Source organism: Phocaeicola sp. ICN-14070, assembly GCF_037892625.1.
Classification (GTDB): Bacteria; Bacteroidota; Bacteroidia; order Bacteroidales; family Bacteroidaceae; genus Phocaeicola; species Phocaeicola plebeius.
Genome location: NZ_JBBKBF010000004.1, coordinates 57,672 through 115,117, shown reverse-complemented (window position 1 = coordinate 115,117; position 57,446 = coordinate 57,672). Strand labels below are relative to the sequence as shown.

Sequence of the window (57,446 nt, the reverse complement as noted above, 5' to 3'; positions counted from 1 at the left end):
GGGTTGGGAGCTTTTATTGCAGCCATGTTTCTGAGTAAACTGATATTGAGTGGCACACACTATACGCGTGAAACGCTTCCGGCGGATTATCCGGGCGGATGGGAAGCCTATATCCAGTTTGAGACGGATGCTATGAAAACTCCTTATCTGGCATTGGCGGTATTGCTGCTGGTCATTGCGGGAATCTTTATTTTCTTCAGGTTGCCTAAGATTGGAGATGAAGGGCAGCGGGGCACTTCTAAGGAGAAACTGATTGATTTCAGTGTATGGAAGCGGTCGCATCTGCGGTGGGGCGTCATTGCACAGTTTTTTTATAATGGCGGACAGACAGCTATCAACAGTCTGTTTTTAGTCTATTGCTGTTTGTATGCCGGTATTTCGGAGTCGGAAGCTACTACCTATTTCGGCTTGTATATGCTGGCCTTCCTGCTTGGACGATGGATTGGTACCGGACTGATGATTCGTTTCCGTCCGCAAGATATGTTGCTGGTTTATGCATTGGTGAATATCCTGCTTTGTGCCATAGTTGCTGTGTGTGGAGGCTGGATTGGTCTGTATGCCATGCTGGGCATCTCGTTCTTCATGTCCATCATGTATCCTACCCAGTTCTCGTTGGCATTGAAAGATTTGGGCAGTCAGACGAAAAGTGGCTCTGCTTTTCTGGTGATGTCAATAGTGGGTAATGCTTGCCTGCCCCAGTTTACGGCTTATCTGATGCACGTTAATGAACAAATGTATCATCTGGCGTATGTGGTTCCGATGGTTTGTTTTTTGTTCTGTGCTTATTACGGGTGGAGAGGATACAAAGTATTGGATTGAGATTGTACATCTGAAAATAAAAATAATAAGAAAATGAAAGCGGTTCAAATTGCAGCTCCCCAGAAAATGGCAGTCGTAGAGATTGAGAAGCCTGAACTGAAGGCTGGGGAAATATTGGTAAAGATTGAATATGTAGGTTTCTGTGGTTCTGACCTGAATACTTATCTGGGGCGGAACCCGATGGTGAAAATGCCGGTTATTCCGGGGCATGAGGTTGGGGCGGTGATAGAAACCGTAGGACCGGGCGTACCGGAGAGTTTTAAGAAGGGCATGAATGTGACGTTGAATCCTTATACGAATTGCGGGAAATGTGCTTCGTGCCGGAATGGACGGGTCAATGCCTGTGAACACAATGAGACGTTGGGCGTACAGCGTAATGGGGTAATGTGTGAATATGCGGTACTTCCTTGGTCGAAAGTTATTCCGGCTGAAGGCATTTCTTCCCGTGACTGCGCCTTGATTGAACCAATGAGTGTGGGTTTTCATGCGGTATCACGTGCGCAGGTGATTGACAATGAAGTGGTGATGGTGATAGGTTGCGGTATGGTCGGTATGGGAGCCATTGTGCGTGCGGCTTTGCGCGGGGCTACCGTAATTGCCGTAGATTTGGATGATGAAAAGCTGGCACTGGCACGTAAGGTAGGAGCTGCGTATGTCATCAATTCGCGTACGGAGAATGTGCACGAGCGTATGCTGGAATATTCCAATGGAATAGGAGCCGATGTGGTTATCGAGGCGGTAGGTAGTCCGGCTACTTACGTGATGGCGGTCGATGAGGTCAGCTTTACAGGGCGTGTGGTTTGCATTGGTTATGCTAAGAGTGGGGTAGAGTTTCAGACAAAATACTTTGTGCAGAAGGAATTGGATATACGTGGTTCCCGAAATGCATTGCCAGCTGATTTCCACGCCGTAATACACTACATGAAAACAGGAAATTGTCCGGTGGAGCAGTTGATATCGAGCGTTGTATCTCCTGAAAATGCATCGGAAGCAATGGAAGGTTGGGCGGCGAATCCGGGCAAAGTATTCCGTATTTTAGTGAAATTCTAAGAAAGTTTACGCTGGAAATGATTGCGTAATTTCAGGCGTTTGTTTATGCTCCGCTGATGTGATAAAAAAACGTCAGGGCGTTTGTGTCAAAACATAAAAGAGTTTTGTTTTAAACGCCAAAGAGTTTTGGTTGAAACGTACTTGTGTTTCTTTTGAGACATAAGTACGTTTTTTTATGTCAGATTGTTCCGTTTGTGTATTGAAAAGTTGTACTTTTGGCATATCTTACAAGTTTATTTTAATCAACCATAAATTAATGCGTAGATGAACACAAAAAGCATCTTTTTAGTTCTGTGTTGTTTGACCGCCTTTCCATCCTATGCACAGCACGTGCCAACCTTGGAGGAAGTGGTGAACGGAGGTCTGATTGTCACGAAGGGCGAAAGCCGGGTAAACTGGCTTTCAGAGGGGAACAGTTATTCAAAGAAAGAGAAAAATCCGGCTGGGGGATACGATATCGTTTCGTATACGGCCGGTAAAAACAAGCGTGAGGTACTTATTTCGGCTTCCATGTTCGTAAAGCCGGGTACTTCCGACACGTTGTCTGTCCGTAGTTTTAGTTTTGACACCTCACATAAGCAGGTTCTGGTGTATACCAATACACGGCGTGTCTGGAGGTATGATACGCGCGGAGACTATTGGGTATTGAACATGGAAACGGGCAAGTTGAGGCAATTAGGAGCTCAGTTGCCTGAAAGTAGTCTGATGTTTGCCAAGTTCTCGCCCGATGGTACGCGTGTGGCTTATGTCAGTGGGAATAATATCTATGTAGAGTATGTTTCCGACGGGAAGGTTGTACAGTTAACACATGATGGAAGCAGTACAATTGTGAACGGTACATTCGATTGGGTATATGAAGAAGAATTTTCCTGCCGTGACGGATTTCGCTGGAGTCCCGATGGCAAGTACATAGCCTACTGGCAGAGCGATACGGAAGGTACCGGATGGTTTGACATCATCAACAATGTCGATTCACTTTATCCGAAAATCCTTCGTTTTCCTTATCCGAAAGCCGGAACCACGAATTCGGCAGTTAAGGTGGGGTACGTAGCTGCTTCCGGTGGAGAAACCACATGGATTGATCTGCCTGGTGACCCTCGTCAGAATTATATCATGCGAATGGATTTTATACCGGAAAGCAATGATTTGTTTATCCAGCAGATGAACCGTCCACAGAATACGAACACAGTGTGGATTGCTACCATCGGAGGCGGTGCTCCGAAGAATATCCTGACAGAAACAGATGCCGCATGGGTGGAAACGAACGACCAGGTGACCTGGCTGAAGAATAATACTTACTTTACATGGCAGAGTGAACGAAGCGGCTGGCGTCATCTTTACCGCGTAAGTCGTGATGGAAAGGACATTCAGCCCATTACCAAAGGGGAGTTCGACTTTATCGAACAGGTGGGCATGGACGTGAAGAAAGGTCTCGTCTATTTCATTGCTTCACCCGATAATTATACTCAACGGTATCTTTATTCTGCCGAGTTATTGGGAAAAGGTGAGGTGAAACGTCTCAGTCCGATGGATGAGCAGGGACAGCATCGGTATGATTTGTCTCCCGACGGGAAATATGCGGTACATACGTTTAGTAATTCCGTGACTCCTCCCCGGATAGAGATGGTGGCTTTGCCTTCTCATAAAACGGTGTCAGTCATTGAAGATAACCAGAAAGCTGCGTCGCAGTACCGGCAACTTCAGTTGAGTCCGAAGGAGTTTGTCAAGACTCGTTCTGGCGAGCTGCAACTGGATGCATGGATGATCAAGCCCGTTAATTTTGAGCCGTCGAAGAAATATCCGGTAATCATCGATGTATATGGTGAACCTGCAGGTTCTACGGTGCAGGATGTATGGCAGGGAGGCGATCTGTGGCATCAGTACCTGGCTAATCAGGGATATATTGTAGTCAGCATCGAGAACCGTGGGGCTGCGGCTCCCCGCGGACGGGAATGGAGAAAGTGTATCTATGGAGAAGTTGGAACGTTTGCTTCGCAAGATCAGGCACAGGGAATTCTTGATTTGGCCCGTCAGTATTCCTTTATTGATACTTCCCGTATTGGTATTACGGGCTGGAGTGGGGGAGGCAGCCAGACGTTGAACTGCATGTTCCGCTATCCGGATGTGTTTTGCACGGGTATAGCTATTGCTTTCGTGTCCGACCAGCGGCTATATGATACGATTTATCAGGAACGTTACATGAATACACCTCAGGCTAATCCGGAGGGTTATCGTAAGGGTTCTCCTATTACTTATGTAGAGGGACTGAAGGGTAACCTGCTGCTTATTCATGGTACGGGTGACGACAATGTGCATTACCAGAGCTGTGAGATGCTGGTGAATGAACTGGTGAAGCACGGTAAGGTCTTTTATCAGTTATCCTATCCCATGCGTTCACATTCCATCAGTGAGAGGGAAGGTACCACATATCACCTTCGCAAGTCTATGACAGATTATTTCTTGAAAAATCTTCCGGCGGGAGGACGATAAACGATAAGAAAGGCTGACCTCAATTCTGAGGTTGGCCTTTCTTCTTGGACGATAATCTGAATTATTAGTGAATTTTTCAGGTTTTTACCTTGATTCTTGTTGGTTTAAGTCAATCTCAATTCTATGAGGTGAAAAAAGTGTTATTTGATAGCCTTTAGATTTTTACTATTTCGAGTTTGATTGTCGGCATAATGTATTGTTTAACAAGTGAAACAATAGTGAAACAAGTGCCTTAAAAAGAATAAAAAGACAATAGTTCGTTAAAAATTCGCCACGCCTAAGCGGCTCTGGCAGTAAATAAAATGAGTTCTTTGAAAAGTTTGTCAATAACTTGCATGTCTGGGTTAATCCCGAACACGCAAATAAATCGTTCAAGCATATAAGCATTGTGTATGAAAGACTTGCAGGAGGATATGGAATAGGTTATTCCGAGCCTCTTACATGCCGCTTTGGCCAAGTTGACAGCAGCAAGCGATGCATTGAAGTGAAAATCCAATTTCCTGAAGTCGGTAGACTGGCAGCTGGTGATTCCTGCATGCTGCTTGCCATCTCTAAAGCAAAATTCCAGTTGGAACCTGGTTTTGTAATAATCCAGCACCTCATGTCCATCCATGGAATCGTCTGTAGAGAAGTAAAGCCGCCACTTGTCTGTTCTTCCGTCCATCGGATACCAGATGGCTAAGGAAACATACCTTTTGAGAGCTTTTGCATATACCCTCAATCCGTATAGCTTTCCTTTGTTCACCTCGTATTCCTTGCACCGGGTCAAATCCAGATTGGCAAAGTCAATCCTGCCGTCAAACCACTTGGGATGACCACGTTTTCCTGTTTTCTTTTCCAATGTCGGATAGTACAGGATTACGTCATTCCGAAAGCGGCTGATGACATGGAAATCGTTCTCACACATAGGTGTTATGAATGTTTCCTTGGAAAAGAATGCGTCTGCAACCACCGTTCTGGACAGGCTCTGTAGCTTGTCTTTTCTGCTGATAAGATAGCTGCTGTACCAGTCAACGAGGTTCTTGTCCATATTATCCAAGGTCTTACAATCCGGCGTCTGAATGGAACCTAAAGTCATGCATTCATGGTTGTCGATGTCTATGACACCGATGCCCATGATTTCCAATCCACGCTTGTATTCTCCTGCACAACCAGACCAGAAGTAACCTATCCGAGGTGTCTTCTTGCCTGATTTGGGGATACAGGAAGGATCCATGGCGATGGCTTTTCTTTTGCCTGTGAGATGCTTGCTGATGATAGAGCCGTTGAACGCAAACCAGTCGAAAGTTTCATGCTCAAAAAGGTTACGATAAGTCTGTTCTGAGAAACAGCCATATCTGCCCAATTGGAGGAAGTTTATACGATCTGGGATGGCCATGAATAATTTCATGGTGTCCATGAATGCTTTTTCAAAAGGTTTGTGTATATTCGCTACTGATTTGAGAGCCGACAGGCACTCGGATTGGTATTGCATAAGGAGTGTTTCTTTAGTCATAATCAGAAGAGTTCAGAGACTTCTAATTTACTAAGAAATAACGAATTATGCAACACTTTCTTCCTTTATTATCAGCAGGTTAGCTCTCTTTTTTCAGCACATTTCTTCATGCTTAACCATTCGTTTTTGACAACATTTCAATGACCTCTTTAGTGTTTCCGAACCAGCTTTTTCCGGTTCTATTGTTTAACTTTTAATGCGAATCAGCAGTTGGCTTTCTGATTCAAAAATTAAAAATTAACAAATGTAAGTAGAGCAATAGCCAACTTTCCAAAGGTATGTACCAACAGCCCTTTGGTAGCTCTTACTTTAGATGCTCTTTGAATTTCTGTTTTTTCATTCAGCCAGTTGAAAAAGGATTCGATAGGTTGTCTGACTTTTGAAACGGCTTGCGAGAAAAGGTCTCTTGCAGCTTTCTCCCTCTGTTTGAGAACTTCCGGTTCCCCTTTAATCTCTTTATGCGGAGTAAGCACTTTAACCGGATTGCTCTCATTAAAGAAAGAGAAATCGCTGCAAATTTTGTCTGCAAGCACCTTCTTTCCGGATAGGTATGGCACGCATTCGCTTTTGAATACGGTCAGGTCGTTGTCCGAAGCCGGTGTCAGAGTTATCATTTCCGGAAAAGGTAAGGTTCCCTCCCTACGCTGTCCTACCATATGCAGTTTCATGCCATACATAGTAGTACATGTTCTTAGTGGAGCAATACCCTTTTGATGTTATCTCCGTAGCTACTTTCCCCTCTCGGTTTTTCCCTTTACAGGTCACTATCGGCATAGAATTGACAATGGATATAATGGAGTTGCAATCCTTGGGCTTGAATGATTGTATCATGGTTTCCACCAGCACCTTAAATGTTTCTGAAAGCATATTTAGGCGTACGCAGAACGTTTGATAAGACGGCAATTTTGGAAACCATGATGACAGATACTCCTTAGCGAAGGTATGTATCTCCTTGATGTTGAAGTATCTCTGGCAGTACCCGCAGAACAGATAGATGGTAAGAACCTCCTCATCCGTAAACTCGGGATTGGAATTGTTACTGAATCTCTGGCAGTGGAAACGCAGAGAAGACTTATGGACATCACAGATATACATATACAAACCTATTAGTATTAAGTTTTTCTCCTTGGGAATCATAATTAGAAAAATGAGTGGTTTTATTCTTCTAATTTACTGATTTTCAGGGAGGTTACAAAATAATGAGATAATTAACTGAATTACAAACTTTTAAATCAAGAATCAGAAGATGTTTTCAACTGCTGATTCGCATTAATAACTTATCCCTATCTCCTCCAAAGTCATGATAATTCAGGTTATTGCCAGATAAATTTCATCTCGCTCGTATAAATGTAAGAATTAACTCAACCGTTTGCGTAAACGATATTTTTTGCTGAAAAATCTTATAAACGTTGCATTGCATTTTAAAATAATATTAGTACTTTTACATCCAAAAATAAAAGAACATTTAAAAAAAGAGGGAATTCATTAACTTATTGATTTAATATTTTATAATTAGGGACTTCCCTTAAAGCCAAAATAAAAATCACAGATGAATTGTCATAAAACACATTTTTAATATTAAAGCTATGAAAAAAGAGCGTCTAAAGCTAGTAAGTGCTATGTTACTTTTATCCGGCTTTTCTACCGGATATGTGCAGGCCGTACCCCATGCAGCGGCTGTAGAAATGTATTCTGTACAACAAGACAATACTTGCACGGGGGTGGTTGTAGATCAGAACGGTGAGACCGTCATCGGCGCATCTGTCGTTGTCAAAGGAACAACAAACGGAACAATAACGGGACTGGACGGAGATTTCAGTATCCCAAATGTCAAGAAAGGTGATGTCATTGTCGTTTCATATGTTGGTTATGTAGACTCTGAAATCGTATGGGAGGGAAAACCTTTAAAAATCGCGCTGAAAGAGGACAGCAAGACCCTGGATGAGGTTGTTGTTGTAGGTTATGCGACTGTCAAGAAAGCCAATCTGACCGGTGCGGTTTCTGCCGTCGATGACAAAGTGCTGGCAGACCGTCCCATCGTCAATTTGGGACAAGGTTTGCAAGGAACAATTCCTAATTTGAACATCACCACCAGCGGACAGCCGGGAAAAGGCTCAAGCTTCAATGTCCGCGGTGAAACATCCATCAATGGTGGTAGCCCGCTGGTTTTGGTCGACGGAGTACAGATGGACCCGAATCTGATCAATCCGCAAGATGTGGCAAGCGTATCAGTATTGAAGGATGCAGCTTCTGCCTCTATCTATGGAGCTCGTGCCGCTTATGGCGTTATCCTTATCACAACCAAGAGTGGTCGCAAGAATATGCCTACACAAGTGTCATTCGATGCATCTGTTTCATTCAACAGCCCGACAACCCGTCCGGAATACATGAACTCTATGGAATATGCGCACTGGATGAACGCTGCAAACAATACAACCAGCGGTCGTGATCTTTTCAGCCAGGAGGAGATGGAACACATAGAAGCTTATTTCTATGATCCGGTCAACAATCTTCCGGTCTTTGTGGCAAAAGACCCAAGTAGCTGGCAATATGGAAATTGCCAGGCCGGTAAATATGCCTATTGTGGAAACACGGACTGGATGAAGGAGATGTACAAAAAAAGTTACCCTGTCCAAAAATACAATGTAAACATCAACGGCGGTAGTGACAAGGCCACTTATTATACTTCGGTGGGCTATATAGACCAGGGATCACTGATGCGTTATGGGGATGAGGGCTTCCGTAAGTTCAATATGGTAAACAATATCAATTATGATATCAATAACTGGCTGCACGTCTCCATGAAGACAAGTTACATCCGTACCGAACTGGACGGACTTGCCCAGGATGCCGTACACGGAGAGTCATGGATCGGTAACGACACACAACCTCTCATGCCTGTAAAACATCCTGATGGTAACTGGTCAGGTCAAGGTAACTACACCAATTTTGCCGCAGTTCTGGATGAGATGGGTTCACGTAAGACCACAAAAAATGATTTCTGGAACACCCTTGCCGTGAAGCTTACCCCATTAAAAGGACTGACAATCAACATGGACTATACGTTCAACTATTATGCCGAACATAACAAGGTACACAGAAAAACATTCAACGAATATGGTATAGATGGCAAATTCTTACAGGTTTTCCAACACTCCAAACCAAGCGACGTATCAGAAAGCCAGGCCAATGACACATACAACGCTTTCAACCTGTTCGGTGACTATGAACTAACTTTGGGTAAACATTACTTCAAAGTAATGGCTGGTTACAATCAGGAAACCAAGCATACCCGTGGCTTCTCGGCAAGCCGGGATGAGCTTATCTCCAATGACCTTCCCTCAATGAACGCTGCTACCGGAGAGAAATATGTGGGGAACTCGGATGACAGTTGGGCCACAAGAAGCGGTTTCTTCCGTGTAAACTACAGTTTTGCAGACCGTTATCTGCTGGAGGTGAACGGTCGTTATGACTTGTCGTCCAAATTCCCGAAAGATGACCGTTCCGTATTTAGTCCTTCCTTCTCTCTGGGATGGAAATTATCGGAAGAGAGCTGGTTCAAACAACCCACTAACGGATTTTTTGATGAATTGAAGATAAGAGCCTCTTACGGTAGTCTGGCAAACCAGGCTTTGGATAATGGGTGGTACGCTTACCTGTCCAATTACGGAACTGGTACCTTGGGATATATCATGGGGGGAAAACAGCCCCAATACGTATTGCCAGGTGGTCTTGTAAGCAATACCGTTACCTGGGAAAAGGTTACCCAATGGGACTTGGGACTTGATTTTGTCATCCTGCAGAACCGTTTGAAAGGTACATTCGACTATTACCAGCGTAAAACGACCGATATGTTGGGACCGGGTAGAATATTGCCTAATATCCTAGGTATGAGTGAGCCCTTGGAGAATGCCGCCGATATGGTAACACGCGGTTGGGAACTGGCATTGACCTGGAATGACCAGCTGGACAACGGACTGCATTACAGTGTGGGATTCAATCTTTCTGACACCCAAGCAGAAATCACCAAATATGACAATCCGACCAAGTCATTGTCTTCTCCATATTATGAAGGACAAATAGTCGGTGATATTTGGGGATACGAATCCACCCTGTTCCAGTCATCGGATGAGATAACTTCGGCCCCTGACCAATCCAAGCTGGATGGCGGAATCAGCAAGGTTCCCGGTGATATCAGATTTATGGATATTGACGGTAACGGTGTCGTGGATAATGGAGAGAACACAGTTGATAATCCGGGTGACATGAAGATTATCGGTAACAACAAGGCGCGTTACCGTTACGGATTCAATATCTCGGCGGACTGGAAGGGCTTTGATCTAGGAATATTCTTCCAGGGTGTCGGGAAACGTGACCTGATGCTTCCCCATACTTTTAAATGGCAATACGGAAGCATGTGGCAGGTTCCTACAGCTGTAGGTAACGATTACTGGCGTGAAGACAATGCAGGGGGCTGGCTTCCGGTGGCACGTTTCAACGGTAGCCAGGCTTTAGGTCAAAACCAGACACGCTATCTGCTTGACGCATCCTACCTGCGTCTCAAATCATTGTCTTTCGGATATACCCTGCCTGTTTCCCTGACCAAACAATGGGGAATACAGAAATGCCGCGTATATTTCACCGGAGAGAACCTGCTGACTTTCAAGCATACTCCGGAAGGATTTGACCCGGAACTGGACGATCCATACAAGTATCCACAGCAGAAATCGCTGGCTTTGGGACTTAATGTTGTATTCTAATCTTAACACAAAACTTTTATGAAACTGAAATATATACTTTATATGGCGGCTGCCCTGTCTCTGACAGGCTGTAATGACTCTTTTTTGGAAAGAGGTCCGCAAAATTTGAACGACCAGAGTTTTTGGGTATCTGTCAATGACCTGAAATCCTATGCCAATGCCTTTTATGGCCTGATACCGGGAGGAGTCAGTGTTTTGGATGACACGGACAGTGACATCCAGGTCCCTAACAATATCAATTCTTTCCTATGGGGACAATATGTTGTACCTACAGAAGGTGGCGTATGGCAAAAATCAAACTGGCAGAACATTCGAAACATCAATTATTTCATGACACATTATCAGAGTGTGCAGGCTGCCGAAGCGGATGTCAATATTTATGTAGCCGAAATGCGTTTCTTCCGTGCACTGGAATATTTCAACAAGATTCAGCTTTTGGGAGACGTGCCCTGGCTGGAAGTTGACCTGAATGTGGACAGCGAGGAACTGTACGGTCCGAAGATGAAGAGAAACCAAGTGTTCCAAAAAATCATCGAAGACCTGGATTTCGCCATCCAATGGCTGCCGGAAGCGGGTAGTGAAGAAGCCAACCGTCTGAATAAGGACATAGCCAGACACGTAAAGGCACGATTCTGCCTGAATGAAGGTACCCATTATAAATACCATGATGAATTGGAGTATGCCTCAGAAGCAGAAAAGTGGTTGCAAATGGCTGCAACTGAAAGTGACAAGCTTATCACATCAGGAAGATATGAAATCTATAATACGGGCCATCCACAAGAAGACTATTTCAATATGTACCGCATAGACGACAAGAGCGACCTGAAAGAGGCTGTCCTCTACGTGGATTATAAGACGAACATACGTGAACACAACATGGCAGCTGCAGGACGTGAGGCCGGATGCGGTTTCTCCAAAAGTTTTGTAGAAAGCTTCCTTTGTTCGGACGGGCTTCCCATTTCACTAAGTAATAAATATTTAGGCGATGAAACAATGAGAAAGGAAACGGCCAACCGTGACCCCCGTCTGAAACAGCTGATCCTCACCAATGATTTTCCGACAAACGTGACAGATGACCTGAAGGACTTTACTTTTGTGGTGAATGAGGATGAGTTTATCACCCAGCACTGTTTCACAGGATACAGACCTATCAAAGGATTCAATCCCATATACTCACAGGCGTTGTATATGAAAAGCTCCTTCGATGGCATCGCTTACCGTTATGCAGAAACCCTGCTGATCAATGCGGAAGCAAAAGCGGAATTGAATACCATTACCGATGCGGATTTGGATAGAACTATCAACCAATTAAGAGACCGTGTTGGAATGCCTCACCTGACAGTAAATGTAGGCTTTACCGATCCCAAATGGCCGGACTGGGGATACAGTCTGAGTCCTATTTTGCAAGAGATCCGTCGTGAACGCTGCATTGAGTTGGCAGGAGAAGGCTTCAGATTCAATGATCTGAAACGTTGGAAAGCCGGTAAAGTGCTCAATAATGTGCTGACTTATGTGGGGAAAAGAAAACCAGACGGTAATCTGGCCATTGTATATCCCAACTACACAAATCCCGACCTTTCATATCAGGCAGGAAAAAGCCGTACTTGGGAAGACAAGATGTACCTTTATCCGATTCCGACTGGAGAACTTCAGAGAAATCCGCAATTGTTACCACAGAATCCGGGATGGTAAATGTAGTGACAACGGATTTACAAGCTGTGATTTAGATTGACAAGGAGACCGCCATGGGCAAATATATGTACCGGTGGTCTCTCTTCATTTTGTCAGCCCGGTCACGGCATTGGTGAGTAAAATCCCTCAAAACAGATAAATTCAAGTATGTCAGTATTCTATCAAATATTTTATAACAATGAGAAAGATAATCTTAACCGCAGCCTTGGTTTGCGCCTTTTTAGGTGCACAAGCTCAGGAGTACTATGAGAAACAAGTGACCTTCCCCGTCGGGGCGACTTTGGAACAGAAAGTGGATATGGCTTCCCGCCTGGTGCCCACTCCGCAACAGTTGGCATGGCAACAAATGGAGTTTACCGCTTTCCTGCATTTTGGCATCAATACGTTTACCGGCAATGAATGGGGAAGCGGAAAAGAAGACCCTGCTGTCTTCAATCCCACCGAGCTGGATTGCGAACAATGGGTGCGTTCACTGAAAGAAGGCGGTTTCAAAATGGCGATTATTACGGCCAAGCACCATGATGGTTTCTGCCTTTGGCCTACTAAGACAACCAAACATTCTGTGGCCAATTCTCCGTGGAAGAATGGCAAAGGAGACGTTGTCCGTGAGTTGCGCGATGCCTGCGACAAGTACGGCATCAAGTTTGGTGTTTACCTGTCTCCATGGGATCGTAATGCCGAATGTTATGGCGATTCTCCCGCATACAATAAATTCTTTATCGAACAGCTCACCGAGCTTCTGACCAATTACGGTGAAGTGCACGAAGTTTGGTTTGACGGTGCGAATGGAGAAGGTCCCAACGGCAAGAAGCAGATTTATGATTGGGATGCCATCTTGAAAACCATCCGCCGACTGCAGCCGAAAGCCGTGACAGCCATTATGGGTGATGATGTACGCTGGGTGGGCAACGAAGGCGGATTGGGACGGGCCACGGAATGGAGTGCAACAGCTTTGATGCCTAATTCTTATCCGGGTTCTGATGAAATCTATAAGAGGTTGGACATAAATGCCATGTCCAAGGATTTGGGAAGCCGTGAATTAATGTCTAAAGCATCGCACTTGTTTTGGTATCCGTCGGAAGTGGATGTATCTATCCGCCCGGGATGGTTCTATCATGCCGAACAGGACACACTGGTACGTTCACTGGCCAATTTGGTGAACATCTATTATCACTCCGTAGGCTGCAACTCTGTTTTATTATTGAATATTCCACCCGACAAGCGTGGCTTGATACACGAGAATGATGTAAAACGTATCAAAGAGCTGGCTGAATACATCAAGAAGACCTTTGCCGACAATAAAGTTGAGAAGGGAAAAACAGCATGGACAGCCCAAGTGGGCGATACCAAAGAATACAAAGTCAGAAAGAATGCACTGGTCAATACTTTTCTGATTCAAGAAGATATCACAAAAGGCCAGCGTGTGGAAGGTTTCACGGTGGAAGTGTTTAGCAATGGCGCATGGCATCATGCAGGCAAGGGAACCACAGTGGGATACAAACGGTTGCTTACTTTCTCGGACAGCCATGCGGAAAAGGTCAGAGTGACTGTCACCGGTACCCGTGGAGATGCCAACATCAGCAACATTGGTTTATACTATGCCGAACCATTAATCGACAATACAATTAAAGTATCCCTGAGCGACATTCCGGTAGATGATTGGAAAACAGTGGGCATGGATGCAACAGCAGCTATTGACGGCAAGCAGGAAACCGTATGGAAAACCGATACTCTGACTTCTTTGGTGGTTGACATGGGTAAGGATGTGGAAATAGCCGGCTTCAGTTATACTCCTGCACGAAAGGAAGATCTGACCGGAACCATTTATAAATATAACTTTTATGTCAGCCGGAACGGGAAGGAATGGATGAAATGCGACACCACAGGTGAATTCAGCAATATCATGCACAACCCTGTCCCTTACTTTGTACGCTTCGGCAAAATTTATCCGGCCCGTTATTTCAAACTGGAGCCTGTTGCCGAAATAAACAGTAAGGCGGCAACAGCCGTTGGCGAAGTGGGAGTACTGCTTAAATAAACACACAAATAAGCTATAAAGTATGGCAAATGTTACCCGATTTATGAGCGTGGGATTATTTAACTGCTGCTTTTTCTGTATGATATTTAATACTGTACTTTTTTCCAGACATGTATAATAATCAATAGTTCGTTAAAAATTCGCCACGCCTAAGCGGCTCTGGCAGTAAATAAAATGAGTTCTTTGAAAAGTTTGTCAATAACTTGCGGGTCTGGGCTAATCCCAAACATGCAAATAAATCGTTCAAGCATATAAGCATTGTGTATGAAAGACTTGCAGGAGGATATGGAATAGGTTATTCCGAGCCTCTTACATGCCGCTTTGGCCAAGTTGACAGCAGCAAGCGATGCATTGAAGTGAAAATCCAACTTCCTGAAGTCGGCCCCCTGGCAGTTGGTGATTCCTGCATGCTGCTTGCCATCTCTAAAGCAAAATTCCAGTTGGAACCTGGTTCTGTAATAATCCAGCACCTCATGTCCATCCATGGAATCGTCTGTAGAGAAGTAAAGCTGCCACTTGTCTGTTCTTCCGTCCATCGGATACCAGATGGCTAAGGAAACATACCTTTTGAGAGCTTTTGCATATACCCTCAATCCGTATAGCTTTCCTTTGTTCACCTCGTATTCCTTGCACCGGGTCAAATCCAGATTGGCAAAGTCAATCCTGCCGTCAAACCACTTGGGATGACCACGTTTTCCTGTTTTCTTTTCCAATGTCGGATAGTACAGGATTACGTCATTCCGAAAGCGGCTGATGACATGGAAATCGTTCTCACACATAGGTGTTATGAATGTTTCCCTGGAAAAGAATGCGTCTGCAACCACCGTTCTGGACAGGCTCTGTAGCTTGTCTTTTCTGCTGATAAGATAGCTGCTGTACCAGTCAACGAGGTTCTTGTCCATATTATCCAAGGTCTTACAATCCGGTGTCTGAATGGAACCTAAAGTCATGCATTCATGGTTGTCGATGGCGATGGCTTTTCTTTTGCCTGTGAGATGCTTGCTGATGATAGAGCCGTTGAACGCAAACCAGTCGAAAGTTTCATGCTCAAAAAGGTTACGATAAGTCTGTTCTGAGAAACAGCCATATCTGCCCAATTGGAGGAAGTTTATACGATCTGGGATGGCCATGAATAATTTCATGGTGTCCATGAATGCTTTTTCAAAAGGTTTGTGTATATTCGCTACTGATTTGAGAGCCGACAGGCACTCGGATTGGTATTGCATAAGGAGTGTTTCTTTAGTCATAATCAGAAGAGTTCAGAGACTTCTAATTTGCTAAAAACCAACGAATTATGCAATACTTTTTTACCTTTATTATCAGCAGGTTAGCTCTCTTTTTTTCAGCACATTTCTTCATGCTTAACCATTCGTTTTTGACAACATTTCAATGACCTCTTTAGTGTTTCCGAACCGACTTTTGCCGGTTTTATTGTTTAACTTTTAATTTTTCGGTAAAAATTTACCGAAGTATTGTTATATTGTAAATTGATATGAAAATATTGACGATATTATCTATTTGTTTAATGTGGATGGGCTGTCTTTCTGCCCAACAGAATCTTTCAGCTTTGGTTCCGATGCCGAACTACATTGAACCTCAAGAAGGAAAAGCTTTTGTGGTGACTGAAAAGACTCAGATTGTAATCACCGATGCTTCGTTGCAATTTGAAGCGGAAGAGCTTCAGCGTGTATTCAAGGCTCAGATGGGATTGGAACTGAACATTCAAACCGGTGGGGTGAAAGGTAAACACATTTATCTGAAAGCGGAAGGACAGAATGAGTCTTTGGAACACTACCAACTGCAAGTGCAACCTAAGAGGATTGAAATCAGTGCCGAATCGAGTAAAGGGGTGTTTTATGGTATTCAGACGTTGGCGCAACTCTTGCTGGGGGATGCTGAAAATACCGCTCATAATCGCATAGCTCCGGTGGTGTTGGAAGACGGTCCGCGTTTTGCATTCCGTGGTTTCATGCTGGATGTGGCCCGTCATTTCTTGCCGGTGAGTGATGTAAAGCGTTTTATCGACTTGATGGTCCGTTACAAATACAATGTGCTACAGCTGCATCTTACCGATGATCAGGGATGGCGTATTGAAATAAAGAAATATCCACAACTCACTAAGGTCGGTGCTTTCCGTGATGAAAAGGGGGGAGACCAGGGACCCGATAATGGTTTTTACACGCAGGAACAGCTGAAAGATATCATTGACTATGCAGCCGAACGTCATGTTGAAATTATTCCGGAACTGGATATCCCGGGGCATACAGCGGCTGTGCTGGCAGTATTCCCTGAAATGTTGTGCCAACGTCTCGATACCGTAGAGGTGAAAATAGGAAAGACGACTGATGTGATGATGTGTGCCAGCAACGAATGCGGCTATGAAATTTATCGCGATATTCTGACCGAAGTGGCCGCTTTATTCCCGTCACCCAGTATTCATTTGGGCGGTGATGAAGCTGTGATAGAAAAGAATTGGGAAAAATGTTCTTCTTGTCAGGCTTTGAAAGAGAAACTGAGATATCAGAAATCAAGTGATTTAATGAACCATTTCTTCGGTAAAATTCTGACTACTGTTCGTGAACTTAAAAAAGAACCTATTTTGTGGTGTGAACTGAACAATCTATGGATGCCGGCCGATTCTTACTTATTCAATTATCCAAAGGATGTAACGCTGGTAAGTTGGCGCGCCGGGTTAACTCCTCTGTGCCATGAACTGACTCAAAAGAGCGGAAATCCCTTGATTATGGCTCCCGGTGAATATGCTTATCTGGACTATCCGCAATACAAAGGAGATTTACCCGAATACAATAACTGGGGGATGCCTATTACTACTTTGGAAAAAACTTATGAGTTTGATCCTGCTTATGGGGGTAAATTCGGTGAAAAACATATCAAAGGTGTGTTGGGTACGCTGTGGTCAGAAGCTATTAAAGATTTCAATAGGGTAACATATATGGCCTATCCGCGTGGATTGGCATTGGCAGAAGCTGCCTGGACACAGATGGAGCACCGTACGTGGGATTCATTCAAGCAGCGTATTTGCCCGAATCTTTATCAGATGATGAAAGACGGTATCAGTTTCCGCGTACCATTTGAGATTTTTAGTTCCTATGTTTGTAATTAAAAAATAGTTTGCTAATAAAAATAGCATGAGCCGTGAGTATTGTTATATTTGAATTAGGAATCCAGTTAAAGAGACGGCTTATCGTTTGCATTTCTTTGAGCCTAACCACATGATGCGTTTTTTCAAACAAATGACAAGACAGGCTATCAGTAAATTTATCAAATCAATCAAATGATCCTATTTTTTTAGCCTAATTTTTTCATGATAGAAATAGTTTACTATAACAGGTTTTCCTTTTTGAGAACGCCCGTATGGTAAATCGTTTATACGATAAGGATAACCTTCCGCTTGAGCAAACGCAGCTACTTCCTGTTCCAAGACCTGCCAGTAATCTTTTCGTTTCTTGTTGTAGGTATCATCATACAAGGCTACAAGCTCCGGATGCTTTTCCCGTATATACCCCATGATGTCTCTCTTAAATTGTCCACGAAGATTCAGATTTTCCAGCCATATCAAATCTGCATAATCTTTTACCCGATTAACGATAGCTTTCACATCTGTAATTCCTGGAAAAATCGGTGAAATAAAACACACGGTGCGTATGCCTGCATTATAGATCTGTTTCATGGCTTTAAGTCTTCGCTCAATGCTTACGGCACGATCCATATCACATCTGAACTGTTCATCGAGTGTGTTAACTGACCAAGATACTGTCACTTTCTGAAAGCCTTTAAGTAAATCAAGATCACGCAAAACTAAATCTGACTTAGTACAAATCATGATTTCAGCATTAGTGCCTTTTAACTCTTCCAGCAGTTTACGGGTTCTGCAAAAATCTTCTTCATACGGATGGTATCCGTCTGTTACAGAACCGATAACAATCCGTTGTCCATCATATTTATGCGGATTATCAATAGGTTTCCAGTGCTTTACATCCAGAAACGTACCCCAAGGCTCTGTATGCCCTGTAAAACGTTTCATGAATGAAGCATAGCAGTACTTACAAGCATGAGGACAACCTACATAAGGATTGACAGAGAAGCCCCCTACTGGTAATGAGGATTTAGTCATGACATTCTGTACATCTATTTCTCTGATTATTTCCTTTTCCATATTTTTTCTATAAATTGTTTTGGTAGTTCTTGAATCATTCGGTATTCTCCCATTATAGGTAAAAGGTATTCTTTCATAAATACCAAAATATGATTTCTTTTCGCCTGTTCTACAATATGACGTACTCATTCAGGATTGGCATCTACTTTCCCTTTCCTTTTGCCTGTTTCCGTTCCTATAACAATCCATTCGTAACCCTCTTTTCAGGCTGTTTCCCAATCAGAGAAGTCGCTCATAATATTATTGTTTCTCCATCTTCTGGAATAATCAGGCGACTCATTTCTATTTTGTGATGCATGGCTTCGTTACGCAGAATTGCGCGTGTAGTCTGCCCATGATCGGTAGCTTCCATGTGGACTGCTATTAGTTTGATGTGGGCGGGAAGTTCATCGAGCATTGTCATAACTTCTTGCTCATCTGGAATGATAGAACCTTCTGTTTGAGAAAATTCAGGAAAAATTGCACCTCCACTGTTCACTATGATGTAATCTGGAGAAAATTGTTCAATGGCCTGACGGATACAGTCTTCCCATTTACAGTCACTCATTATATAAATAGTAGGGAAACCGTGTGCAGTAAGTACATAGCCTGATACCGGTCCCATCATTTCTCCAATCTTTCCGAAGCCATGGTGTCCTTGGATGCGATGAATGGTTAAATTTCCAATAGCTTTATCTTTTTCAATGCTTTCTACATTTGTAAAACCATCCTGTGTAATACTCTCTTTATCTTGCGGTTGTGTCAGGAACAGGATGTTCTTCGCTAAATGCTGTTTCACTGTCGGGTCGTAATGGTCAATATGGTTGTGTGTCAACAATACCATATCCAGGCCGTCCGCAATTTCATTCATCGGCATCGTGAGGTGTACTCTTGGGGTCTTATACACACCTAGAGCCGACTGTAAAGTGCCTTTTCCTGCAAGCATGGGGTCAACAAGTATCTCTTTTCCTGCATAATGAATTCGCAATGTTGCATTACGGATCAATCGAATTGTTACTTTTTCTTCCATCATAATTTATTGTATTGATTACAGCCGCAAAGTTCGGTAAAAAAAATCGGATGCATTATGCCTTAAAAACAGGAGTATATGCCATTTTGATAAATAAAAAATAGTATATTTGCCCAAAAAACGAAATCTATGGATAAAATCGTCAACCCCGAACGTCTGGTCAGCGTTCCATTTAGCAAGACACGCTGTGGTGTGGACTTTTATATCAACTCAGGCTACAGTAGCGATGTATGTGGTGTCCTGACGGAAAACCGGGTGTTTAAAACAGATTTTTTTAGCTTCTATTTTTTTCGTAAGGCCAATGGGTATCTGCTGCTGAATTTCCGCAAATTTGAATTGCATGCCAATATGGTATTGCTCCTCTCGCCGCATCAGCAGCAGGAATGGCACGTGGATGAAGCAGAATTAGATTACTCTTTTCTTATATTCCGCGAGGATTTTATGCGCACATTCATAGCGGACAAGTTTTTTGTGTACCGTTTGCTGTATTATTATCAGACCGACACGCCTCCCTATCTGTTTGCTTCGCCGGAAAGCATGGCGGAGTATATTCGTCTTTTAGGAATCATAAAGCAGGAGCTTCTGCATCCTGTTGCCGATACTTATAATCTCATTGTATCTGTGCTTTACTACTTATTGGTTATTATCAACCGGGCGTATGCCGCCACTTATCATTTACCGATTGATGTACCTAAAAACAATTACGCATTCCAGTTTAAGGACTTGCTGGAAAAGAATATCCGTACGAAACAGCGGGTGCAGGAATATGCGGATATGCTCCGTGTGAGCCGTATTACGTTAAACAGTTCCGTGATGAGTCAATTCGGCGTATCTGCCAATCATCTGCTCAAGCAGCGTCTGTTGGAAGAATTGAAGAATGAGTTACTGTTTGCTAACCGAAACGTGAACCAGCTGGCCGAAGAGTTTCATTTCTCCGACCCGAGTCATCTGATGCGTTTCTTTAAACGTGAAACTGGAAAAACTTTTACGCAATATTTGCGCGACTACCAAAATGGAATATACGAATGAAAACGGACAGACTGGAAAGCTTGCAGATTGGCCATTCCCATACCAAAGATGTTTTCAACGACTTACAAATATGCTTAGTGGGAAATCCTATTTCAGCCTAAAATGTGCATCACATTCCGCAGTGTCAAGTTCACCATAGGATAAAAATCTATAAAAATTCTCTGCAATCCCATGCAATTTCAGAAGGTCACTATTGCAGAGTTTCGGATCAAAAAGGTCACCTGAAGGTCACCCGTAAAAGAAAAAGCACCTACAGAAACTCTGTAAGTGCTTGATTATTAGTGTGGACCAGCCTGGGCTTGAACCAGGGACCTCCAGATTATGAGTCTGTTGCTCTAACCAACTGAGCTACAAGTCCGGTATTCCAAAAGAATTAGTTTGGAAATGCGTTGCAAAAGTAATGGTTTGAGTTGAAATCTGCAATATCTAGCTAGAAAAAAATGATAAAAAAAACTAATGGGACAGATGCTTGCAATATATGTTGTATTTTTGTCGACATTAATAATTAATTATCAGGCGTATGTCACACAATACACAAGATTCTCGTTTTAAGGGGTTAACTGATCAAGAAGTTCTTCAAAGTCGTCAAAAATATGGGGTGAATCTGTTGACTCCTCCCAAACGTCCGTCAATCTGGAAACTGTATCTGGAGAAGTTTCAGGACCCGGTTATTAAAGTGCTACTTGTTGCAGCAGCTTTTTCTTTGCTAATTTCAATTATTGAAAGTGAATATGCAGAGACAATCGGTATATTTTTTGCTATTTTCTTGGCTACCGGCATTGGATTCTATTTTGAATATGATGCCAATAAGAAATTTGATTTGTTGAATGCCGTAGGAGAGGAGACTCCGGTAATGGTAATTCGTAATGGTAAAGTACATGAGATTCCTAAAAAAGATATTGTCGTAGGGGATGTGGTGATATTGAATACCGGTGATGAAATTCCGGCAGACGGGGTATTACTGGAAGCAGTGTCATTACAAGTAAATGAATCAAGCCTAACTGGTGAGTTGATGGTGAATAAAACCACGGATGAGGCTCATTTTGATGAAGAAGCTACTTATCCGTCCAATTCCGTAATGCGTGGAACGACAGTAACGGATGGTCACGGAGTGATGTGCGTAGAAAGAGTAGGGGATGCTACAGAAATAGGTAAGGTAGCTCGGCAGGCTACAGAACAAAGTCAGGAACAGACTCCGTTGAATTTACAATTGACCAAATTGGCTAATCTGATAGGAAAGGTTGGTTTTACAATTGCCATATTGACTTTCGTAATCTTTACAGCGAAAGATTTGTATGCGTATTTGAGCGTGACGGCTGTGACCGACTGGCATCAGTGGCTTGAAATAGCACGTATCGTGTTGAAGTATTTTATGATGGCTGTCACCTTGATTGTGGTAGCGGTACCGGAAGGATTGCCTATGAGTGTGACCTTGAGTCTGGCATTGAACATGCGTCGTATGCTGAAAACGAACAATCTGGTTCGTAAGATGCATGCATGCGAAACAATGGGAGCCATTACGGTGATTTGTACAGATAAGACAGGTACACTGACACAGAACCTGATGCAGGTGTATGATGCGCAGTTGGATGAATCTCAGAAGAACCTGATAGCAGAAGGCATAGCGACAAACTCTACCGCTTTCCTGGAAGAAAAAGAAGGAGAAGGTAAGCCGTCCGGAGTAGGAAACCCTACGGAGGTGGCTCTTTTGCTTTGGCTGAATGAACAGGGAATGGATTACATTTCATTGAGAAATCAGGCAAAGACGGTAAATCAGCTTACTTTTTCTACGGAAAGAAAATACATGGCTACGCTGGTCGAGTCTTCTGTCTTGAACGCACGTGTACTTTATGTGAAGGGGGCTCCTGAGATAGTGATGGGAAAATGTAATCTGGAAGGAAACCGGATTAAGCAATATAATGAACAGCTTTTGGCTTACCAGAATCAGGCTATGCGTACATTGGGAGTGGCTTATAAGGTGATACCTGAAAATAGCAATACGGATTGTGCGGAACTGGTGAAAGAAGGCGGATTGACATTTATGGGAATTTTCGCTATCAGTGACCCGATTCGTCCGGATGTGCCTGATGCGGTGAAGAAATGTCAGTCGGCTGGTATCCGTGTGAAGATTGTAACGGGAGATACTCCGGGCACAGCAACTGAAATCGCACGACAAATCGGGCTGTGGACATCGGAAGATACGGAACGGAACCGCATTACCGGAGTGGAGTTTGCTGCCTTGAGCGATGAAGAAGCTTTGGAAAGAGTGGTCGATTTGAAGGTGATGAGCCGTGCACGTCCGATGGATAAGCAACGTCTGGTACAGTTGCTTCAGCAAAAAGGTGAAGTAGTAGCAGTGACTGGTGACGGAACAAATGACGCACCGGCATTGAATCATGCACAGGTGGGTTTGTCAATGGGAACAGGTACTTCTGTGGCGAAAGAGGCCAGCGATATTACGTTGTTGGATGACTCCTTCCATAGCATTGCTACTGCAGTGATGTGGGGACGTTCGTTGTATAAGAATATCCAGCGCTTTATTGTGTTCCAGCTGACCATCAATGTAGTAGCTTTGCTGAGCGTGTTGCTGGGTGCCTTTTTAGGTACGGAGCTTCCGCTGACGGTTACTCAAATGCTGTGGGTGAACCTGATTATGGATACATTTGCAGCAATGGCGTTGGCGTCTATTGCACCGAGCATGGATGTAATGAATGAAAAACCTCGCAAGCGTACTGATTTTATCATATCTCCTGCCATGCGGAACAATATATTCGGTGTGGGTGCCGGATTCTTGATTGTACTGATGGGGCTGCTGGCTTTCTTTAAGAACATGCCTGGCGGTATGGATGTGCATCATCTGACTGTCTTCTTTACGATTTTTGTCATGCTGCAGTTTTGGAACCTGTTTAATGCCAGCGTATTTGGTACGAATCATTCAATCTTTAAAGATGCCGGTCATGCGATGGGTATGTTAGGAGTGGCATTGATTATTCTGGTTGGTCAGTTCATTATTGTTACTTTTGGTGGCAAGGTCTTCCGTACAGAGCCTTTGCCTGCATTGGAATGGGCTTATATCATAGCCGGTACTTCTGTGGTACTTTGGATTGGTGAGATTTGGCGAGGAGTTAAACGGATGATGAAAAAATGAACCGGATTAAAAATATTATATTTGATTTAGGCGGTGTGCTCCTTGACTTGGATGTTAACCGTTGTATGGATCGTTTGGAGGAAGTTGGACTGCGTGAAGTGCGTCAGTGGATGACCGGAACGAATGAAAAAGGCTTCTTTAAGGAGTATGAGTGTGGCACACTGACTACGGACCAGTTTCGGGATCGTATTTGCAAAGAAGTGGGGCGTGAACTTCCGGGTGAGGAGATAGATCAGATATGGAATGCTATGTTGAAAGATATTCCAGATTATAAGTTCGAATTGTTATTGAAACTTCAAGAGAACTATAAATTGTATTTATTAAGTAATACAAATGATTTGCATTGGGAGCATTGTGCTGATAAGTTCGTTTATAAAGGAATGCAGATGCTTGGTTGCTTTACGCGAGTGTTTCTTTCATATCAGATGCATTTAGCAAAGCCTGATGCTGAAATTTTTCGGACCGTATTGAAAGAGGCAGGGATTAAAGCAGAAGAAACTCTTTTTGTAGATGATTCCAAAGATAATTGTCAGGCAGCTTCTTTATTAGGGATTAAAGTTTTTCACTATGTTCCAGGAGATAATCTGGAAATACAACTTCAAAATTTCATAAGTAAATAAATGGAAATAGTTACAGGTTCTGCAAGTATAAGTCTTCCCCCATGTGTAGCGACGATAGGCTGTTTTGATGGAGTACATAGAGGACATCAATATTTGCTTGAGCAAGTTCATAATATTGCCAAGGCAGAAGGTATCGCTTCTTGTTTGATAACTTTTGCTAATCATCCTCGGCAGGTTTTGGATACTAGTTTTCGTCCTCGGCTGCTCACGTGTCTTTCCCAGAAAATAGAATGTTTTGAACAGTCACCGATAGAGTATTGCGTGTTGTTGCCTTTCACAAAGGAGTTGTCGCTGCTATCTGCTCGTGAATTTATGAAGGTTCTGCATGAAGAATATCATGTGCAGACTCTTTTTGTAGGCCATGACCATCATTTTGGTCATAGTAAGAATGAAGGTTTTCAGGAGTATTGCCAATATGGGAAAGAATTTGGTATGCGAGTGATGCAATCTAAGGCCTTAACGGAAGATGGAGTTTCTGTCAGTTCTACCTTGATTCGTTCTTGCTTGTGTGAGGGAAAGATAGAATTGGCAAATTCTTATCTAGGTTATCATTATTATTTGACCGGAACGGTGGTTGACGGTCGTAAGGTAGGGCGTACTTTGGGCTTCCCTACAGCCAATATTCAGCCTTTGTGCGCAGATAAACTATTACCTGCATTGGGAGTGTATGCGGTATATGTCTATTTAGGAGGAAAACGGTACGAGGGAATGCTGAACATTGGAAGTTGTCCGACTGTACACGATGGAGACAAGTCAATAACTGTGGAGGTGCATATCCTGGATTTTGAAAAGGATATTTATCAGGAAACCATAAAAGTAGAGTTTATATACTATATACGTCCTGAAGTAAAATTTGAAAATGTGGAAGAGTTGACGTTGCAATTGCAAAAAGATAAGATTGTTGCAAAAAAACTTTTAGACCAAAAGGAATAAACTATTTGGCAGCATTTGAATTGTCTGTATCTTTGCAGCAAATTAGATATTTGAATTGAATGAAAACATTTGAAGAACTTGGCGTTTCGCAAGAAATACGCAAGGCAATTGAGGAAATGGGATATGAAAATCCCATGCCCGTGCAGGAAGAAGTGATCCCGTATTTGTTGGGAAACGGCAATGATGTAGTGGCTCTGGCACAAACCGGAACCGGAAAAACAGCCGCATTTGGTCTGCCGCTGATTCAGAAGATTGATGTGAAAAATTGTGTGCCGCAGGCATTGGTGCTTTGCCCGACACGTGAACTTTGTCTGCAAATTGCAGGTGATTTGACTGACTACTCTAAGTATATTACAGATTTGAAGATTTTGCCGGTCTATGGCGGGTCTTCCATCGATAGTCAAATCCGTAGTATGAAAAGAGGTGTGCACATTATTGTAGCAACTCCCGGCCGTTTGATTGACTTGATGGAACGTAAAGTAGCCCGTTTGGAAACTGTCCGCAACGTCGTGATGGACGAGGCTGACGAGATGCTGAACATGGGTTTTACGGATAGTATAAATACAATTCTTGAGAATGTCCCGAAAGATAGAAATACATTGATGTTTTCCGCAACGATGAGTCCGGAAATTGCTCGTATTGCTAAAACCTACTTGCACGATGCGAAGGAAATTACTATCGGAACGAAGAATGAAGGGAGCAAGAATGTAAATCATGTAGCATATATCGTACATGCGAAGGATAAATATTTGGCTCTGAAGCGTGTGGTTGATTTTTATCCTCAAATTTATGGCATTGTTTTTTGCCGTACACGAAAAGAAACTCAAGAGATTGCTGATAAACTTATACAAGATGGATATAGTGCAGATTCTTTACACGGAGAATTGAGTCAGGCTCAACGTGATTTGGTAATGCAGAAGTTCCGTCAACGCCATTTGCAGCTTCTTGTTGCAACGGATGTGGCAGCCCGTGGGTTGGATGTGGACAGCTTGACTCATGTGATTAATTACGGTTTGCCGGATGATATTGAAAGCTATACGCATCGGAGTGGTCGTACAGGACGTGCCGGAAAAACAGGAATTTCGATTGCCATTATTAATTTGCGCGAAAAGGGTAAAATGCGCGAGATTGAGCGTATTATCAAGAAAAAATTTGAAGTTAGCGAGTTGCCTACCGGAAAAGAAATTTGCGAACAGCAGTTGATAAAGGTTATTGATGATATTGAAAAGGTAAAGGTAAGTGAGGAGGAAATCGAGACTTTCCTTCCAGAAGTTTATCGTAAACTTGATTGGCTGAGTAAAGAGGATTTGATTAAACGTGTTGTTTCTTTGGAGTTTAACCGTTTCTTGGATTATTATAAGAATGCACCTGAGATAGAGCAACCTAAGGCTAATGATAAAAAAGCGGAAACGAAAGAATCTCGTAAAGGAGATAAAGAAAAAGTTGGCCGTAAAGCTGAGAAAGGATATACGCGTTTATTCTTGAATTTGGGAAAAACAGATGGATTTTATACGAATCAGATTATAGATTTGGTAAATCGCAACCTGAAAAAAGAACGAATCCAGATTGGTCGTATTGATTTGATGCAGAATTTCTCGTTTTTTGAAGTGATTCAAGAACAGGCTTCTCAGGTGATAAAGGCTTTGAATAAAGTTGTATTGAGCGGGGGACGTAAAGTTTGTGTAGAGATTGCGGGTGAGAATACAGGGAAAAGCGATAAGAGTGGAAAGAAAAAGAAAGTAGCGACTGAAAAGAAAGCTGATAAGCCTTCAAAAGTAGAGAAGGCGAAGAAACCAAGCCGGGAAGAAAGAGGGTATACCAGTCCTCGCGGTCCGAAAAAAAAGGATGACTGGAAACAGTTTTTCCAGCAGGATAATCAACCGCTTCGTGGAGAGGAACCCGATTTCTCAGAAGAAGGTTGGGCTAAACGCAGCAAACGTAAAAAATAAGTAAAAGCGGAAGGGGCTCCTTCCGCTTTTACTTATTTGAAAAACTATTTTTATAATAGTTTTCTCATGAAGAGATGGGCAGACAAAAAGTTTTTTGAAGTGGATTATGAGCGTGTAAGCTAGAAAAAGAATGTGATTTATTAGTTTACTCCAACTTTTTTCCTACATTTGCCGTATAAATTCATTAAACAGTTTAATCATTATGGAAAACGAAAACAAAAATCAGCTTCAGATAGAATTAAAAGAAGAAGTGGCACAGGGAACTTATGCGAATCTTGCAATTATTACTCATTCAAGTTCTGAATTTATCCTTGACTTTGTACGTGTGATGCCGGGTTTGCCGAAAGCAGGCGTTCAATCTCGTATTGTAATGACTCCGGAACATGCAAAGCGTCTGATGTTTGCATTGCAGGACAATGTCACTAAGTATGAACAGAATTTTGGTCAGATTCGGATGCCGGAACAGCAAGCACAAGGTGGAAAAACTTTCGTTCCACCGTTGAGCGATTTCAAAGGAGAAGCTTAAAAAAATATAAATAGCGGATTCAAAAGGCTCATTTCCCGTTTTTTTCGGGAAATGAGCCTTTTTCTTTTTAAAAACAGTTTGTCTATTAAAAAGTTATTTGTAATTTTGCAGCCCGAAATGTAGTATTTCGACAAGGATTGTAGAAACAATAAGAAACAAATATATAACAATTAAAAATCAAACAAAATGCCTACTATTCAACAGTTAGTAAGAAAAGGAAGAACGGTTTTGGTTGATAAGAGTAAATCACCGGCATTGGATTCATGTCCTCAGAGACGTGGCGTTTGCGTACGTGTTTACACTACAACTCCGAAAAAACCGAACTCAGCAATGCGTAAAGTTGCTCGTGTGCGTCTGACAAACTCTAAGGAAGTGAACTCTTACATTCCGGGAGAAGGACATAACTTGCAGGAACACTCAATCGTTTTGGTTCGTGGTGGTCGTGTGAAAGACCTTCCGGGTGTACGTTATCACATCGTTCGTGGTACACTGGATACAGCAGGTGTAGCAGGTCGTACACAGAGACGTTCTAAGTATGGTGCTAAGCGTCCGAAACCAGGACAGGCAGCTCCGGCAGGAAAAGGTAAGAAATAATCCTTGCTGAGTACAATCCTTATTAAGAAAAAACTTTTATAAATTCGTTTTGGTTTGTTGGAAAAGCTTTAAGGTTGAGTAAATGCTTCGGAGGAAGCGTTGAAGTAGACAGAGGTGCAGCCCCAAACTAAACATTATTATCAAACAAAATGAGAAAAGCAAAACCAAAAAAACGTGTGATCCTTCCGGATCCAGTATTTAATGATCAGAAGGTTTCTAAGTTCGTAAACCATCTGATGTATGATGGGAAGAAGAACACTACTTACGAAATCTTCTACAACGCACTGAAAACAGTTGAAACTAAGCTTCCGGGTGAAGAAACTTCAGCATTGGAAGTTTGGAAAAAAGCTCTTGATAACGTAACTCCTCAGTTGGAAGTAAAATCTCGCCGTATCGGTGGTGCTACTTTCCAGGTTCCTACCGAAATTCGTCCGGATCGTAAGGAGTCAATCTCTATGAAGAATCTGATTGCTTTTGCCCGTAAACGTGGTGGAAAGTCAATGGCTGATAAATTGGCTGCAGAAATCCTTGATGCATACAACGAACAGGGTGGTGCTTTCAAACGTAAGGAAGATATGCACCGTATGGCTGAAGCTAACCGTGCTTTCGCTCACTTCAGATTTTAATCTAGTTAATAACTTTAAGACGAATTAAAATGGCTAAACATGATTTGCATTTGACCCGTAACATCGGAATCATGGCGCACATCGATGCTGGTAAGACAACTACTTCTGAACGTATCTTGTTTTACACAGGTTTGACTCATAAGATTGGTGAGGTGCACGATGGTGCTGCTACCATGGACTGGATGGAACAGGAGCAGGAACGTGGTATTACTATTACTTCAGCTGCTACAACTACTTATTGGAAGTATGCTGGTAACAAGTATAAAATCAACTTGATTGACACTCCGGGACACGTGGACTTTACTGCAGAAGTAGAACGTTCACTCCGTGTATTGGATGGTGCTGTGGCTACTTATTGTGCTGTAGGTGGTGTTGAACCTCAGTCAGAAACAGTATGGCGTCAGGCTGATAAATACAATGTTCCTCGTATCGGTTATGTTAACAAGATGGACCGTTCTGGAGCTGACTTCTTCGAAGTCGTTCGTCAGATGAAGGATGTATTGGGCGCTAATCCATGTCCGGTTGTAATTCCTGTCGGTGCAGAAGAATCTTTCAAAGGTGTAGTTGACCTGATTAAGATGAAAGCTATCTTGTGGCACGATGAAACAATGGGTGCTGACTATGATGTAGAAGAAATCCCTGCAAACTTGGTAGACGAAGCTCAGGAATGGAGAGATAAGATGCTCGAAAAAGTAGCTGAGTTCGACGAAGCTTTGATGGAGAAATATTTCGATGATCCTTCTACAATTACAGAGGAAGAAGTAATGCGTGCTTTGCGTGCGGGTACTTTGAAGATGGAAATCGTTCCGATGTTGTGTGGATCTTCATTTAAGAACAAAGGTGTACAGACACTGCTTGACTATGTATGTGCATTCTTGCCTTCTCCACTGGATACTCCGAACATCGTTGGTACTAACCCGAGCACAGGTGCTGAAGAAGACCGTAAACCGGATGAAGACGAAAAGACTTCAGCTTTGGCATTTAAGATCGCTACTGACCCGTATGTAGGTCGTTTGACTTTCTTCCGTGTGTACTCAGGTAAAGTAGAAGCTGGTTCATATATTTACAACTCTCGTTCAGGAAAGAAGGAACGTGTATCTCGTTTGTTCCAGATGCACTCAAACAAGCAGAATCCTATGGAAGTAATCAGCGCTGGTGATATTGGTGCTGGTGTAGGTTTCAAGGATATTCGCACTGGTGATACTCTTTGCGATGAAACTGCTCCGATCGTTCTTGAATCAATGGACTTCCCGGAACCGGTTATCGGTATCGCAGTAGAGCCTAAGACTCAGAAAGACCTTGACAAGTTGTCTAACGGTTTGGCTAAGTTGGCTGAAGAAGACCCGACATTTACTGTGAAGACTGACGAACAGACAGGACAGACAGTTATCTCTGGTATGGGTGAGCTTCACTTGGATATCATTATCGACCGTCTGAAACGTGAGTTCAAGGTTGAATGTAATCAGGGTCGTCCTCAGGTTAGCTACAAGGAAGCAATTACTAAGACAGTTGAATTGCGTGAAGTTTACAAGAAACAGTCTGGTGGTCGTGGTAAGTTTGCTGACATCATCGTTTCTGTAGGTCCGGTTGATGAAGACTTCAAACAGGGTGGTCTGCAGTTTATCGATGAAGTGAAGGGTGGTAACGTTCCTAAGGAATTCATTCCTTCAGTTCAGAAAGGTTTCTTGACTGCAATGAAGAACGGTGTATTGGCTGGTTATCCGCTTGATTCTTTGAAGGTCGTTTTGAAGGATGGTTCATTCCACCCGGTTGACTCTGACCAGTTGTCTTTCGAAATCTGTGCTATTCAGGCATACAAGAATGCTTGTGTGAAGGCAGGTCCGGTTCTGATGGAGCCGATCATGAAGCTGGAAGTTGTAACTCCGGAAGAAAACATGGGTGATGTAATCGGTGACTTGAACAGACGTCGTGGTCAGGTAGAAGGTATGGAAACAAGCCGTTCTGGTGCTCGTATCGTAAAAGCAATGGTTCCATTGGCTGAAATGTTCGGTTATGTAACTGCTTTGCGTACTATCACTTCAGGTCGTGCAACTTCTTCAATGACTTACGATCACCACGCTCAGGTTTCTAGCTCAATCGCTAAGACTGTACTGGAAGAAGTTAAAGGTCGCGTAGACTTGGTATAAAAAGAAATAGGATGGAAGTTGATGAGGGCTAGCGAATGACTCTTAGTCCTCAAGCTTCCTTCCCAATATAAACAATTAATAATTTAATAAACAAATGAGTCAGAAAATCAGAATTAAACTGAAATCTTACGATCACAACTTGGTAGACAAGTCAGCAGAAAAGATTGTAAGAACTGTGAAGGCTACAGGTGCTATTGTAAGCGGTCCTATTCCATTGCCTACACACAAACGTATTTTTACTGTAAACCGTTCGACTTTCGTTAACAAGAAGTCACGTGAACAGTTTGAATTGTCTTCTTACAAGAGGCTGATTGACATCTACAGCTCAACTGCTAAGACAGTAGACGCTTTGATGAAATTGGAATTACCGAGTGGGGTAGAAGTAGAAATTAAAGTTTAATCAATTAAAAATTAACTGAAATGCCAGGATTATTAGGAAAGAAAATCGGAATGACATCCGTTTTCAGTGCTGATGGTAAGAATGTACCATGCACTGTTATCGAAGCTGGTCCTTGTGTAGTTACTCAGATTAAGAGTGTAGAAAAAGATGGCTATGCAGCTGTTCAGGTAGGTTTCCAGGACAAGAAGGAAAAGCACACTACTAAACCGTTGATGGGTCACTTTAAGAAAGCTGGAGTAACTCCAAAGAGACACTTGGCCGAGTTCAAAGATTTCTCAGAAGAATTGAATTTAGGTGACACTATCACTGTAGAATTGTTCAATGACACTGCTTATGTAGATGTAATTGGCACTTCTAAAGGAAAAGGTTTCCAGGGTGTTGTAAAACGTCATGGATTTGGTGGTGTAGGCCAGACTACTCACGGTCAGCACAACCGTGCCCGCAAACCGGGTTCTATCGGTGCTTGTTCTTACCCTGCTAAAGTATTCAAAGGAATGCGTATGGGCGGACAAATGGGTGGTGACAGAGTAACTACTCACAACTTACAGGTATTAAAAGTGATTCCTGAACACAACTTGCTGTTGATTAAAGGTTCTGTTCCGGGTTGCAAAGGTTCAATCGTAATAATTGAGAAATAATGGAAGTTAACGTATTAAATATTAAGGGTGAAGATACCGGCAAAAAGGTTGCTTTGAACGAAGCTATCTTCGGAATCACTCCAAATGATCACGCTATCTATCTGGATGTGAAGCAGTATATGGCTAATCAGCGCCAGGGTACTCACAAGTCTAAGGAAAGAAGCGAAATCAGTGGTTCTACTCGTAAATTAGGTCGTCAGAAAGGTGGCGGCGGTGCACGTCGTGGTGATATCAACTCTCCAGTATTGGTGGGTGGTGCTCGCGTTTTTGGTCCTAAACCTCGCGATTATTGGTTCAAATTGAACAAGAAAGTGAAAGTTTTGGCTCGTAAATCTGCATTGGCATACAAGGCACAGACTAACAACATCGTAGTAGTAGAAGACTTCACTTTTGAAGCTCCTAAGACTAAAGATTTTGTAAATGTTGTGAATAATCTCAAAGTGGCTGGTAAAAAGCTACTTATGGTTTTGCCGGAAGCAAATAAAAACGTATATTTGTCTGCTCGTAACTTAGAGCGTACAAATCTTGCAATTGCTTCTGCGCTGAATACATACTCTGTATTGAACGCAGAAACTCTTGTTATGACAGAAAGTGCTTTGAAAGCTATCGAGGAAACCTTAGTGAAATAATTAAAGGAGGCTGAAGTAATATGGGAATGATTATTAAACCGTTGGTTACAGAAAAGATGACGGCAATATCTGAAAAGTTCAACCGCTTTGGATTTATTGTTCGTCCTGAAGCTAACAAATTAGAAATTAAGCGTGAAATCGAAGCTATGTATAATGTGACTGTAGTAGACGTAAATACAATTCGCTACGCAGGAAAGAATAAGAGCCGTTATACTAAGTCTGGTCTTATCAATGGACGTACAAATGCTTACAAGAAAGCTGTCGTTACATTGAAAGAAGGTGATACTATTGATTTTTATAGCAATATTTAAATAAAAGATGGCAGTACGTAAATTTAAGCCCACAACACCGGGGCAGAGACACAAAATTATTGGTACTTTTGAAGAAATTACTGCATCGGTACCAGAAAAATCTCTTGTATATGGAAAGCGTTCTACTGGTGGTCGTAACCACGTAGGTAAGATGACAATGCGCTATATCGGCGGCGGTCACAAGAGAAAATTCCGTATTATTGATTTCAAGAGAAATAAAGACGGTGTTCCAGCAGTCGTTAAAACAATTGAATATGATCCGAACCGTTCGGCTCGTATCGCTTTGTTGTTTTATGCTGATGGTGAAAAAAGATATATCATTGCTCCTAATGGATTGCAGGTAGGTAGCACTTTGATGTCTGGAGCGAATGCGGCGCCTGAGATTGGTAACGCACTTCCTCTTGAAAACATCCCCGTGGGTACTGTAATTCACAACATTGAATTGCGTCCGGGTCAGGGTGCTGCTTTGGTAAGATCGGCTGGTAACTTTGCTCAGTTGACATCTCGTGAAGGTAAATATTGTGTAATCAAATTGCCTTCAGGTGAAGTAAGACAAATCTTGAGTGCTTGTAAAGCTACTATCGGTAGTGTAGGTAACTCAGACCATGCATTGGAATCATCAGGTAAGGCTGGTCGTTCTCGCTGGTTGGGCCGTCGTCCTCACAACCGTGGTGTTGTTATGAACCCTGTTGATCACCCGATGGGTGGTGGTGAAGGACGTCAGTCAGGAGGTCACCCGAGATCACGTACAGGCTTGTATGCTAAGGGCTTGAAGACAAGAGCACCTAAGAAACAGTCTTCTAAGTATATTATTGAAAGAAGAAAGTAATAACAACTGATTAATTGAGTAATTTATGAGTCGTTCATTAAAAAAAGGTCCATATATTAATGTAAAACTGGAAAACAAGGTGCTGGCTATGAATGAAAGCGGCAAGAAATCAGTTGTTAAGACATGGGCTAGAGCTTCAATGATTTCGCCTGATTTTGTAGGGCATACAATTGCAGTTCACAACGGAAACAAATTTATTCCTGTTTACGTTACTGAAAACATGGTTGGTCATAAGTTGGGTGAATTTGCACCAACTCGTACTTTCCGTGGTCATGCAGGTAACAAGAAAAAATAATAACAGGACGCACATTTGAAATAATAAAGTAATAAATAATGGGAGCAAGAAAAAAAATATCGGCTGAAAAGAGAAAAGAAGCCCTTAAAACCATGTATTTTGCAAAATTGCAAAATGTGCCTACTTCTCCGCGTAAAATGCGTCTCGTGGCTGACATGATTCGTGGTATGGAGGTAAATAGAGCACTTGGTGTCTTGAAGTTTTCTTCTAAAGAAGCTTCTGCAAGAGTGGAAAAATTGTTACGCTCTGCTATTGCTAACTGGGAACAGAAAAACGAACGTAAAGCTGAAGACGGCGAATTGTTTGTAACTAAGATTTATGTTGACGGGGGAGCAACCTTGAAAAGAATGAGACCGGCTCCACAGGGTAGAGGTTACAGAATTCGTAAACGTTCAAACCATGTGACTTTGTTCGTTGATTCTAAGAATACTAATGATAAAAATTAAGAGTAGATGGGACAGAAAGTTAATCCGATAAGCAACCGTTTAGGAATTATCAGAGGATGGGATTCTAATTGGTACGGTGGCAAGAATTATGGTGACGCTTTGCTGGAAGACAGCAAAATTCGTAAATATCTGAATGCCAGACTTGCAAAAGCCAGCGTTTCAAGAATCGTTATTGAACGTACTCTGAAATTGGTGACAATTACTGTATGTACTGCTCGTCCGGGTATTATCATTGGTAAAGGTGGTCAGGAAGTTGACAAACTGAAAGAAGAGTTGAAGAAGATCACCGATAAGGATATCCAGATTAATATCTTTGAAGTTAAGAGACCGGAACTTGATGCTGTGATTGTGGCTAACAACATCGCTCGTCAGGTAGAAGGTAAAATTGCTTACCGTCGCGCTATCAAGATGGCTATCGCCAACACAATGCGTATGGGTGCTGAAGGTATCAAAGTGCTGATCTCTGGTCGTTTGAATGGTGCTGAAATGGCTCGTTCAGAAATGTACAAGGAAGGACGTACTCCATTGCATACTTTCCGTGCAGATATCGATTATTGTCATGCTGAAGCTTTGACAAAAGTTGGTTTGCTGGGTATCAAGGTTTGGATTTGCCGTGGAGAAGTGTATGGAAAACGTGAGTTGGCTCCAAACTTCACTCAGAGCAAAGAAAACAACCGTGGAGGAAACGGTAACAATGGTGGAAAGAACTTCCGCAGAAAGAAAAATAACAATCGCTAACGATTTGAATTTTAGGAATTATGTTACAACCGAAAAAAACAAAATTCAGAAGACAGCAGAAAGGTAGCGCTAAAGGTAACGCCCAAAGAGGACATCAGTTGGCTTTTGGTTCTTTTGGCATCAAGTCTCTTCAGACTAAATGGATTACAGGTCGTCAGATAGAGGCAGCTCGTATTGCTGTAACAAGATATATGCAGCGTCAGGGTCAGATTTGGATTCGTATCTTCCCGGACAAACCTATTACTCGTAAGCCAGCCGATGTACGTATGGGTAAAGGTAAAGGTTCTCCAGAAGGTTTCGTAGCACCTGTAACTCCAGGTCGTATTTTGATCGAAGTAGAAGGTGTATCTTTCGATGTAGCAAAAGAAGCTCTGCGTCTTGCTGCACAGAAACTTCCTGTTACAACTAAGTTTATTGTTAGACGTGATTACGACGCAAGTCAAAATGCTTAATTGATATGAAGATTGCAGAAATTAGAGAAATAGCTACCAACGAATTGGCAGAAAGAATTCAGACTGAAGTTGCCAATTACAATCAAATGGTTTTAAATCATTCGATCTCTCCGCTGGAAAATCCTGCACAGATTAAGAAGTTACGCAGAACTATTGCGCGTATGAAAGCAGAATTGCGTCAGAGAGAACTTAACAAATAATAATGGTCCTCATGGAAGCTAGAAATTTAAGAAAAGAAAGAACTGGTGTTGTAGTTAGCAATAAAATGGATAAGACCATTACTGTTGCTGCTAAGTTTAAGGAAAAACACCCTATTTATGGTAAGTTCGTTTCTAAAACGAAAAAATACCATGCTCATGACGAAAAGAATGAATGCCAGATTGGCGATACTGTTCGCATCATGGAAACTCGTCCTTTGAGTAAAACTAAGAGATGGAGATTGATTGAAATTATTGAAAGAGCTAAGTAATTATGATACAAGCAGAATCCAGACTTACAGTATGTGACAACAGTGGTGCGAAAGAAGCTCTTTGTATCCGCGTATTAGGCGGTACAAAGAGACGTTACGCCTCTGTTGGGGATGTTATTGTAGTTTCAATAAAGAGTGTTATCCCCTCAAGTGATATTAAAAAAGGTGCAGTATCTAAGGCCTTGATTGTACGTACTAAGAAAGAAATCCGTCGTGCTGACGGCTCTTACATTCGTTTTGATGACAATGCTTGCGTATTGCTGAATAACGCAGGTGAAATTAGAGGAAGTCGTATTTTTGGCCCGGTTGCGAGAGAATTGCGTAACGCGAACATGAAAGTGGTTTCACTTGCACCTGAAGTACTTTAATTTTGTAAAAGATTTAAGTAATGAGTAAATTACATATTAAAAAAGGCGATACAGTTTACGTAAACTCTGGTGAAGATAAGGGTAAAACTGGCCGCGTATTGAAGGTTCTTGTTAAAGAAGGACGTGCACTGGTAGAAGGTATCAATATGGTATCTAAGAGTACCAAACCTAACGCAAAGAATCCTCAGGGGGGTATTGTGAAGCAGGAAGCTCCTATTCACATCTCTAACCTGAATCCTGTAGACCCGAAAACAGGAAAACCGACTCGTGTGGGTAGAAGAGAAAGTTCTGATGGAAGAACATTTGTTCGTTATGCTAAAAAATCAGGAGAGGAGATTAAATAATGAGTAATACTGCTAGCCTTAAGAAAGAATATGCAGAGCGCATTGCTCCTGCTTTGAAGAATCAATTCCAGTATTCTTCATCAATGCAAATCCCTGTACTTAAGAAGATTGTAATCAATCAAGGCTTGGGTATGGCGGTAGCTGACAAGAAGATTATTGATGTGGCAATCAATGAATTGACTGCTATTACAGGACAGAAAGCTGTGGCTACTGTTTCTCGTAAGGATATCGCTAACTTTAAGTTGCGTAAGAAAATGCCTATCGGTGTGATGGTAACTTTGCGCCGTGAAAGAATGTATGAATTCCTTGAAAAACTGGTTCGTGTTGCATTACCACGTATCCGTGACTTCAAAGGTATTGAAAGCAAATTTGACGGAAGAGGAAACTATACATTGGGTATTCAGGAACAGATTATCTTCCCTGAAATCAACATTGATAGCATCACCAAGATTTTGGGTATGAACATTACTTTTGTAACTTCTGCTCAGACTGACGAAGAAGGTTATGCTTTGTTGAAAGAATTCGGATTACCGTTTAAAAACGCTAAAAAAGATTGATAAGATATGGCAAAAGAATCAATGAAGGCTCGTGAAGTAAGAAGAGCTAAACTTGTTGCTAAATATGCTGAGAAGCGTGCTGCGTTGAAGAAGATTGTAAATTCTGGTGATCCTGTAGAAGCTTTTGAAGCAGCTCAGAAGTTGCAGGCTATCCCTAAGAACGCTAATCCTATTCGTTTACACAATCGTTGTAAACTGACTGGCCGTCCTAAAGGTTATATCCGTCAGTTCGGTATTTCACGTATTCAGTTCCGTGAAATGGCTTCAAACGGTTTGATTCCTGGCGTTAAGAAAGCAAGCTGGTAATTTATTTTTTTATTAAATATTGTCAGGGTAGTCCTGATTAATTTAACAATTAATTTTTATGACAGATCCAATCGCAGATTATCTCACTAGATTGAGAAATGCAATTAGTGCTAAGCACAGAGTGGTGGAAGTACCTGCTTCAAATTTGAAAAAGGAAATTACAAAAATCCTTTTTGATAAAGGTTACATCCTGAACTACAAGTTTGTTGAAGACGGTCCTCAGGGTACTATCAAAGTGGCTCTGAAGTATGATGCAGTTAACAAGGTTAACGCTATCAAGAAACTTGAAAGAGTATCTACTCCAGGTATGCGTAAGTATACTGGATACAAAGACATGCCGAGAGTTATTAATGGATTAGGTATTGCTATTATATCTACTTCCAAAGGTGTTATGACAGACAAAGAAGCTGCTGAACTGAAGATTGGTGGTGAAGTTCTTTGCTATGTATATTAATGTTAGGAGGATAAGCAATGTCAAGAATTGGTAAATTACCCATTAGTATCCCTGCTGGAGTAACAGTTACTCTGAAGGAAAATGTTGTGAACGTAAAAGGACCTAAAGGTGAGTTGAGTCAGTTTGTAAATCCTGCTATCATTGTAGAGGTTGCAGACGGACACGTGGTGTTGAAGGAAAACGAAGAAGCTATGCTTGATAACCTGAAACAGCGTCATGCATTCCATGGTTTGTATCGTGCATTGATTAACAACATGGTTGTAGGTGTTTCTGAAGGTTACAAGAAAGAATTGGAATTAGTCGGTGTAGGTTACCGTGCTTCTAATAACGGTAATATCATTGATTTCGCTTTGGGTTATACTCATAATATCTTTATGCAGTTGCCTCCCGAAATCAAGGTAGAAACTAAATCTGAAAGAAATAAGAACCCTCTTATCATATTGGAATCTTGTGACAAACAGCTGCTTGGTCAGGTTTGTTCAAAAATACGTTCTTTCCGTAAGCCTGAACCTTATAAAGGAAAAGGTATTAAGTTTGTTGGTGAAGAAATTCGTAGAAAGTCTGGTAAGTCAGCTGGCGCTAAATAATTCACATAAAATCGTACAATTATGACAACAAAAATAGAAAGACGTATTAAGATTAAATATAGAGTACGCAATAAGATTTCAGGTACTGCTGAACGTCCGCGTATGAGTGTGTTTAGAAGTAACAAGCAGATTTATGTTCAGGTTATCGACGATTTAAGTGGTAAGACACTGGTTGCTGCTTCATCTTTGGGCATGGAAGCTATGCCTAAGAAAGAACAGGCTGCTAAAGTTGGTGAGCTGATTGCAAAGAAAGCTCAGGAAGCTGGTATTACGACTGTCGTATTCGACCGTAATGGTTACTTGTATCATGGGAGAGTAAAAGAGGTAGCTGATGCTGCTCGTAACGGTGGACTTAAATTTTAATGAATTATGGCAGTTAATAATAGAGTTAAGATCACTAACGATATAGAATTAAAAGATAGATTGGTTGCAATCAACCGCGTTACTAAGGTTACAAAAGGTGGTAGAACTTTTAGTTTTTCTGCAATTGTAGTAGTAGGTAACGAAGATGGTATTATTGGCTGGGGCCTTGGTAAAGCAGGTGAAGTAACAGCTGCAATTGCTAAAGGTGTTGAAGCTGCAAAGAAGAACCTGACTCGTGTTCCTGTATTAAAAGGTACTGTTCCTCACGAACAGTCTGCTAAATTTGGTGGAGCTGAAGTATTTATTAAGCCTGCTTCAACAGGTACAGGAGTGGTAGCAGGTGGTGCTATGCGTGCTGTATTGGAAAGTGTTGGTGTGACAGATGTGTTGGCTAAGTCTAAAGGATCGTCTAACCCTCACAACCTGGTTAAGGCTACTATCTTGGCTTTGAGCGAAATGAGAGATGCTCGCATGGTTGCTCAGAACAGAGGTGTAAGTTTGGATAAAGTATTTAGAGGATAAGGAGGAATCGTATGTCAACTATTAAGATTAAACAAGTAAAGAGTAGAATTGGTGCTCCGGCTGATCAGAAAAGAACTTTGGATGCACTTGGTCTCCGTAAATTGAATCGTGTGGTTGAACACGAAGAGACTCCTTCAATTCTGGGTATGATTGAAAAGGTTAAACACCTGGTAGCAATCGTTAAGTAATATATTGTTAACAATAAAGGATCTTACAATATGAATTTAAATAATTTACGTCCTGCAGAAGGTTCTGTCAAAACTAGAAAAAGAGTTGGTCGTGGTGCTGGTTCAGGTTTAGGCGGTACTTCAACAAGAGGACATAAAGGAGCAAAATCAAGATCTGGCTATTCAAAGAAGATTGGTTTTGAAGGTGGTCAGATGCCGCTTCAACGTCGTGTTCCGAAATTTGGTTTTAAGAATATTAACCGTGTTGAATACAAAGCTATTAATCTTGACACTATTCAGAAATTGGCTGAAGCTAAGAATCTGTCTAAGGTAGGAATTAATGACTTGATTGAAGCTGGTTTCATCTCTTCTAACCAATTAGTGAAAGTTCTTGGTAACGGTAGTTTAACTACTAAGCTTGATGTAGAAGCAAATGCTTTCTCTAAGAGCGCAGTAGCTGCAATCGAAGCCGTTGGTGGTAATGCAGTAAAACTCTGATTCAATGATAAAATCTATTGAAACATTAAAGAATATATGGAATATTGAGGATCTGAGAAAACGGATCCTCATTACTATATTGTTTGTTGCAATTTATCGATTTGGTTCCTATGTCGTATTGCCAGGTATCAATCCGGATATGCTGTCTAAATTGCATGAACAGACGAGTGAAGGTCTTCTTGCCTTGTTGAATATGTTTTCTGGTGGTGCTTTTTCAAATGCTTCTATTTTTGCACTTGGAATTATGCCGTACATTTCTGCATCCATCGTGATTCAGCTGTTGGCTATTGCAGTACCTTATTTCCAGAAATTACAGCGTGAGGGTGAAAGCGGGCGTCGAAAGATTAATCAGTATACTCGTATCCTGACAATCATTATTTTGATTTTCCAAGCTCCATCTTATCTGATCAACTTGAAAATGCAAGCAGGGCCTGCCCTTAATGCTTCATTAGATTGGACTTTCTTTATTATAACTTCGACTATCATTCTGGCAGCAGGTAGTATGTTCGTTCTGTGGCTTGGTGAAAGAATCACTGATAAAGGTATTGGTAATGGTATTTCATTAATCATTATGGTGGGTATCATTGCTCGTCTACCTCAGTCTTTCTCTGGTGAGTTTGTTTCCAGACTTGCTTCTCCGGGTGCAGGAGGTATCATCATGTTCTTGATTGAACTTGTTTGTTTGCTGGCTGTGATAGCTGCTGCTATTTTGTTGGTTCAGGGTGTGCGTAAGGTACCTGTACAGTATGCAAAACGTATTGTAGGTAATAAGCAATATGGTGGTGCAAGACAGTACATTCCTTTGAAGGTGAATGCGGCGAACGTAATGCCTATCATCTTTGCTCAGGCAATTATGTTCATTCCTATCACTATTGTAGGTTTCTCCAATATGGAGGATGCAAGCGGCATCACTCGTGCTTTGATTGACCATACAAGTTTCTGGTACAATTTTGTTTTTGCGGCATTGATTATACTTTTCACTTATTTCTATACTGCAATTACAATCAATACTAACCAGATGGCAGAAGATATGAAGAGAAATAACGGTTTTATTCCGGGAATAAAGCCGGGTAAGAACACTGCAGAATATTTGGATGTAGTTATGTCTCGTATTACACTGCCGGGTTCTATATTCTTGGCTATTATTGCTATTCTGCCTGCTTTTGCCGGTCTTTTCGGGGTTCAAGCTGAATTTGCTCAGTTCTTCGGTGGTACATCTTTGCTGATTCTTGTAGGAGTAGTATTGGATACTCTTCAGCAGGTTGAAAGCCATTTGTTGATGCGTCATTATGACGGACTGTTGAGTTCGGGAAGAATTAAAGGACGTTCCGGTAATGTAGCTGCTTATTAAAAACTACTCGTCTCGAATGATATTTTTAAAGACAGATGATGAAATAGAGTTACTTCGTCAGAGTAATCTCCTTGTCGGGAGAACTCTGGCTGAAGTAGCTAAAATGATACAGCCGGGAGTTACTACCAAGCAATTGGATAAGGTTGCAGAAGAATTTATTCGCGATCATGGGGCTATACCTACTTTTAAAGGTTTCCCTAATCCATACGGTTCTCCCTTTCCTGGTACACTATGTACATCGGTTAATGACCAGGTCGTTCATGGGATTCCTAATGATATTCCTTTGAAAGACGGTGATATTGTTTCTGTGGATTGTGGTACTTTCATGAATGGTTTTTGTGGTGATTCAGCTTATACGTTCTGTGTAGGTGAAGTTGATCCTGAAATCGTGAAATTGTTGAAGGTAACTAAAGAATCTCTTTATAAGGGAATTGAAAATGCAGTTCATGGAAAGCGGCTTGGTGATATGGGTTACTCGATTCAAGAATACTGTGAAGCACATTCTTATGGCGTAGTTCGTGAGTTTGTAGGTCATGGTATTGGAAAGGAAATGCATGAAGATCCTCCAGTTCCTAATTATGGTCGGCGTGGCACAGGAACTTTGTTAAAAAAAGGAATGTGTATTGCGATTGAGCCGATGATAACGATGGGCAATCGACAAATTGTGATGGAGGAGGACAGATGGACCATCCGTACAAGAGACCGTAAATGTGCTGCACATTTTGAACATACGGTAGCTGTGGGAGTAGGAAAGGCTGATATATTATCGTCATTTGAATTTATAGAACAAGTTTTAGGAGATAAAGCAATTTAATATGGCAAAGCAATCCGCAATAGAACAAGATGGAGTTATCGTTGAAGCATTGTCTAATGCAATGTTTCGCGTAGAACTAGAAAACGGACATGAGATTACAGCTCATATTTCTGGTAAAATGAGAATGCATTACATTAAAATATTACCCGGAGATAAGGTAAGGGTCGAGATGTCTCCTTATGACTTATCTAAAGGAAGAATCGTTTTTAGATACAAATAAAAGAAAATATAAGATATGAAAGTAAGAGCATCATTAAAGAAACGTACGCCGGAATGCAAAATCGTTAGACGTAATGGCCGTTTGTATGTTATTAACAAGAAAAATCCTAAGTATAAACAACGTCAAGGATAATTTATTATTTTTGCAAAAAAAATAATTTAGTATATGGCTATAAGAATAGTTGGTGTAGATTTGCCTCAGAATAAAAGAGGTGAGATTGCGTTAACATACGTATATGGTATCGGACGCAGTAGTTCAGCAAAAATTTTGGATAAGGCAGGCGTAGATCGTGACCTGAAAGTAAAGGATTGGACTGATGATCAGGCTGCTAAGATCCGTGAAATCATTGGTGCTGAATACAAGGTTGAAGGTGATCTTCGTTCTGAAATCCAGTTGAACATTAAGCGATTAATGGATATTGGTTGCTACCGTGGTGTTCGTCACCGCTTGGGGCTGCCCGTTAGAGGTCAGAGCACAAAAAACAATGCTCGTACACGTAAGGGAAGAAAGAAAACAGTTGCAAATAAGAAAAAAGCTACTAAATAATTGTTAATATGGCAAAAAAAACAGTCGCAGCTAAAAAAAGAAATGTCAAGGTTGATGCTAATGGACAGTTGCATGTTCATTCTTCATTCAATAACATTATCGTTTCTTTGGCAAACAGCGAAGGCCAGATTATTGCATGGTCTTCTGCAGGTAAGATGGGATTTAGAGGTTCTAAGAAGAACACTCCTTATGCAGCTCAGATGGCTGCCCAGGATTGTGCAAAAGTGGCATACGATCTTGGCCTGAGAAAGGTAAAGGCTTATGTAAAGGGTCCTGGAAACGGACGTGAGTCTGCAATCAGAACTGTACATGGAGCTGGAATTGAAGTTACTGAAATTATTGACGTAACTCCATTACCTCACAACGGTTGTCGTCCTCCTAAAAGAAGAAGAGTATAATAAAGATAACCTATTTAGATGTAACTTGATTTTGTTAAATAATGGATTGCAATTCCTTTCTGTAATCGCGGCTGCAACAAATTGAGTTCATGAATAACAATTAAATTAAGAAAGAAAATGGCTAGATATACTGGACCAAAAACTAGAATTGCACGTAAATTCGGAGAAGCAATCTTTGGAGCAGATAAAGTTTTGTCTAAGAAAAACTATCCTCCTGGACAACATGGTAACAACCGTCGCAGAAAAACTTCTGAATACGGTGTCATGTTGGCTGAAAAGCAGAAAGCTAAATATACTTACGGTGTGTTGGAGAAACAATTCCGTAACATGTTTGAGAAAGCAGCGGGTATGAACGGTATTACAGGTGAAATCTTGCTGCAGAGCCTTGAATGTCGCTTGGACAACGTAGTGTTCCGTTTGGGTATTGCACCGACTCGTGCTGCTGCTCGTCAGCTTGTAGGTCACAAGCACATTACAGTAGATGGTAAGGTTGTTAACATTCCTTCTTTCTCTGTAAAACCGGGTCAGTTGGTAGGTGTTCGTGAAAAATCTAAGTCTTTGGAAGTTATTGCTAACTCTTTGGCTGGATTTAACCACAGCAAATATCCTTGGTTGGAATGGGATGAAAACTCTAAGACTGGTAAATTGTTGCATGTTCCAGAAAGAGCTGACATTCCTGAAAACATTAAAGAACACTTGATCGTTGAATTGTACTCTAAATAATAATTAATTTCATGGCGATATTAGCATTTCAAAAACCTGATAAAGTATTAATGTTGGAAGCGGATTCCAAATTCGGGAAATTCGAATTCCGTCCGCTTGAACCCGGTTTCGGTATTACCGTAGGTAATGCTTTACGCCGTATTCTTCTTTCTTCGTTGGAAGGTTATGCAATCAACACAATCCGTATTGAGGGTGTGGAACATGAATTTGCTACAATTCCGAGTGTGAAAGAAGATGTCACTAACATTATCTTGAATCTGAAGCAAGTTCGATTCAAGCGAGTAGTTGAGGAATTCGAAAATGAGAAGGTAAGCATTACCGTTGAGAATTCTACTGAATTTAAGGCAGGTGATATTGGTAAGTATTTGACCGGATTTGAAGTGTTAAATCCTGAATTGGTTATTTGCCATTTAGATTCAAAAGCAACTATGCAGATAGACATTACAATCAACAAAGGTCGTGGATATGTTCCGGCTGACGAAAACCGTGAATTCTGCACCGATGTGAATGTAATTCCTATCGATTCTATTTACACTCCGATTCGTAATGTGAAATATGCGGTAGAAAACTATCGTGTAGAACAGAAGACTGACTATGAAAAGTTGGTACTGGAAATTACGACGGACGGTTCCATTCACCCGAAGGAAGCACTGAAAGAAGCTGCAAAAATTTTGATCCATCACTTCATGCTGTTCTCTGATGAAAAGATTACTCTTGAAACATCAGATGCAGAAGGAAATGAAGAATTTGATGAAGAAGTATTGCACATGCGTCAGTTGCTGAAGACCAAATTGGTTGATATGGACTTGTCAGTTCGTGCCTTGAACTGTTTGAAGGCTGCCGATGTAGAAACATTGGGTGACTTGGTTCAGTTCAATAAGACCGACCTGCTGAAGTTCCGTAACTTCGGTAAGAAATCGCTCACTGAGCTTGATGATTTGCTCGAGAGTCTGAATCTTTCGTTTGGAACAGATATTTCTAAGTATAAATTAGACAAAGAATAAACAATGAGACATAATAAAAAATTCAACCATTTAGGTCGTACTGCTTCTCACAGAAATGCAATGCTGTCAAACATGGCATGTTCTTTGATCAAGCACAAAAGAATCACTACGACTGTTGCGAAGGCTAAAGCTTTGAAGAAGTTCGTTGAGCCGCTGATTACTAGATCTAAAGATGACACTACTAACTCACGTCGTGTTGTATTTAGCAATCTTCAGGACAAATATGTTGTAACTGAACTGTTCAAAGAAATCTCTGTAAAAGTTGCTGATCGTCCGGGTGGTTACACTCGTATTATCAAGACTGGTCACCGTTTGGGTGATAACGCTGAAATGTGTTTCATCGAATTGGTTGACTACAACGAGAACATGGCTAAGACAGCTGCCAAGAAAGCTACTCGTACTCGTCGTTCTAAGAAATCAGCTGCAACTGCAGAAGTACCGGCTGCTGAAGCTGCTGCAACTGAAGCTACTACAGAGGAAGCCCCTAAAGCTGAATAATTCTGTAACATGCTATATACTTAAAAGGCTATGCGTTTGCATAGCCTTTTTTATGCTCTATTGGGGCTGAAAAACATCAAGGTCTTGGAAGACATTGTCAATAAAAAAGGCTCGTGAAATCAGATTTAAACCTGCTTCACGAGCCTTTTATGTGATTACCTTGATAATCTTTTGTGAGATTATGCTTCTTGCATTTTGGCTTTGAATGCTAAGGCATACATGCGCATTTGTTTTACCATGGCAAGCAGACCATTACTGCGGGTTGGTGAGAGGTGTTCTTTCAGTCCAATCTTCTCAATGAAGTAAAGGTCAGATTCCAGAATTTCGTCTGGTGTGTGTCCAGATACCACTTGGATAAGTAAAGATATGATACCTTTTACGATTAATGCATCGCTTTCTGCCTGAAATACCACCTTGCCGTCTACCAGATCAGCTTGTAACCAAACGCGGCTCTGACAGCCGTCAATCAGGTTCTGTTCGGTTTTATATTTCGGGTCAAGCGGCTGCTGGTCATTGCCTAAATCAATCAGCAGCTGATATTTGTCCATCCAATCGTCGAAGTCGCTGAATTCTTCGATTACCTCGTCCTGGAGTTCATTGATAGTTTTCATTGCGGTAGTGTTTAATTATTTTTCGTTATAAATTACTCCCATCACCGTTTGCCCTACGGCTTGAAGAGTGGATTTGTCAATATTCTCTAAGCTGTCGTCCAGTGTGTGCCAGGTCGGGTTAAAGCCAGTGTTGCTTTGCGTATCGTAGTGAATAATATCTACGCACGGAATCTGGCGGTACTGGTTGACATACACATGGTCGTCGGTAACCTGCCCTCCGTCTTCCTTGATGAAGTAATTGCTGTAACCCAGATGGTCGGCCATTTTCCAGATTTTTTTCATGGCATTGTTCGCCGTCTGCTTGGAGAACGCTTCGTAGTAGAATGTGGCATTCTTTCCGCCTACCATATCAAGCAAGATACCAAACCGAGCCTTGTAATCAGGTACGTGAGGAATGCGGCCCCAGTACTGCGAGCCCAGACACCAGGTATCTGGTTTGTAAGTACCTTCGTAGAAATCCGGTGTGCCGTAATCTTCTGAATCGAAGAATATCAAGTCGATGCCGACTTGTGGTGCCTGCTGTTGAATCTGACGGGCAATTTCGAGCAATACACCTACACCACTGGCACCATCGTTGGCTCCATCTATTGGTTTCTGGTGATTAGATTTTTCATCTTGGTCAGCGTATGGACGGCTATCCCAATGCGCACACAGCATTACTCGCTTTTTGTTTTCCGGCTGGTAAGCCCCGATGATGTTACGCGATTTCAGGATGGTACCATTGTAGGCCACCAAATCCGCATGCTGGTTGTACACCTTCGCACCGAATTTCTCTAGTTGTGCGGCCAGGTAATCGCCGCATCTCCGGTGAGCTTCCGTATTAGGAACACGAGGTCCGAATTGCACCTGTGCGGCAATGTAAGCGTATGCACTATCTGCATTGAATGCCGGTGCCTGCACTATAGCCGCTTCAGATTCTTCTATTTGCTGGCTGTTCTTCTGACTGTTTCCGCAAGAGATAAAAGCCCCTCCTGTCATTAAAGCAGTTACTGCCAGCAGATTCTTTATTGAAATCATAATTCACTTGTTTTGATTGTGGTGCAAAGGTAAACTTATTTTTGTACACGCCTTGCAACGGCAATCGGGTTTTAAACTTTATTTGTAGGAGCCATTCTCCTGTACTTGCTGCATGACACGCAAGAAGTTACCTCCCCAGATGCGCCGGATGTCTTCCTCGTTGTACCGTTCATGAAGTAACTGACGAGTCAGATTGATCATTTCCGAAGAATCGTTGCATCCGATAATACCTCCGTCACCGTCAAAGTCACTGCCGATTCCCACATGTTCGATACCCATCACGTTCACCATGTGATTCAGGTGTTCGATGGCATCCAAGATGTGAGCCGGACGCTCTTTACGGAGGAAGCCGCTATACAAGCATACCTGTACCACGCCTCCCTTGCGGGCTATGGCACGAAGCTGGTCGTCGGTCAGGTTACGGGGATGGTCGCAGAGCGCACGGCTGGAAGAATGCGAACAAACCACCGGTTGGCTGCTGATGTCCAGTGTCTCGTAGAATGTCCGTTCCCCACTGTGCGACAAATCTACCATCATTCCCAGGCGGTTCATCTCCTGAATAACCTGCTCCCCAAACGGAGTAACTCCCAAGTTTTCTTCATTGTAGCGTGCAGAACCACAGATGTCATTGTTTCCATTGTGGCAGAGCGTCATATACACTACTCCCCGTTTCCGGAAATGTGCTACCCGGCTTAAATCCTTTCCGATGGCATATCCGTTTTCAATGCCCAACATAATGGCCTTCTTTCCTTCCCGTTTCAGACGGTATAAGTCGTTGGGGGAATAAGCGATGTCTACAGCCGTACAGTTCATAGCTACCATCTCCTCAATCTCATTCAGCAGACGGTCTGCCTTGGCCGTTGTAGCCAGCAGTGCTTCATCCGTACGTTCCTTCTGTTCCAGGTACGCCACCATGATGGTCGCATCCTGCCGTCCCTCCGTCATTTTATGTAGGTCCACTTTAATCTTCGGGTCCCGTGCGTGGAAGCGGATATGCTGGTCGAAGAACATCGGAGTATCGCAGTGCGTGTCGAGAATCAACAGACGCTCATGCAGCTTCTTGGCCTTCTGGAATGAGCCAGCTTCACGGACGAGCCATCCGAACAACGGCATCATGCACTTGTCTTGATTCAGGATGAAACATTCTGGATGCCATTGCACCCCTATAATAGATTTGTACTCTGTGCTTTCAATCGCCTCTATTACTCCATCGGATGCCGTGGCCGATACACGGAAACCCGGAGCAGCATCTTTCACGGCCTGATGATGGAAAGAATTCACAGCTACCTCCTTGACGTTTAAGATACGAGCCAACAGACTGCCTTCTGCTAACTCTACCTTGTGTGATGGGAAACTCCGTTCCAAATCCTGGCTGTGTTTAATCGATGGGGTATCCTTCTGTGCATAGATGTCCTGATAGAGTGTGCCTCCCAATGCCGCATTGATGACCTGCATCCCTCGGCAGATACCTAACATCGGAATCTGTCGGTTGGCAGCCAGACGCGTCAGAAGCAGTTCCTGGCGGTCGCGGTATGGATTGATGCTGTGAAGTTCCCGGATAGGATCTTCGTGCAGGAATAACGGATTCAAGTCGCCTCCTCCGGTGAGCAACAGCCCGTCAAGCTGCTCAAGCGTATTAATCAGCAAGTTCGTATCCTCGTAGGGAGGAATGACCACCGGTACCCCTCCAGCCTGAATGATAGACTGATAATACCCTGGAGCCAATGTCAGATTACCGTCGCTGAAGTTCCCGGTAAGTCCGATAAGCGGTGCTTCCTTATGATTGGGGAAGCGGCTGTGAATGCCCTCGTCGAGGGCCTGCATATCGAAAGAAAAATTTGTTTTCATGTGTTCCTTCTTTATTTACCAAGTAAGGCAAATATAGAGAGAACTTGCGAATTATGTGCACAAGAAAAGAAGGAATAAAGTAAATAATTGACAATTGAGATAGAGTCTCATAAAAAAGGGAATACAATATCCTCTAAAAAGGAGCTCGTATTCCCCGTTCGTGTGTATAAGGTAACGTGTTATCAGTCGAAGTTCTGTATGGTCTCTTTGCGGATTTCCTTACCGTGCTGGCTGTACACAATCGTAAATAAAGTCTGGTTGTCAATCTTAGCTGCGTTTATGCAAGGCAGGCTAAGTTTTACACTTTCATAAGGTGAAAGCACTTTCACTTGTCCTTCTGCCAGTTTTACTCCATTGACCAGTACGGTCAGGTCTGTTTCTTCTGAGGTGGACAAACCGAAATTCTTCACTTCCAGTTCCAATTGCTTGTCATACGCCATAGGATATGCCGCCGACAGGCATGCCGGATGATAATTAACGTAAGGCAGTCTGGCATATCCGTACAGCAAGTCTCCTTTTTTCGTCTTTCCGAGCAGTTTGGGAGCAAATTCATCTTTTCTGATGGTATTGTTTCTGCCATCGAATACGATAATCAGGTCCTTGCCCGAAGCGATACGTTTGACAGCCTTGCATCCCTTTCCGTAATTTACGTCTGAGGAGCTTCCGAATCTCAGCGATTTCATGTCGAAATCCTTGAAGTCAACCCCTTCCTCTGCTTTTACCAGCACCTTGATTTCCTTGGTTTGGGCGGTAATCGTATCTTCGTTCAGGACAGACAAGCGCAATCCTTTGTTCAGAGGGATGCATATATTCTTTGAACTGTGCCGGTCGTTGGGATGGTCTTCCCATTTGATGGTATCGATAACGGCAAAGTTGGCCTGAATGGGGCGTCCGTATTCATCCTGAAACACTTTCATGCGCTCATACTTAAACCAGTTTTCCTTGTAACCATCCTTGTGAGCGGCTATTCCCGGAGTGTAAGCTTCGCCTTCCTCCGTAATCCAGTGGATACCGTCGATGGAGCGCTGGTAGTAGGCAATTCTTCCCAGCCAGTCGTTGACGATAAGGTGATATTGCAAGCTGTCTTTCCAGATAACCGGATCTTCAAATTCCCCGTTCACGTCCGGATACACACTTCTGTCACTGACCTGTTGATAGGGAGAGATACCGTTTTCACTGATCCACACACCTCCTCCGCGGCATACCATCAGATAAGAACCGTCACTTCTTCTGGCAAAGGTCAGGTTAGACAGCCCCTCAATGATTTTTCTGTTTCTCTTGTCGAAGGTGAAATGACTGTACGTCCACGGCCCATTCAGGCTGTCTGCAATGTAATATCCGTCGATTACGTACACCACGGGGCGTCCGTCTTTTAGTATAAATGCTTCCGGATTATGTCCTTTCCCAATCGTGTCACAGATAGTATAAGGCCCGTTTAAATGCTCACTTGTCGTATGGAATACGGTCGATTTGGGCCATGTCATGTGGCCCTTGGGCGAGTTTTCCGGCCATCCGCAGACAAAGAGATGGTATTTATTGTCCTTGCCTTTAAGAATGTTTCCTCCCCAAAAAGAAAGTTCCGGATTTTCAATTCCGTTGTCAACGTATCGGAGACGTACCGAGTCGGTTCCCCACACATTGTCGCTGGACTTCCCGTCGGGCATAGGCAGGAACCGGTCTTTAAACCGTCCTCCATCGATAAGGTTTTTCCATTCGGCAGGTAATGTACGCTCTGTGATTTGTGCATTTGCACAGAGACTGAACAATAAGGTTAAAAAGCAGAATATATTTTTCATGGTAAGTATTATGTATAATTCCCAGCAAAAGTAGGTATATCTCCTTGTACGATTGTAGCATATAATACGTACTTCGTAGGATTTTATCGACAAATTGACGTTGGGAGGATTTTTCCTCCTCCGGCTCTATAGCATTAATTAGCATCTCAAATAGATATTTATTCAAATTATTTTCTCATATTTGTTTAAAATCTAATGATATGGAACTGATTCGAACCCTTTCTCAGATGGTCAACTGCCTGCGTTCGCGCGGTATACGACGGAAAGTGGCGGTGGTCTGCCCGAACGATCCGCACACGGAATATGTCATTATCCGTAGCTTGAGAGAGGAGATTGCTGAATATCTGCTGGTCACAGATTCTGCTCACTTGAAAGAAGCGCTCGACTTGCGGGCGGCTTCTCCCGACTTTGTACGCATTTACGAAGCTGGAACACCGGATGAAGCGGCTGCGCTGGCTGTGCAACTGGTACGTACGGGTGAGGCGGAAGTCCTGATGAAGGGACTTATCAACACCGACAACCTGCTGCGTGCAGTCCTGAAAAAAGGAGAGGGACTGTTACCCGAAGGAGGGGTGCTGAGCCATGTGGCCGTGGCGCAGGTACCTTTGTATCATAAACTGCTGTTTTTCTCGGATGCGGCAGTAATTCCTCGTCCTACTTTGGAGCAATACCGTTCAATGATCGCCAACGACCTGGCTTTGTGTCGCACGTTGGGATGCGAAGAGCCCCGGGTGGCACTGATACACTGCACGGAGAAAATCAACGAGAAATTTCCCCATACTCTGAGCTACGTGGAACTGAAAAAAGAAGCGCAGGAAGGCCGTTTCGGAAAAGTTTTTATCGACGGGCCGATGGATGCCAAGACCGCCTGCGACAAACACAGCGGGGAGATAAAAGGACTTTCCTCGCCGGTGGTAGGCAATGCAGATATTCTGATTTTCCCTAATATAGAATCGGGCAATACGTTTTACAAAACCCTGTCTCTGTTTGGCGATGCGAATATGGCAGGTATGCTGACGGGTACCATCGCACCGGTAGTAGTGCCTTCGCGGAGTGACTCCGGAAACTCCAAATACTACAGTCTGGTGCTGGCATGTCTGGCAGGGACACGAAAAGAATAAAACTAGACCTTATGAAAATACTTGTCATCAACCCGGGCTCCACTTCTACGAAGCTGGCAGTCTACGAGAATGAGAATCCCATCTGGCGTGAAAGCATTGCGCATCCTTCCAAGGAGTTGGCCGACTTTCACCATATCAATGAACAATATGAGTACCGTCGCAAGTGTGTGCATGATACGCTGGAAAAGGCTGGTATTCCGCTTGCCTTTGATGCCGTGATTGCCCGTGGAGGCTTGTTGAAACCTACTCCTGGTGGAGTGTATCAGATTAACGAGCAAATCAAGCATGATTTATGGCATGCCGATATGGAACACGCATCGAATCTGGCGGCCTGGATTGCCGATGAGATTGCGCATTGTGCCGGTTGTCCTTCTTATTTGGCCGATCCGGTGGTGACTGATGAGTTGCGCGATTTGGCCCGTATCTCCGGTATTCCGGAATTGCCGCGCATCTCCATTTTTCATGCACTGAACAGTCGGGCTGTTTCCCGTAGTTATGCAGCCCGCATCGGACGTAAATACGAAGAGCTGAATCTGATTGTGGCGCATCTGGGAGGCGGCATCTCAGTCAGTGCCCATCACTACGGGAAGGTGGTCGATGTAAACAACGCCTTGAACGGAGAAGGCCCTTTCAGTCCCGAACGGGCAGGTACGTTGCCGGCCCGGCAGTTGGTAGATATGTGTTTCAGCGGGAAATATACCTATGCCGAAATCCGTAAGATGATAAACGGTCGGGGAGGCCTGGTGGCTCATTTGGGTACTACTGATGTGCAGAGTATTATCCGTTGGGCACATGCCGGAGCCGAAAAGCACAAGCTGGTGCTGGATGCCATGCTTTATACGGTAGCCAAGCAGGTCGGTGCCATGCACGTCTCCCTTCACGGACAGACCGATGCCGTGATTCTGACAGGCGGCATCGCTTTCAACGACTATTGCATCCGTGGGCTGCGTGAATGGCTGGAAGGGCTTGCCCCGATTGTGGTCATTCCCGGTGAAGATGAAATGGGAGCTTTGGCCATGAATGCCCTGGGCGTGTTGCGAGGAGAATTGACTTTGCAGGAGTATGCGCCGGAAGAAGATGCCGGATAGCCGCATTCTGTAGGGGAGAATATACAGTCTGAAACAGTTAAAATCCCGTTAAAAATACCTCGACACGTACGTGTCGACCTCTCATCACGTACGTGCGAAGACCTTGACACGTTCGTGACGATGTCTCGTCACGTTCGTGTCGAGGTGTTTTTGTCTTTGTTTTCCTGATAAACTTTACATGCAATATGTGTTTGTGCTTATCTGCCTTTGCAGGATTCAGCAAGAATTCATATCTTTGTTTTCGTGTCTGTTTCACCTTAATTATCTTTCTTTTGTAACATGAAAAAGTGCTTCCTTTTCATTCTATACACGCTTTTGTCGGCAATGAAAGGGTTATACGGGCAGCAAATGTCTTACCTTCAGTTAGACCGTATCCCCTTGCAAACCGATGCCTCTACCATCAGTTGCATCCTGCAAGACCCAAGCGGGCTTATTTGGATGGGGTCGAATGCCGGTTTGCTCAGTTATGACGGATATACCCTGCAACCTCACTTTGAATACGGGAAAAACAGTAATGTGCGTATCTATTGCGGTGTCACTGCGGGAGACTCTATTTTTCTTGGAGCAGACAACGGGTTATTGATATATAATTACAAAACCGACCGCTACGTTACTACGGAAGTATCTTTTCCAAGCGATGTGCGCAGCCTTGCTTTCTACAAAAACAACCTTTGGATAGGGACGCTAAACGGGCTTTACCGCTATACGCTTGATACACACGAACTGAAAGGGTTTACTCCCCGTAACAGCCACCTCCCCCATGACGCTGTCTACTCCCTGCTGCATACATCTGACGGTGAACTGTACATCGGTACTTATGACGGGGTATGCCGGTTGGATGAGACCGGCAATGATTTCTATCTCATCGGCATTCCCGCCGCCAGGCGCGAAAAGAATTTTTTTGCCAATACCATGCTGGAAGACGAAGAACGCAAATGTTTATGGATTGGAACAGAAGGCGAACTGATTTGCCTGCACTACGGACGGGCAGAAAGTATTCTTCTCTTTCAGGATAATTCGGTGAAATCGCTGGTCTTTGATGTCGATAAAAATTTACTGATAGGAACAGACAACGGACTATACATTTATAACCCCACTACCGGAAAACATAGCCATCTGTTCCACGATTCACGCAACAGTCACTCACTGTCAAACAATATCGTATGGAGTATCTTTTCCGACAAAGACGCTAACATCTGGCTGGGTACGGACAATGGCGTATCCCTTGCCCGCAATACTCATCCTTATTTATTCATACCCGTATGGCAACTGACGCACAGTAGCGAGGGAAATTTGTTCCACTCCATTTTCCGCGACAGCAAAGGAAATTACTGGCTGGGAGGTACGGACGGATTATTATTCGTAGAACACGGCTCGATAAACAATAATCCGCAAACACGGTGGTATAAGATGAACAAAAAAGATTATCCGTTATCCCATAACCGCATACGCCATATTTATGAAGACCGGACAGGGAATTTATGGATTGCTACAGACGGTGGCATAGAGAGGTATGATGAATTGACTCACCAATTCATCCCATATACAATCGTCGACCGGACACGTTCGTATAACGCGAATTGGGCTTACTATATGTTTGAAGACCTTGACGGGAATTTCTGGATAAGCACTTGTCTGGGCGGACTTTTTGTTATCCGGAAAGATAAATTGTTACATTCCGCATCGGGTTATTGTGTGGCCGACAAGAACTATACGACCCAAGACGGACTGAAAAGTATGTTTATCAACCAAGTGGTAGAAGACCGTAGCGGCAACGTGTGGATTATGTTATATAATAACGGGATTCAGAAACTGAATCCGAAGAGTGGGAAATTCACCGCATTCCGCCTGCCAAGAACAAATGAAGAAATCACTACCGATTTTCTGATGAGCGACAGCGAAGGATATCTTTGGGCAGGATGCCACAATAAAGTGTTGCGTATCAATCCCGTCACGGAGACAGTCACGGAAATCAATTTGAACCAGAAGAATTGTAATATTCTTTCCATGGCAGAAGTTGAAAGCAGCATTTGGGTTTCTACAACCAAAGGATTATGGGGAATTGACAAAAAGAACAATGCGGTATCACGCATCCCTGTCGGTGACCAGATGTTTACATGCGTCTGCTACGATAAGACTGACCGGCGTGTATTTTGGGGAGGTTATGATGGTATCGGGCTGTGTACTCCTTCGGCCGCTAGCAAAGCAGCAAAGTATCTTCCTGTCCACATCACTGCAATAACAGCCAACAACCAAAAGATAACTACCGACAGCAGTGTGCGGTACACACAAAACATCGAATTAAGTTACAAAGAAAATAATCTGTCGTTCGAATTTTCTGATTACTCGTATGACCATATAAAGAAAGGTAACTTTGTATATAAATTAGAAGGATTGGACAAGGACTGGCATCAGGTGGACGAACGTTCTAACCGCATTTCCTATACCAATATTCCTCACGGCAAATATACCCTGTTCATACGGCATGCCGGGGACAGACAAAAAACTGCTTCCATGCTTTCGGTTACCATTCTTCCGCCGTGGTATCAAACTTTGTGGGCAAAAATGGCTTATTTCCTTATTATCGGAGGATTGGTCGGATGGATAATCAACTTTTTCATGGTAAAAAACCGTCTGAAACTGGAACAGATGGAAAAACGCCAGATAATGGAACAGTCGCAGCAAAAATTAGATTTCTTATCAAATATTTCCCACGACCTGAAAAACCCGATCAGCATGATTGTCACTCCGATAAGCAAATTACTGATTGATGTGAAAGACTATCATCAAAAATCAATGTTGGAAGTGGTTTACCGAAATGCGGTCAGTCTGAATGAAATGATTCATAAGCTGTTGGAATTTAACCGTATAGACCGGAAAGAAGACTCTATGCTTATCGTGTCGCGTATCGAACTGGTTTCGTTTGTCAAGAACATATATGCCGTTTATAAAGAAGCGGATGTGGAAGAAAAATATCAATGGAATCTTTCCTGCAACACCAATTCTTTGTTTATGGACATGGATGTCATCAAACTTAAGTCAATAATAAACAACCTGCTTTCGAATGCAACTAAATATACGCCGCGGGGCGGCACTATCAGTATTGTAATTGAATATCATGAAGATTTGCAGGCTGTAAGCATCCGTATCGCTGACACCGGAATAGGCATTGCCGAAAATGAGCTGCCTTATGTCTTCCAGCGTTTTTATCAGTCTTCACGCACTAAACAGCAATACGAAGGCACCGGAATCGGACTTTACCTGGTAAAAACTTATACGGAACTACATCACGGAAAAGTTGAAGTAGCATCAACTATCCAAAAAGGAACAACTTTCACCGTGACTTTTCCCGTAGATGAATCGCTCAACTTGTCCGTATCCTCAACCCAGGAGCCGGAAACCAGAGAAGAAGCAGATAGCCACGAACTCAAGCCGTTGATTCTGATTGTAGATGACAATCCGGAAATGCGCAATGTCATCCAAACCATCCTGGCTGATGGTTACCGGTGTGTATTCGCAGCCAATGGGAAAGAAGGGCTGGAGGTTGTAAACAACCAGCAACCCGACTTAATTATTTCCGACTTGATGATGCCCGTCATGGACGGCATTGAAATGAGTCGCATATTAAAGAAAAACCTGACTACTGCCGTGATTCCTATCATCATGCTGACCGCAAAAGATGATAAACAAACAGAACGCAAGAGCTTGCAGTCGCAGATAGATGCTTTCATCGCCAAACCTTTCGATGCTGAGATTCTTTACTTCAAAGTTTCCCAGCTGTTGCATAACAGGGTTGCCTACGAAACGAAGGCACGGATGGAAAAGATTTCTTCCCCTAAGCCAATTGAAGAAATAGCCTCGCAGGACGAAAAGTTTTTGACAGCTATAACCCAGCTTATCGAGGACCATATATCTGACTCCGACTTGAATGTCAAT

59 protein-coding genes and 1 tRNA gene (2 of these 60 cut by a window edge) are annotated in these 57,446 nt (G+C 42.7%); 49 read left to right on the top strand and 11 right to left on the bottom strand.

Going from position 1 to position 57,446, the window contains the following annotated elements:
- From fucP to WKT20_RS02395, 3 genes are all read left to right on the top strand, one after another.
- On the top strand, positions 1–819 hold the 3' portion of the coding sequence (gene fucP / locus WKT20_RS02405; RefSeq protein WP_340416766.1) for an L-fucose:H+ symporter permease. Its footprint begins 435 nt before the window's first position; 819 of the gene's 1,254 nt are visible here — the last part of the coding sequence; its start codon lies beyond the left edge, outside the window; it ends in the stop codon at positions 817–819.
- A gap of 33 nt (positions 820–852) precedes the next feature.
- A complete protein-coding gene (locus WKT20_RS02400) occupies positions 853–1,869 on the top strand; it encodes a zinc-binding alcohol dehydrogenase family protein (RefSeq protein ID WP_117700985.1) in 1,017 nt (338 codons plus the stop codon).
- A 264-nt stretch (positions 1,870–2,133) separates the two neighbouring features.
- Positions 2,134–4,359, top strand: coding sequence for a S9 family peptidase (locus WKT20_RS02395; RefSeq protein WP_340416760.1), 2,226 nt, complete (start codon positions 2,134–2,136; stop codon positions 4,357–4,359).
- Positions 4,360–4,636: 277 nt separating this feature from the next.
- Here the strand turns inward: WKT20_RS02395 and WKT20_RS02390 are convergent, their stop codons facing one another.
- The 3 genes from WKT20_RS02390 to WKT20_RS02380 form a co-directional block, all read right to left on the bottom strand.
- Positions 4,637–5,854, bottom strand: a complete 1,218-nt coding sequence (locus WKT20_RS02390) for a transposase (protein ID WP_340416759.1) — start codon at positions 5,852–5,854, stop codon at positions 4,637–4,639.
- 230 nt (positions 5,855–6,084) lie between these two features.
- On the bottom strand, positions 6,085–6,522 hold the full coding sequence (locus WKT20_RS02385) for a transposase (RefSeq protein WP_340416758.1): 438 nt from the start codon (positions 6,520–6,522) through the stop codon (positions 6,085–6,087).
- Positions 6,494–6,949 (bottom strand): hypothetical protein, encoded by a 456-nt coding sequence (locus WKT20_RS02380; protein WP_340416757.1) that lies wholly within the window; start codon positions 6,947–6,949, stop codon positions 6,494–6,496. The genes WKT20_RS02385 and WKT20_RS02380 overlap by 29 nt, the downstream gene beginning before the upstream one ends.
- A gap of 491 nt (positions 6,950–7,440) precedes the next feature.
- On the opposite strand from WKT20_RS02380, the gene WKT20_RS02375 reads away from it, so the two are divergent.
- From WKT20_RS02375 to WKT20_RS02365, 3 genes are all read left to right on the top strand, one after another.
- Positions 7,441–10,614, top strand: coding sequence for a SusC/RagA family TonB-linked outer membrane protein (locus tag WKT20_RS02375; RefSeq protein WP_117748710.1), 3,174 nt, complete (start codon positions 7,441–7,443; stop codon positions 10,612–10,614).
- Positions 10,615–10,632: 18 nt separating this feature from the next.
- A complete protein-coding gene (locus WKT20_RS02370; RefSeq protein WP_340416756.1) occupies positions 10,633–12,306 on the top strand; it encodes a RagB/SusD family nutrient uptake outer membrane protein in 1,674 nt (557 codons plus the stop codon).
- 178 nt (positions 12,307–12,484) lie between these two features.
- Positions 12,485–14,344, top strand: a complete 1,860-nt coding sequence (locus tag WKT20_RS02365) for an alpha-L-fucosidase (protein ID WP_340416755.1) — start codon at positions 12,485–12,487, stop codon at positions 14,342–14,344.
- Between the two features lie 149 nt (positions 14,345–14,493).
- Here WKT20_RS02365 and WKT20_RS02360 read toward each other — a convergent pair whose 3' ends face one another.
- Positions 14,494–15,591 (bottom strand): transposase, encoded by a 1,098-nt coding sequence (locus tag WKT20_RS02360; protein WP_340416754.1) that lies wholly within the window; start codon positions 15,589–15,591, stop codon positions 14,494–14,496.
- 245 nt (positions 15,592–15,836) lie between these two features.
- Here WKT20_RS02360 and WKT20_RS02355 point away from each other — a divergent pair, with 245 nt between their 5' ends.
- On the top strand, positions 15,837–17,468 hold the full coding sequence (locus WKT20_RS02355) for a beta-N-acetylhexosaminidase (RefSeq protein WP_340416753.1): 1,632 nt from the start codon (positions 15,837–15,839) through the stop codon (positions 17,466–17,468).
- A 177-nt stretch (positions 17,469–17,645) separates the two neighbouring features.
- Here WKT20_RS02355 and WKT20_RS02350 read toward each other — a convergent pair whose 3' ends face one another.
- Together WKT20_RS02350 and WKT20_RS02345 are read right to left on the bottom strand one after the other, a co-directional pair.
- Complete coding sequence (locus WKT20_RS02350; protein ID WP_014775428.1) at positions 17,646–18,521, bottom strand: radical SAM mobile pair protein B; 876 nt, start codon at positions 18,519–18,521, stop codon at positions 17,646–17,648.
- Positions 18,522–18,753: 232 nt separating this feature from the next.
- A complete protein-coding gene (locus WKT20_RS02345; protein WP_039953527.1) occupies positions 18,754–19,530 on the bottom strand; it encodes an MBL fold metallo-hydrolase in 777 nt (258 codons plus the stop codon).
- 129 nt (positions 19,531–19,659) lie between these two features.
- Here WKT20_RS02345 and WKT20_RS02340 point away from each other — a divergent pair, with 129 nt between their 5' ends.
- Positions 19,660–20,559 (top strand): helix-turn-helix domain-containing protein, encoded by a 900-nt coding sequence (locus WKT20_RS02340; RefSeq protein WP_004291636.1) that lies wholly within the window; start codon positions 19,660–19,662, stop codon positions 20,557–20,559.
- 284 nt (positions 20,560–20,843) lie between these two features.
- Here the strand turns inward: WKT20_RS02340 and WKT20_RS02335 are convergent.
- Positions 20,844–20,917, bottom strand: a tRNA-Ile gene (locus tag WKT20_RS02335).
- A gap of 162 nt (positions 20,918–21,079) precedes the next feature.
- Here WKT20_RS02335 and WKT20_RS02330 point away from each other — a divergent pair.
- The 38 genes from WKT20_RS02330 to rplQ all read left to right on the top strand — a co-directional run bounded on the left by WKT20_RS02330 (position 21,080) and on the right by rplQ (position 46,029).
- Positions 21,080–23,707 (top strand): calcium-translocating P-type ATPase, PMCA-type, encoded by a 2,628-nt coding sequence (locus tag WKT20_RS02330; protein WP_117702051.1) that lies wholly within the window; start codon positions 21,080–21,082, stop codon positions 23,705–23,707.
- Positions 23,704–24,327 carry an HAD family hydrolase gene (locus WKT20_RS02325; RefSeq protein ID WP_117702050.1) on the top strand — a complete coding sequence of 208 codons (624 nt, stop codon included), beginning with the start codon at positions 23,704–23,706 and terminating at the stop codon, positions 24,325–24,327. The genes WKT20_RS02330 and WKT20_RS02325 overlap by 4 nt, the downstream gene beginning before the upstream one ends.
- Positions 24,328–25,260, top strand: coding sequence for a riboflavin biosynthesis protein RibF (gene ribF, locus WKT20_RS02320; protein WP_340416752.1), 933 nt, complete (start codon positions 24,328–24,330; stop codon positions 25,258–25,260).
- Between the two features lie 59 nt (positions 25,261–25,319).
- Positions 25,320–27,209, top strand: a complete 1,890-nt coding sequence (locus WKT20_RS02315; protein ID WP_270653347.1) for a DEAD/DEAH box helicase — start codon at positions 25,320–25,322, stop codon at positions 27,207–27,209.
- Between the two features lie 202 nt (positions 27,210–27,411).
- Positions 27,412–27,735 (top strand): DUF3467 domain-containing protein, encoded by a 324-nt coding sequence (locus WKT20_RS02310; protein ID WP_007559395.1) that lies wholly within the window; start codon positions 27,412–27,414, stop codon positions 27,733–27,735.
- Between the two features lie 186 nt (positions 27,736–27,921).
- Positions 27,922–28,329, top strand: a complete 408-nt coding sequence (rpsL, locus tag WKT20_RS02305) for a 30S ribosomal protein S12 (protein WP_007559394.1) — start codon at positions 27,922–27,924, stop codon at positions 28,327–28,329.
- Between the two features lie 149 nt (positions 28,330–28,478).
- On the top strand, positions 28,479–28,955 hold the full coding sequence (gene rpsG / locus WKT20_RS02300) for a 30S ribosomal protein S7 (RefSeq protein WP_117702047.1): 477 nt from the start codon (positions 28,479–28,481) through the stop codon (positions 28,953–28,955).
- A gap of 29 nt (positions 28,956–28,984) precedes the next feature.
- The gene (gene fusA, locus WKT20_RS02295) at positions 28,985–31,102 is read left to right on the top strand and encodes an elongation factor G (RefSeq protein WP_117702046.1); all 2,118 of its coding nucleotides are present in this window, start codon (positions 28,985–28,987) and stop codon (positions 31,100–31,102) included.
- A gap of 94 nt (positions 31,103–31,196) precedes the next feature.
- Positions 31,197–31,502 (top strand): 30S ribosomal protein S10, encoded by a 306-nt coding sequence (gene rpsJ, locus WKT20_RS02290; RefSeq protein ID WP_002558075.1) that lies wholly within the window; start codon positions 31,197–31,199, stop codon positions 31,500–31,502.
- 20 nt (positions 31,503–31,522) lie between these two features.
- Positions 31,523–32,140, top strand: a complete 618-nt coding sequence (gene rplC / locus WKT20_RS02285) for a 50S ribosomal protein L3 (protein WP_007559391.1) — start codon at positions 31,523–31,525, stop codon at positions 32,138–32,140.
- Positions 32,140–32,769 (top strand): 50S ribosomal protein L4, encoded by a 630-nt coding sequence (rplD, locus tag WKT20_RS02280; protein ID WP_340416751.1) that lies wholly within the window; start codon positions 32,140–32,142, stop codon positions 32,767–32,769. Before rplC ends, rplD begins: the two co-directional genes overlap by 1 nt.
- 20 nt (positions 32,770–32,789) lie before the next feature.
- Positions 32,790–33,080 (top strand): 50S ribosomal protein L23, encoded by a 291-nt coding sequence (gene rplW / locus WKT20_RS02275; protein ID WP_340416750.1) that lies wholly within the window; start codon positions 32,790–32,792, stop codon positions 33,078–33,080.
- Between the two features lie 7 nt (positions 33,081–33,087).
- Positions 33,088–33,909 (top strand): 50S ribosomal protein L2, encoded by an 822-nt coding sequence (gene rplB, locus WKT20_RS02270; protein ID WP_007559387.1) that lies wholly within the window; start codon positions 33,088–33,090, stop codon positions 33,907–33,909.
- A gap of 25 nt (positions 33,910–33,934) precedes the next feature.
- On the top strand, positions 33,935–34,204 hold the full coding sequence (gene rpsS, locus WKT20_RS02265; protein WP_007559385.1) for a 30S ribosomal protein S19: 270 nt from the start codon (positions 33,935–33,937) through the stop codon (positions 34,202–34,204).
- Positions 34,205–34,242: 38 nt separating this feature from the next.
- Entirely contained in the window at positions 34,243–34,650 is a 408-nt protein-coding gene (gene rplV, locus WKT20_RS02260; protein WP_007559383.1) for a 50S ribosomal protein L22, read from the top strand.
- 6 nt (positions 34,651–34,656) lie between these two features.
- Positions 34,657–35,388 carry a 30S ribosomal protein S3 gene (rpsC, locus tag WKT20_RS02255; RefSeq protein WP_007559382.1) on the top strand — a complete coding sequence of 244 codons (732 nt, stop codon included), beginning with the start codon at positions 34,657–34,659 and terminating at the stop codon, positions 35,386–35,388.
- 20 nt (positions 35,389–35,408) lie between these two features.
- Positions 35,409–35,840, top strand: a complete 432-nt coding sequence (gene rplP / locus WKT20_RS02250; protein ID WP_007559380.1) for a 50S ribosomal protein L16 — start codon at positions 35,409–35,411, stop codon at positions 35,838–35,840.
- 5 nt (positions 35,841–35,845) lie between these two features.
- Positions 35,846–36,040 (top strand): 50S ribosomal protein L29, encoded by a 195-nt coding sequence (rpmC, locus tag WKT20_RS02245; protein ID WP_007559379.1) that lies wholly within the window; start codon positions 35,846–35,848, stop codon positions 36,038–36,040.
- Positions 36,041–36,051: 11 nt separating this feature from the next.
- Positions 36,052–36,309, top strand: a complete 258-nt coding sequence (rpsQ, locus tag WKT20_RS02240; protein WP_040312450.1) for a 30S ribosomal protein S17 — start codon at positions 36,052–36,054, stop codon at positions 36,307–36,309.
- A gap of 2 nt (positions 36,310–36,311) precedes the next feature.
- Entirely contained in the window at positions 36,312–36,677 is a 366-nt protein-coding gene (gene rplN / locus WKT20_RS02235; RefSeq protein ID WP_007559377.1) for a 50S ribosomal protein L14, read from the top strand.
- A 20-nt stretch (positions 36,678–36,697) separates the two neighbouring features.
- The gene (rplX, locus tag WKT20_RS02230; protein ID WP_007559376.1) at positions 36,698–37,021 is read left to right on the top strand and encodes a 50S ribosomal protein L24; all 324 of its coding nucleotides are present in this window, start codon (positions 36,698–36,700) and stop codon (positions 37,019–37,021) included.
- Entirely contained in the window at positions 37,021–37,578 is a 558-nt protein-coding gene (rplE, locus tag WKT20_RS02225; RefSeq protein ID WP_007559375.1) for a 50S ribosomal protein L5, read from the top strand. Before rplX ends, rplE begins: the two co-directional genes overlap by 1 nt.
- A 6-nt stretch (positions 37,579–37,584) precedes the next feature.
- Positions 37,585–37,884, top strand: coding sequence for a 30S ribosomal protein S14 (gene rpsN, locus WKT20_RS02220; RefSeq protein ID WP_007559374.1), 300 nt, complete (start codon positions 37,585–37,587; stop codon positions 37,882–37,884).
- Positions 37,885–37,942: 58 nt separating this feature from the next.
- The gene (gene rpsH, locus WKT20_RS02215) at positions 37,943–38,338 is read left to right on the top strand and encodes a 30S ribosomal protein S8 (protein WP_007559373.1); all 396 of its coding nucleotides are present in this window, start codon (positions 37,943–37,945) and stop codon (positions 38,336–38,338) included.
- A gap of 17 nt (positions 38,339–38,355) precedes the next feature.
- Positions 38,356–38,925 (top strand): 50S ribosomal protein L6, encoded by a 570-nt coding sequence (gene rplF, locus WKT20_RS02210; protein WP_007559371.1) that lies wholly within the window; start codon positions 38,356–38,358, stop codon positions 38,923–38,925.
- A 21-nt stretch (positions 38,926–38,946) separates the two neighbouring features.
- Positions 38,947–39,288 carry a 50S ribosomal protein L18 gene (gene rplR / locus WKT20_RS02205; protein ID WP_007559370.1) on the top strand — a complete coding sequence of 114 codons (342 nt, stop codon included), beginning with the start codon at positions 38,947–38,949 and terminating at the stop codon, positions 39,286–39,288.
- 6 nt (positions 39,289–39,294) lie between these two features.
- Complete coding sequence (gene rpsE, locus WKT20_RS02200) at positions 39,295–39,810, top strand: 30S ribosomal protein S5 (protein WP_007559369.1); 516 nt, start codon at positions 39,295–39,297, stop codon at positions 39,808–39,810.
- Positions 39,811–39,821: 11 nt separating this feature from the next.
- The gene (gene rpmD, locus WKT20_RS02195; protein WP_007559368.1) at positions 39,822–39,998 is read left to right on the top strand and encodes a 50S ribosomal protein L30; all 177 of its coding nucleotides are present in this window, start codon (positions 39,822–39,824) and stop codon (positions 39,996–39,998) included.
- Positions 39,999–40,028: 30 nt separating this feature from the next.
- The gene (gene rplO, locus WKT20_RS02190) at positions 40,029–40,475 is read left to right on the top strand and encodes a 50S ribosomal protein L15 (RefSeq protein ID WP_007559367.1); all 447 of its coding nucleotides are present in this window, start codon (positions 40,029–40,031) and stop codon (positions 40,473–40,475) included.
- Between the two features lie 4 nt (positions 40,476–40,479).
- Positions 40,480–41,826, top strand: a complete 1,347-nt coding sequence (gene secY / locus WKT20_RS02185; RefSeq protein ID WP_340416749.1) for a preprotein translocase subunit SecY — start codon at positions 40,480–40,482, stop codon at positions 41,824–41,826.
- 16 nt (positions 41,827–41,842) lie between these two features.
- Positions 41,843–42,640: a type I methionyl aminopeptidase gene (gene map / locus WKT20_RS02180; RefSeq protein ID WP_118441738.1), complete on the top strand. Its 798-nt coding sequence runs from the start codon at positions 41,843–41,845 to the stop codon at positions 42,638–42,640.
- 1 nt (position 42,641) lies between these two features.
- On the top strand, positions 42,642–42,860 hold the full coding sequence (infA, locus tag WKT20_RS02175; RefSeq protein ID WP_002558052.1) for a translation initiation factor IF-1: 219 nt from the start codon (positions 42,642–42,644) through the stop codon (positions 42,858–42,860).
- A gap of 15 nt (positions 42,861–42,875) precedes the next feature.
- Positions 42,876–42,992 (top strand): type B 50S ribosomal protein L36, encoded by a 117-nt coding sequence (gene ykgO / locus WKT20_RS02170; protein WP_002558051.1) that lies wholly within the window; start codon positions 42,876–42,878, stop codon positions 42,990–42,992.
- Positions 42,993–43,025: 33 nt separating this feature from the next.
- Positions 43,026–43,406 (top strand): 30S ribosomal protein S13, encoded by a 381-nt coding sequence (gene rpsM, locus WKT20_RS02165; RefSeq protein WP_007559362.1) that lies wholly within the window; start codon positions 43,026–43,028, stop codon positions 43,404–43,406.
- Positions 43,407–43,414: 8 nt separating this feature from the next.
- On the top strand, positions 43,415–43,804 hold the full coding sequence (gene rpsK, locus WKT20_RS02160; RefSeq protein ID WP_007559359.1) for a 30S ribosomal protein S11: 390 nt from the start codon (positions 43,415–43,417) through the stop codon (positions 43,802–43,804).
- A gap of 117 nt (positions 43,805–43,921) precedes the next feature.
- Positions 43,922–44,527, top strand: a complete 606-nt coding sequence (rpsD, locus tag WKT20_RS02155; protein WP_072543775.1) for a 30S ribosomal protein S4 — start codon at positions 43,922–43,924, stop codon at positions 44,525–44,527.
- Between the two features lie 11 nt (positions 44,528–44,538).
- Positions 44,539–45,531 (top strand): DNA-directed RNA polymerase subunit alpha, encoded by a 993-nt coding sequence (locus tag WKT20_RS02150; RefSeq protein ID WP_117702043.1) that lies wholly within the window; start codon positions 44,539–44,541, stop codon positions 45,529–45,531.
- Between the two features lie 3 nt (positions 45,532–45,534).
- Entirely contained in the window at positions 45,535–46,029 is a 495-nt protein-coding gene (gene rplQ, locus WKT20_RS02145) for a 50S ribosomal protein L17 (RefSeq protein ID WP_117702042.1), read from the top strand.
- A gap of 179 nt (positions 46,030–46,208) precedes the next feature.
- Here rplQ and WKT20_RS02140 read toward each other — a convergent pair whose 3' ends face one another.
- The 4 genes from WKT20_RS02140 to WKT20_RS02125 all read right to left on the bottom strand — a co-directional run bounded on the left by WKT20_RS02140 (position 46,209) and on the right by WKT20_RS02125 (position 51,301).
- Positions 46,209–46,640 carry a SufE family protein gene (locus tag WKT20_RS02140; protein ID WP_007559352.1) on the bottom strand — a complete coding sequence of 144 codons (432 nt, stop codon included), beginning with the start codon at positions 46,638–46,640 and terminating at the stop codon, positions 46,209–46,211.
- A 15-nt stretch (positions 46,641–46,655) separates the two neighbouring features.
- Positions 46,656–47,654, bottom strand: a complete 999-nt coding sequence (locus WKT20_RS02135; RefSeq protein WP_117702056.1) for a M20 family metallopeptidase — start codon at positions 47,652–47,654, stop codon at positions 46,656–46,658.
- An 81-nt stretch (positions 47,655–47,735) separates the two neighbouring features.
- Positions 47,736–49,505 (bottom strand): gamma-glutamyl-gamma-aminobutyrate hydrolase family protein, encoded by a 1,770-nt coding sequence (locus tag WKT20_RS02130; RefSeq protein ID WP_340416748.1) that lies wholly within the window; start codon positions 49,503–49,505, stop codon positions 47,736–47,738.
- 182 nt (positions 49,506–49,687) lie between these two features.
- The gene (locus WKT20_RS02125) at positions 49,688–51,301 is read right to left on the bottom strand and encodes a glycoside hydrolase family protein (protein WP_118243995.1); all 1,614 of its coding nucleotides are present in this window, start codon (positions 51,299–51,301) and stop codon (positions 49,688–49,690) included.
- A 200-nt stretch (positions 51,302–51,501) separates the two neighbouring features.
- Here WKT20_RS02125 and WKT20_RS02120 point away from each other — a divergent pair, with 200 nt between their 5' ends.
- From WKT20_RS02120 to WKT20_RS02110, 3 genes are all read left to right on the top strand, one after another.
- The gene (locus WKT20_RS02120; RefSeq protein ID WP_007559335.1) at positions 51,502–52,422 is read left to right on the top strand and encodes a phosphate acyltransferase; all 921 of its coding nucleotides are present in this window, start codon (positions 51,502–51,504) and stop codon (positions 52,420–52,422) included.
- Between the two features lie 11 nt (positions 52,423–52,433).
- On the top strand, positions 52,434–53,510 hold the full coding sequence (gene buk / locus WKT20_RS02115) for a butyrate kinase (RefSeq protein WP_340416747.1): 1,077 nt from the start codon (positions 52,434–52,436) through the stop codon (positions 53,508–53,510).
- 348 nt (positions 53,511–53,858) lie between these two features.
- Positions 53,859–57,446, top strand: the 5' portion of a protein-coding gene (locus WKT20_RS02110) for a hybrid sensor histidine kinase/response regulator transcription factor (RefSeq protein WP_340416746.1). 249 nt of this gene lie beyond the right edge of the window; the window shows 3,588 of its 3,837 coding nt (coding positions 1–3,588); its start codon is at positions 53,859–53,861; its stop codon lies off the right edge, out of view.

Excerpts from the sequence above, each read along its gene's own strand:
- WKT20_RS02400 (WP_117700985.1), top strand. The coding sequence starts at position 853 with ATGAAAGCGGTTCAAATTGCAGCTCCCCAGAAAATGGCAGTCGTAGAG.
- WKT20_RS02395 (WP_340416760.1), top strand. The coding sequence starts at position 2,134 with ATGAACACAAAAAGCATCTTTTTAGTTCTGTGTTGTTTGACCGCCTTT.
- WKT20_RS02390 (WP_340416759.1), bottom strand. The coding sequence starts at position 5,854 with ATGACTAAAGAAACACTCCTTATGCAATACCAATCCGAGTGCCTGTCG.
- WKT20_RS02385 (WP_340416758.1), bottom strand. The coding sequence starts at position 6,522 with ATGAAACTGCATATGGTAGGACAGCGTAGGGAGGGAACCTTACCTTTT.
- WKT20_RS02380 (WP_340416757.1), bottom strand. The coding sequence starts at position 6,949 with ATGTATATCTGTGATGTCCATAAGTCTTCTCTGCGTTTCCACTGCCAG.
- WKT20_RS02375 (WP_117748710.1), top strand. The coding sequence starts at position 7,441 with ATGAAAAAAGAGCGTCTAAAGCTAGTAAGTGCTATGTTACTTTTATCC.
- WKT20_RS02370 (WP_340416756.1), top strand. The coding sequence starts at position 10,633 with ATGAAACTGAAATATATACTTTATATGGCGGCTGCCCTGTCTCTGACA.
- WKT20_RS02365 (WP_340416755.1), top strand. The coding sequence starts at position 12,485 with ATGAGAAAGATAATCTTAACCGCAGCCTTGGTTTGCGCCTTTTTAGGT.
- WKT20_RS02360 (WP_340416754.1), bottom strand. The coding sequence starts at position 15,591 with ATGACTAAAGAAACACTCCTTATGCAATACCAATCCGAGTGCCTGTCG.
- WKT20_RS02355 (WP_340416753.1), top strand. The coding sequence starts at position 15,837 with ATGAAAATATTGACGATATTATCTATTTGTTTAATGTGGATGGGCTGT.
- WKT20_RS02350 (WP_014775428.1), bottom strand. The coding sequence starts at position 18,521 with ATGGAAAAGGAAATAATCAGAGAAATAGATGTACAGAATGTCATGACT.
- WKT20_RS02345 (WP_039953527.1), bottom strand. The coding sequence starts at position 19,530 with ATGGAAGAAAAAGTAACAATTCGATTGATCCGTAATGCAACATTGCGA.
- WKT20_RS02340 (WP_004291636.1), top strand. The coding sequence starts at position 19,660 with ATGGATAAAATCGTCAACCCCGAACGTCTGGTCAGCGTTCCATTTAGC.
- WKT20_RS02330 (WP_117702051.1), top strand. The coding sequence starts at position 21,080 with ATGTCACACAATACACAAGATTCTCGTTTTAAGGGGTTAACTGATCAA.
- WKT20_RS02325 (WP_117702050.1), top strand. The coding sequence starts at position 23,704 with ATGAACCGGATTAAAAATATTATATTTGATTTAGGCGGTGTGCTCCTT.
- ribF (WP_340416752.1), top strand. The coding sequence starts at position 24,328 with ATGGAAATAGTTACAGGTTCTGCAAGTATAAGTCTTCCCCCATGTGTA.
- WKT20_RS02315 (WP_270653347.1), top strand. The coding sequence starts at position 25,320 with ATGAAAACATTTGAAGAACTTGGCGTTTCGCAAGAAATACGCAAGGCA.
- WKT20_RS02310 (WP_007559395.1), top strand. The coding sequence starts at position 27,412 with ATGGAAAACGAAAACAAAAATCAGCTTCAGATAGAATTAAAAGAAGAA.
- rpsL (WP_007559394.1), top strand. The coding sequence starts at position 27,922 with ATGCCTACTATTCAACAGTTAGTAAGAAAAGGAAGAACGGTTTTGGTT.
- rpsG (WP_117702047.1), top strand. The coding sequence starts at position 28,479 with ATGAGAAAAGCAAAACCAAAAAAACGTGTGATCCTTCCGGATCCAGTA.
- fusA (WP_117702046.1), top strand. The coding sequence starts at position 28,985 with ATGGCTAAACATGATTTGCATTTGACCCGTAACATCGGAATCATGGCG.
- rpsJ (WP_002558075.1), top strand. The coding sequence starts at position 31,197 with ATGAGTCAGAAAATCAGAATTAAACTGAAATCTTACGATCACAACTTG.
- rplC (WP_007559391.1), top strand. The coding sequence starts at position 31,523 with ATGCCAGGATTATTAGGAAAGAAAATCGGAATGACATCCGTTTTCAGT.
- rplD (WP_340416751.1), top strand. The coding sequence starts at position 32,140 with ATGGAAGTTAACGTATTAAATATTAAGGGTGAAGATACCGGCAAAAAG.
- rplW (WP_340416750.1), top strand. The coding sequence starts at position 32,790 with ATGGGAATGATTATTAAACCGTTGGTTACAGAAAAGATGACGGCAATA.
- rplB (WP_007559387.1), top strand. The coding sequence starts at position 33,088 with ATGGCAGTACGTAAATTTAAGCCCACAACACCGGGGCAGAGACACAAA.
- rpsS (WP_007559385.1), top strand. The coding sequence starts at position 33,935 with ATGAGTCGTTCATTAAAAAAAGGTCCATATATTAATGTAAAACTGGAA.
- rplV (WP_007559383.1), top strand. The coding sequence starts at position 34,243 with ATGGGAGCAAGAAAAAAAATATCGGCTGAAAAGAGAAAAGAAGCCCTT.
- rpsC (WP_007559382.1), top strand. The coding sequence starts at position 34,657 with ATGGGACAGAAAGTTAATCCGATAAGCAACCGTTTAGGAATTATCAGA.
- rplP (WP_007559380.1), top strand. The coding sequence starts at position 35,409 with ATGTTACAACCGAAAAAAACAAAATTCAGAAGACAGCAGAAAGGTAGC.
- rpmC (WP_007559379.1), top strand. The coding sequence starts at position 35,846 with ATGAAGATTGCAGAAATTAGAGAAATAGCTACCAACGAATTGGCAGAA.
- rpsQ (WP_040312450.1), top strand. The coding sequence starts at position 36,052 with ATGGAAGCTAGAAATTTAAGAAAAGAAAGAACTGGTGTTGTAGTTAGC.
- rplN (WP_007559377.1), top strand. The coding sequence starts at position 36,312 with ATGATACAAGCAGAATCCAGACTTACAGTATGTGACAACAGTGGTGCG.
- rplX (WP_007559376.1), top strand. The coding sequence starts at position 36,698 with ATGAGTAAATTACATATTAAAAAAGGCGATACAGTTTACGTAAACTCT.
- rplE (WP_007559375.1), top strand. The coding sequence starts at position 37,021 with ATGAGTAATACTGCTAGCCTTAAGAAAGAATATGCAGAGCGCATTGCT.
- rpsN (WP_007559374.1), top strand. The coding sequence starts at position 37,585 with ATGGCAAAAGAATCAATGAAGGCTCGTGAAGTAAGAAGAGCTAAACTT.
- rpsH (WP_007559373.1), top strand. The coding sequence starts at position 37,943 with ATGACAGATCCAATCGCAGATTATCTCACTAGATTGAGAAATGCAATT.
- rplF (WP_007559371.1), top strand. The coding sequence starts at position 38,356 with ATGTCAAGAATTGGTAAATTACCCATTAGTATCCCTGCTGGAGTAACA.
- rplR (WP_007559370.1), top strand. The coding sequence starts at position 38,947 with ATGACAACAAAAATAGAAAGACGTATTAAGATTAAATATAGAGTACGC.
- rpsE (WP_007559369.1), top strand. The coding sequence starts at position 39,295 with ATGGCAGTTAATAATAGAGTTAAGATCACTAACGATATAGAATTAAAA.
- rpmD (WP_007559368.1), top strand. The coding sequence starts at position 39,822 with ATGTCAACTATTAAGATTAAACAAGTAAAGAGTAGAATTGGTGCTCCG.
- rplO (WP_007559367.1), top strand. The coding sequence starts at position 40,029 with ATGAATTTAAATAATTTACGTCCTGCAGAAGGTTCTGTCAAAACTAGA.
- secY (WP_340416749.1), top strand. The coding sequence starts at position 40,480 with ATGATAAAATCTATTGAAACATTAAAGAATATATGGAATATTGAGGAT.
- map (WP_118441738.1), top strand. The coding sequence starts at position 41,843 with ATGATATTTTTAAAGACAGATGATGAAATAGAGTTACTTCGTCAGAGT.
- infA (WP_002558052.1), top strand. The coding sequence starts at position 42,642 with ATGGCAAAGCAATCCGCAATAGAACAAGATGGAGTTATCGTTGAAGCA.
- ykgO (WP_002558051.1), top strand. The coding sequence starts at position 42,876 with ATGAAAGTAAGAGCATCATTAAAGAAACGTACGCCGGAATGCAAAATC.
- rpsM (WP_007559362.1), top strand. The coding sequence starts at position 43,026 with ATGGCTATAAGAATAGTTGGTGTAGATTTGCCTCAGAATAAAAGAGGT.
- rpsK (WP_007559359.1), top strand. The coding sequence starts at position 43,415 with ATGGCAAAAAAAACAGTCGCAGCTAAAAAAAGAAATGTCAAGGTTGAT.
- rpsD (WP_072543775.1), top strand. The coding sequence starts at position 43,922 with ATGGCTAGATATACTGGACCAAAAACTAGAATTGCACGTAAATTCGGA.
- WKT20_RS02150 (WP_117702043.1), top strand. The coding sequence starts at position 44,539 with ATGGCGATATTAGCATTTCAAAAACCTGATAAAGTATTAATGTTGGAA.
- rplQ (WP_117702042.1), top strand. The coding sequence starts at position 45,535 with ATGAGACATAATAAAAAATTCAACCATTTAGGTCGTACTGCTTCTCAC.
- WKT20_RS02140 (WP_007559352.1), bottom strand. The coding sequence starts at position 46,640 with ATGAAAACTATCAATGAACTCCAGGACGAGGTAATCGAAGAATTCAGC.
- WKT20_RS02130 (WP_340416748.1), bottom strand. The coding sequence starts at position 49,505 with ATGAAAACAAATTTTTCTTTCGATATGCAGGCCCTCGACGAGGGCATT.
- WKT20_RS02125 (WP_118243995.1), bottom strand. The coding sequence starts at position 51,301 with ATGAAAAATATATTCTGCTTTTTAACCTTATTGTTCAGTCTCTGTGCA.
- WKT20_RS02120 (WP_007559335.1), top strand. The coding sequence starts at position 51,502 with ATGGAACTGATTCGAACCCTTTCTCAGATGGTCAACTGCCTGCGTTCG.
- buk (WP_340416747.1), top strand. The coding sequence starts at position 52,434 with ATGAAAATACTTGTCATCAACCCGGGCTCCACTTCTACGAAGCTGGCA.